Origin of the sequence: Pseudomonas hydrolytica (assembly GCF_021495345.1) — a bacterium.
Classification (GTDB): Bacteria; Pseudomonadota; Gammaproteobacteria; order Pseudomonadales; family Pseudomonadaceae; genus Aquipseudomonas; species Aquipseudomonas hydrolytica.
In genome coordinates this window covers 4,504,532-4,557,809 of sequence record NZ_CP099397.1, presented here as the reverse complement: position 1 = coordinate 4,557,809, position 53,278 = coordinate 4,504,532, and the positions used below count along the sequence as shown (strand labels likewise).

The window sequence follows — 53,278 nt, the reverse complement described above, 5'->3', positions numbered from 1 at the left end:
GTGGAGGGTTAATCATGCAACTGAACGATCTGCGTTCCGCGCCGGGTGCCCGTCGCGAGAAGCACCGTCCGGGCCGTGGCATCGGCAGCGGTCTGGGTAAGACCGGTGGCCGTGGCCACAAAGGTCAGACCTCCCGCTCCGGTGGTTCCATCGCTCCGGGCTTCGAGGGTGGTCAGCAGCCGCTGCACCGCCGTCTGCCGAAGTTCGGCTTCGTCTCCCTGAAGGCTATGGATCGCGCTGAAGTGCGTACCTCCGAGCTGAACAAGCTGGAAGGCGTTGTCACTCTGCAGGCTCTGAAGGATGCCAATCTGGTTGGCCAACACGTACAGCGCGTGAAAGTGATGCTGTCCGGTGAGGTTACCCGTGCGGTCACCCTGAAAGGCATCGCTGCCACCAAAGGTGCGCGTGCGGCTATCGAAGCAGCTGGCGGTAAGTTCGAGGACTAAATGGCTAAGCAAGGTGCTCTCTCAGCGCTGGCAGGTGGCGGGTTGTCCGAACTCTGGGCTCGTTTGCGCTTCCTGTTCATGGCGATCATCGTCTACCGGATAGGTGCGCACATCCCGGTTCCTGGCATCAACCCAGACCGACTGGCGGATCTGTTCCGGCAGAATGAGGGGACCATTCTTAGCTTGTTCAACATGTTTTCCGGCGGCGCGCTGGAGCGGATGAGCATCTTTGCACTGGGGATCATGCCGTACATCTCGGCATCGATCATCATGCAGCTGATGACCGCCGTCAGCCCGCAGCTGGAGCAGTTGAAGAAGGAAGGTGAAGCTGGCCGTCGCAAGATCAGCCAGTACACCCGCTACGGCACTCTCGTCCTGGCGTTCGTTCAGGCCATCGGTATGTCCGTTGGTCTGGCCAGTCAGGGCGTGGCGTTCTCGGTCGATTTCGGCTTCCATTTCGTGGCGATCACCACTTTCGTGGCGGGCGCGATGTTCATGATGTGGCTGGGCGAGCAGATCACCGAGCGCGGTGTCGGCAACGGTATCTCGATGCTGATCTTTGCAGGCATCGTGGCCGGTCTGCCGTCGGCGATCGGGCAGTCTTTCGAGTCTGCTCGTCAGGGCGATATCAACATCTTCGCTCTGATCGCCATCGGCCTGCTGGCAGTAGCGATCATCGGTTTCGTGGTGTTCATCGAGCGTGGTCAGCGTCGCATTGCGGTGCACTACGCCAAGCGTCAGCAGGGCCGCAAGGTCTTCGCTGCGCAGACCAGCCACCTGCCGTTGAAGGTGAACATGGCGGGCGTAATCCCGGCCATTTTCGCCAGCAGCCTTCTGCTGTTCCCGGCCTCGCTGGGTGCCTGGTTCGGTCAGTCCGAGGGTTTGGGCTGGCTGCAGGACATTTCGCAGGCTATCGCTCCTGGTCAGCCGTTGAACATTCTGCTGTTTAGTGCAGGGATCATTTTCTTCTGCTTCTTCTACACGGCACTGATGTTCAACCCGAAAGACGTGGCGGAAAACCTGAAGAAGTCCGGTGCCTTTATTCCGGGCATTCGTCCGGGCGAGCAGTCGGCGCGCTATATCGATGGCGTTCTGACCCGCTTGACCATGTTCGGTGCTCTGTACATGACGGCCGTGTGCCTGCTGCCCCAGTTCCTGGTGGTTGCGGCCAACGTTCCGTTCTACCTTGGCGGGACCTCGTTGCTGATCGTGGTTGTGGTTGTCATGGACTTCATGTCCCAAGTGCAATCGCACCTCGTGTCTCACCAGTACGATTCCCTGATGAAGAAAGCCAACCTGAAGGGCTATGGCAGCGGCATGCTCCGCTGATCCACCCGTAAGGTTCGAGGAGTTGGTAATGAAAGTTCGTGCATCGGTGAAAAAGCTGTGCCGTAACTGCAAAATTATCCGTCGCGAAGGTGTCGTGCGGGTGATCTGCAGCGCAGAGCCGCGTCACAAGCAGCGCCAAGGCTGAGTGTGAACCACGCGTGATAAGCCCGGCAGCTAGTGCGCTGCCGGGTTGATTATTTGTTTTTACAGCGTTAATATCTCGCGCCCTATTTCTTGGCTTCCGGGGCGTAGGTAGCTGTCAATTGGAGTTCCACTGAATGGCCCGTATTGCAGGCGTTAACATTCCGGATAACAAGCACACTGTTATCTCGCTGACCTACATCTATGGTGTTGGTCGCACCACTGCACAGAAAATCTGTGCCGCTACCGGCGTAAACCCGGCTGCGAAAATCAAGGATCTGACTGACGAGCAGATCGAACAGCTGCGTGGCGAAGTAGCCAAGGTGAATACCGAAGGCGACCTGCGTCGTGAAGTGAATATGAAGATCAAGCGCTTGATGGATCTGGGTTGCTACCGCGGCCTGCGTCATCGTAAAGGTCTGCCGGTTCGCGGTCAGCGTACCAAGACCAACGCTCGCACCCGCAAGGGCCCGCGTAAGCCGATCCGCAAGTAATCGCATTCGCGAATCGACAGGAATTTAGTCATGGCAAAACCTGCTGCTCGTACTCGTAAGAAAGTCAAAAAGACGGTGGTTGATGGCATCGCCCACATCCACGCGTCTTTCAACAACACCATCGTGACCATCACCGACCGTCAGGGCAACGCCCTGTCCTGGGCTACCTCGGGTGGTTCGGGTTTCCGCGGCTCGCGTAAGTCCACTCCGTTCGCTGCCCAGATCGCCGCCGAGCGCGCTGGTCAGGCCGCTCTGGAGTATGGCCTGAAGAACCTCGACGTGAACGTCAAGGGCCCGGGTCCAGGTCGCGAATCTGCCGTGCGTGCTCTGAACGCCTGCGGCTACAAAATCGCCAGCATCACCGACGTGACGCCGATCCCGCACAACGGGTGCCGTCCGCCGAAGAAGCGTCGCGTGTAAACAGGAGACAGTGAGAAATGGCTCGTTACATTGGTCCCAAGTGCAAACTGTCTCGCCGTGAAGGCACCGATCTCTTCCTGAAGAGCGGTGTTCGCGCGCTTGAATCTAAGTGCAACATCGAAGCAGCTCCCGGTATTCACGGTCAGCGTCGCGGTCGCCAGTCCGACTACGGCACCCAGCTGCGTGAGAAGCAGAAAGTGCGTCGTATCTACGGCGTTCTGGAGCGTCAGTTCAGCGGTTACTACAAGCAAGCTGCCAGCCAGAAGGGCGCCACCGGCGAAAACCTGCTGCAACTGCTGGAGTGCCGTCTGGATAACGTGGTTTACCGTATGGGCTTTGGTGCTACCCGTGCCGAATCCCGTCAGCTGGTTTCGCACAAAGCAATCAGCGTCAACGGTCAGACCGTAAACGTACCGTCCTACCAGGTTAAAGCTGGCGACGTCGTTGCTGTTCGCGAGAAATCGAAGAACCAGCTGCGCATCGCTCAGGCTCTTGAGCTCTGCGCCCAGCGCGGCCGCGTTGAGTGGGTAGAAGTAGACGCCGAGAAGAAGTCTGGTGTGTTCAAGAACGTACCGGCTCGTGGCGATCTGTCCGCTGACATCAACGAGAGCCTGATTGTCGAGCTCTACTCCAAGTAAGGGCTAGAAAATAGGTGCATCCATGCAGATTTCGGTAAATGAGTTCCTGACCCCCCGTCACATCGATGTGCAGGAGGTCAGTCCGACCCGCGCCAAGATCACCCTCGAGCCTCTCGAGCGTGGTTTCGGCCATACCCTGGGCAACGCGCTGCGTCGCATCCTGTTGTCCTCCATGCCTGGCTGTGCAGTAGTCGAGGCCGAGATCGACGGCGTACTCCACGAGTACTCCGCGATCGAAGGTGTGCAGGAAGATGTAATCGAGATCCTGCTCAACCTGAAAGGTCTGGCTATCAAGCTGCACGGCCGTGACGAAGTGACCCTGACTCTGGCTAAGAAGGGCCCGGGCGTAGTTACCGCTGCCGATATTCAGCTGGATCACGATGTCGAAATCGTCAATGGCGACCACGTCATCGCCAACCTGGCCGCCAATGGCTCGCTGAACATGAAGCTCACCGTAGCTCGTGGTCGCGGCTATGAGCCGGCTGACGCGCGTCAGAGCGACGAAGATGAAAGCCGCAGCATTGGTCGCTTGCAGCTGGATGCTTCGTTCAGCCCTGTGCGTCGGGTTGCTTACGTGGTGGAAAACGCCCGTGTCGAGCAGCGCACCAACCTGGACAAACTGGTTATCGACCTGGAAACCAACGGTACCCTGGATCCTGAAGAGGCCATCCGTCGTGCCGCGACCATCCTGCAGCAGCAGCTGGCCGCGTTCGTCGACCTCAAGGGCGACAGCGAGCCGGTAGTGGTCGAGCAGGAAGACGAGATCGATCCGATCCTGCTGCGTCCTGTCGATGACCTGGAACTGACCGTACGTTCGGCCAACTGCCTCAAGGCAGAGAACATCTACTACATCGGCGACCTGATTCAGCGCACCGAAGTAGAGCTGCTCAAAACCCCGAACCTGGGCAAGAAATCCCTGACCGAAATCAAGGATGTTCTGGCTTCTCGCGGTCTGTCCCTCGGTATGCGCCTCGATAACTGGCCGCCGGCAAGTCTGAAGAAAGACGATAAGGCCACTGCCTGATCGTCATCATCACCGAACGAACAAGTTTGGTAAGGAATTGAACCATGCGTCATCGTAAAAGTGGCCGTCACCTCAGCCGCACCAGCGCTCACCGCAAGGCCATGTTCCAGAACATGGCGGTCTCGCTGTTCGAGCACGAGCTGATCAAAACTACCCTGCCGAAAGCCAAGGAGCTGCGTCGCGTTGCCGAGCCGCTGATCACCCTGGCCAAGGAAGACAGCGTTGCCAACCGTCGTCTGGCCTTCGATCGTACCCGTTCGAAAGCCATCGTCGGCAAGCTGTTCAACGATCTGGGCAAGCGCTACGCCACCCGTAACGGCGGCTACCTGCGCATCCTCAAGTGCGGTTTCCGCGCTGGCGACAACGCTCCGATGGCTTACGTTGAACTGGTCGACCGTCCGGTCGGCGGTTCGGTAGAAGCTGCCGAGTAAGTTGCTGGTTGTACGAAGAACCGGGCCTCGTGCCCGGTTTTTTGTTGCCCGTGATTCGTCGAGTCGCAGACGGGCAGTCTTGGATGCGTGAATATTTTTCCGCACGTCGTGTTTGATATTGTGTACGTCCTGGGGCTCGGGTAAGGTGCGGCAGTCTCCGCTTCGCCGGTGTGCCGGCCCCAATAAGAACAATTGCTGATCATGTCCGAACCTACTGCTCTGAGTCTTATCCCGCCTGCCGTTGTCCTGACCCTCGCCATCTGGCTGCGTCGCCCCATCCTCGCCTTGCTGATCGGGGCCTGCAGCGGCCTGCTGCTGCTTTCGCCGCAGGATGCGCTGGGCAGCTTCGCGGAAATTTCCCTCAAGGTGATGCAGGACGAAACCATCGGCTGGCTGATCCTGGTGTGCGGCAGCTTCGGCGCACTCATCGCCCTGCTGGTGCGTACCGGTGGCGCGCTGGCCTTCGGCCGCAGCGCACTGAAGCTGGCCAAGGGGCGCCGCTCTTCGTTGCTGATGACCTTCGTGCTCGGCGTGGTGATCTTCGTCGACGACTACCTCAATGCCCTGACGGTGGGCGAGACCATGAAGCGCGTCACCGACCGCTTCAGAATCTCCCGCGAGAAGCTGGCCTACGTGGTCGACTCCACCGCCGCACCGATCTGCGTGCTGGTGCCGCTGTCCACCTGGGCGGTGTTCTTTGGCGGCCTGCTGGAGAACAACGGCATCGCCGAGACCGGTCAGGGCATCAACGTGTATATCCAGGCCATTCCCTACATGCTCTATGCCTGGGCTGCGGTGCTGCTGGTGGTGCTGGTGGCCGCTGGGCTATTCCCGGACATCGGGCCGATGCGCAAGGCCGAATTGCAGGCGCGCCACGGTTCCGCCGGTGCCATGCACGTTGGCGAGCTGAGCCCTGAGCACAACTACTCGATGAAGTCGCTGGAGGAGGAGTTCGAAGGCGCCGACAAGGAGAGCGGCAAGCTGCACAACTTCCTGGTGCCGCTGGCCATGCTGGTCGGCTTCACCGTGTATTTCGACATCGACGTGTGGATGGGCATGATCGCCACCATGCTGCTGACCCTGCCGTTCTATCTGGTGCAGCGCCTGATGCCGCTGTCGGAGATGCTCGATCAGATGGTCGACGGCTTCAAGACCATGTTGCCGGCCATCGGCATCTGCGTGGCGGCCTTCGTGTTCAAGGACGTCTGCGATCAGCTGATGCTGCCGCAGTACGTGGTCGAGACGCTCAAGCCCTACATGACGCCGCAGATGCTGCCGGCCATGGTGTTCCTGTGCATGGCGGTGCTGAGCTTCGCCACCGGCTCGTCCTGGGGCATCTTTGCCGTGACCATTCCCATCGTCATGCCTCTGGCCTATGCGCTGGGTGCGGACATTCCGCTGGTGATCGGCGCGCTGATGTCGGCCTCGGCCTTCGGCAGCCAGGCCTGCTTCTACAGCGACTCCACGGTGCTGGCGGCGCAGGGCTCGGGCTGCAATCTGATCAGCCACGCCATCACCCAGCTGCCCTACACCCTGGTGGCTGCCGCTCTGGCTTTCGTGGGATTCATCCTCGTCGCCTGAGCCTTGTTGCACGCAGTCGAAAACGGGCCCTGGTGGCCCGTTTTTTCATGTCGCTCTCGAAAGAAAATAACTATCGGGTCGTTACGCTTCATGAATTGGTTCGCCCAGCGAAGCGGGACTAGGCTTGTTGCATTGTCGGCCGCAGTCGAGGGGACCGACCCGATGAGGAGAAGGAGAGAACCATGTCCAACCAAGGTAAATGTCCGTTCAATCACGTCGCGGGGGGCGGCACGACCAACAAGGATTGGTGGCCGAACCAGCTGCGTGTGGACTTGCTGAACCAGCACTCCGACCGATCCAACCCGCTGGGCGAGAAGTTCAACTACGCCGAAGCATTCAAGAAGCTCGACTACAAGGCGCTGAAGGCCGATCTGGTCAAGCTGATGACCGATAGCCAGGATTGGTGGCCCGCCGACTTCGGCCATTACGGCCCGCAGTTCATTCGCATGGCCTGGCACTCCGCCGGCACCTATCGCACCACCGACGGCCGCGGCGGCGGTGGCCGTGGTCAGCAGCGTTTCGCCCCGCTGAACTCCTGGCCGGACAACGTCAACATCGACAAGTCGCGTCGCCTGCTGTGGCCGATCAAGCAGAAGTACGGCCAGTCCATTTCCTGGGCCGACCTGTACATCCTCGCCGGCAACGTCGCGCTGGAATCCATGGGGTTCCGCACCTTCGGCTTCGGTGCCGGTCGCGAGGACGTGTGGGAACCGGATCAGGACGTCAACTGGGGGGCCGAGATCGCCTGGCTGGGTGTCGATCCCAAGCGCGTCAACGATGAGCGTGAGCTGACCGCGCCGTTTGGCGCCACGCACATGGGCCTGATCTACGTGAACCCCGAGGGCCCCAACGCCAGCGGCGACTACCTGGCCGCGGCCAAGGATATTCGCGCCACCTTCTATCGCATGGCCATGGACGATGAAGAGATCGTCGCGCTGATCGCCGGCGGTCACACCTTCGGCAAGGCCCACGGCGCTGCGCCCGAGTCACACAAGGGCCCGGAGCCGGAAGGCGCGCCGATCGAAGCGCAGGGCCTGGGCTGGACCAGCAACTTCGGCAGCGGTTTCGGCAAGGACACCGTTTCCAGCGGTCTGGAGGTGACCTGGACGAAGACGCCGGCATTGTGGAGCAACAACTTCTTCGAGAACCTGTTCAAGTTCGAATGGGAGCTGACCAAGTCGCCTGCCGGGGCCAAGCAGTGGGTGGCCAAGGATGCGCCGGAGATCATCCCTGACGCGCATGTGCCGGGCAAATTCCACAAGCCGACCATGCTTACCACCGACCTCACCCTGCGTTTCGATCCCGAGTTCGGCAAGATTTCCAAGCGCTTCTACGAAGATCCGCAGGCCTTCGCCGATGCCTTCGCGCGCGCTTGGTACAAGCTGACGCACCGCGACATGGGACCGAAGGCCCGCTACCTCGGCCCGGAAGTGCCGAAAGAGGATCTGATCTGGCAAGACCCGCTGCCGGCTGCCATCCATAACCCGAGCGCTGCCGATATCGCCGATCTGAAAGCCAAGATCGCTGCATCCGGGCTGTCGGTCGGTGACCTGGTCTCCGTGGCCTGGGCTTCGGCCTCCACCTTCCGCGGTGGCGACAAGCGCGGCGGGGCCAACGGCGCGCGTCTGGCGCTGGCGCCGCAGAAGGACTGGGAAGCCAACCAGCGGGCGATCAAGGTGCTGCCGAAACTGGTGGAAATCCAGCAGGCTTCCGGCAAGGCGTCGCTGGCCGATGTGATCGTGCTGGCCGGTAACGTCGGTGTGGAGCAGGCGGCCAAGGCTGCCGGCGTGGCGGTGGACGTGCCCTTCGCTGCGGGCCGCGTCGATGCGCGCCAGGATCAGACCGACGTGGAGTCCTTCGATGTGCTGGAGTCGGCCGCCGATGGCTTCCGCAACTACAGCAAGGGCAACCTGGGTGTGCCTACCGAAACGATGCTGGTGGACAAGGCGCAGATGCTCACCCTGACCGCGCCGGAGCTGACCGCACTGGTCGGTGGCCTGCGGGTGCTGGGCGCCAACTACGATGGCAGCCAGCATGGCGTGTTCACCGACAAGGTGGGCGTGCTGTCGAACGACTTCTTCGTCAACCTGCTCGATATGAACACCGTCTGGAAAGCGGTGGATGACAGCAACGAAGTGTTCGAGGGCAGGGGGCGCAAGGATGGTCAGGTGAAGTACACCGCCACCCGTAACGACCTGGTGTTCGGCTCCAACTCCATCCTGCGGGCCTATGCCGAGGTGTACGCCAGCAGCGACGGCAAGGAGAAACTGGTCAAGGATTTCGTCGCCGCCTGGACCAAGGTGATGAACCTGGATCGCTTCGATCTGGCCTGACGCTGCGTCAATGAGGCGCAACGCCTCCCTCGTGGAGGCGTTGTGCTTTTGCTTGACCGAAAACCGCACCAGGTGGAGCATGGCCCCCTGCTTACGAATGCAACAAGGATTGCCGGCATGAAAGGCCATATCGAAGTCATCGACTACCTCAAGCAGCTGCTCAAGGGCGAGCTGGCGGCGCGCGACCAGTACTTCATCCATTCGCGGCTGTACGAGGACTGGGGCTTCAGCAAGCTCTACGAGCGCATCAACCACGAGATGGAAGAGGAAACCCAGCACGCCGATGCCCTGCTCAAGCGCATCATCTTCCTCGAGGGCGTGCCGGACATGGTGCCCAATGCCTTCACGTTCGGGCAGACCGTGCCCGAGGCGCTGAAGCTCGACCTGGCGCTGGAATACGAGGTGCGTGCGGCCCTGAGCAAGGGCATCGAACTGTGCGAGAAGCATCAGGATTATCAGACCCGCGACATCCTCCTGACCCAGCTCAAGGACACGGAGGAAGACCACGCCTACTGGCTGGAGATTCAGCTGCAGCTGATCGACAAGCTGGGGCTGGAGAAGTACCTGCAGAGTCAGATGTAAGCGCTGGTAGCGGCACTCGCCGTTTCCTCGATGAAAAAGCCGCGACGCCCTGAGGCGCGCGGCTTTTTTCTTGGCCAATCAGCCGTCCCGGTTGCGCTCCGGCGATCGGTGCGCGCGGCGCACCCTACGGGTTACGGGCCTTTCTGCGCCGCTATTCCTCGTGCGGATTGTCCAGCGGCTCGTCCACTTCCTGTCCGGGTGGCAGCAGACGATCCGTTTCGGCCGGGTCCTGTGTCAGCAGGCTGCCGTCTGCGGTGGCGACCAGGAGGGCTTCGAGCATCTCTCGGACATTGTTGCGCAACATGCCCTTGGACTTCTGGCCGCGGCTGTTCAGGCCCGTGATCTCCATCAGGATATTGCCGCCCAGAGGACCCTCGGCGCCGCTGGCCAGGCGTTCGCTCGCGAGCAGGGCGTAGGCGTTGCGCGCTATCCCCGGGTCACCACCGCCGCGGCGGATGCTGCCGTCCGGGCGTTCGTAGTAATAGTTGGTGATTTCCATATTGCCGAGCTGCATCGAGCGCTTCTTCATCACCAGGGCCATCTGCTTCGACAACGCCACCGCCGCGGGCGCGACGGCGGCATTGGTCGGCCAGACGATCGAGCCGGTGACCTGACGGCCCGGGCGATTGGCTTCGGGATCTGCTTCGTCGAGCACCACGGCCGGATTCTGATTGTGCACGTCGACCAGCCACATCGGCTGGTACTTGTCGTAGGCGTTGCGTACCGCCACGGCTTCGGGCACCGGATTGAGGCCCGGGTCGAAATGGCGCTGATCGGCCAGCCCGGGATTGCAGAGGATCTGGGGGCTCTGGCTCCAGTCCGGCCAGTGATAGCGATTGATGTCGTAGCTCCAGCGGCGTTCGCCATTCTCGGCGGTATAGGCCGTGACGTTGGCGCCGAGACCCTGGTCGAGCCGCTGCGGGTCGACGCTGCCGTCGTCGCGCAGGCAGGTGGCGCTGGTTTGGGGGGCGCTGAAATCCATGTTGCCGCGGCTGGCCCGGGCTGTGCCGTCGGGATTCACACGAGGGATGAAGATCACCTGCAGGTGGTCCAGCACCTGCCTGGAAAAGGCGCCGCCGGCTGCCAGCTTGCGCATCAGGTCCAGGGCGGCCTCGGTGCCGTGGGGCTCGTTGCCATGCTGCTGGGTGATGATCATCACCGCCGGATTACCCGTTTGCCCCAGGCGGGCCAGCCAGATGGGGCGACCCTCTCCGCTGCTGCCCGCTTGCTCCAGGGTGAGCGAACCACCGGAGCGGCGGGCCAGACCGGCGAGTTGATCGTAGAGTTGCGCATTGCTCATGAAGCCTTCGAGCGAGACCTGCTGCTGCTCGTTGATCCATGGGCCGTTCGGCTGGGCGGCTGTGGCGCCCAGGGGTAGCAGGCTCGCACCGAGTAGCAGGGAAGCGAAAGTCAGACGCATAGGGGGGACTCTCCTTGTGATAGGCGATTGTCCCGCCTGCACTGCCCGGGGGACCCCAGTTTGACCTGGCCCGGGCGTGGAGGTTGCGTCGAAGCTGCTTAGCTGGCGGTGCGCTCGCGCTCCAGCAACGGCTTGAGGAAGTGCCCGGTGTGCGACGCGGGATTGGCCGCGACCTCTTCCGGTGTGCCGGTGGCGATGATCATGCCGCCCTTGGAGCCGCCCTCGGGGCCGAGGTCGACGATCCAGTCGGCGGTCTTGATCACGTCCAGGTTGTGCTCGATCACCACCACGGTATTGCCGTGGTCGCGCAGGCGATGGAGTACGTCGAGCAGTTGCTGGATATCGGCGAAGTGCAGGCCGGTGGTGGGTTCGTCGAGGATGTACAGGGTCTTGCCGGTGTCGCGTTTGGACAGTTCGCGGCTCAGCTTGACCCGCTGCGCCTCGCCACCGGACAGGGTGGTCGCCGACTGCCCGAGCTTGATGTAGGACAGGCCCACGTCCATCAGCGTCTGCAGCTTGCGGGCGATGGCCGGCACGGCATCGAAGAAGGCGCGGGCGTCCTCGATGGTCATGTCCAGCACCTCGGTGATGCTCTTGCCCTTGTACTTCACCTCCAGGGTTTCGCGGTTGTAGCGCTTGCCCTTGCACACGTCGCACGGCACATAGATGTCCGGCAAGAAGTGCATTTCCACCTTGATCACGCCGTCGCCCTGGCAGGCCTCGCAGCGCCCGCCCTTGACGTTGAAGGAGAAGCGGCCCGGGCCATAACCGCGCGAACGCGACTCCGGCACGCCGGCGAACAGCTCGCGGATCGGCGTGAACAGGCCGGTGTAGGTGGCCGGGTTGGAGCGCGGCGTGCGGCCGATCGGGCTCTGGTCGATGTCCACTACCTTGTCCAGGTGCTGCAGGCCGTCGAACGCTTCGTAGGGCGCCGCTTCCAGGCTGGTGGCGCCGTTGAGCGCGGTGGCAGTGATGGGGAACAGGGTGTTGTTGATCAGCGTCGACTTGCCCGAACCGGACACGCCGGTGACGCAGGTGAGCAGGCCGACCGGGATCTCCAGATCGACCTTGCGCAGGTTGTTGCCGCGTGCGCCCTTGAGCTTCAGCGATTTTTTCTTGTCGCGCGGGGTGCGGGTGGCCGGGTAGCGGATCCTGGTGCGCCCGGACAGGTAGCTGCCGGTCAACGACTCGGGGTCGGCCATCACCTCGTCCGGCGTACCCTGGGAGACGATCTGCCCGCCATGCACGCCGGCGCCGGGGCCGATGTCCACCACGTAGTCGGCCAGGCGGATGGCGTCCTCGTCGTGCTCGACCACGATCACCGTGTTGCCCAGGTTGCGCAGGTGGGTGAGGGTGGCCAGCAGGCGCTCGTTGTCGCGCTGGTGCAGGCCGATGGAGGGCTCGTCGAGGATGTACATGACGCCCACCAGGCCGGCGCCGATCTGGCTGGCCAGGCGGATGCGCTGCGCCTCGCCACCGGACAGGGTGTCGGCGCTGCGATCAAGGGTCAAATAGTCGAGGCCGACGTTGACCAGGAACTGCAGGCGCTCGCGGATTTCCTTGAGGATCTTCTCGGCGATCTCGCCACGGCGGCCGGTCAGGTGCAGATCACCGAAGTAATCGCAGGCATCGCCCACCGGCAGGCCGGTCACCGCCGGCAGGGTCTTCTCGCCGACCCAGACGTGCCGCGCTTCGCGGCGCAGGCGCGTGCCGCGGCAGTCCGGGCAGGGCTGGGTGCTGAGGAACTTGGCCAGTTCCTCGCGCACGCTGGCCGATTCGGTCTCGCGATAGCGGCGCTCGAGGTTGGGGATGATGCCCTCGAAGGGGTGCGAGCGTTTGACGATGTCGCCGCGGTCGTTGAGGTACTTGAAGTCGACGCTCTGCGTACCGCTGCCGAACAGGATCACCTTCTGGTGCTCGGCGGCCAGCTCGTCGAACGGCTGCTCCAGGCTGAATCCATAGTGGTTGGATAGCGAGCCGAGCATCTGGAAGTAGTAGACGTTGCGCCGATCCCAGCCGCGGATGGCGCCTTCGGCCAGGGTCAGTTCGCCGTTGACCAGGCGCTTGGCGTCGAAGAACTGCTTCACGCCCAGGCCGTCGCAGGTCGGGCAGGCGCCGGCCGGGTTGTTGAAGGAGAACAGCTTGGGTTCCAGCTCGCTGATCGAATGGCCGCAGTGCGGACAGGCGAAGCGCGCGGAGAAGATGATCTCTTCGCCTTCTTCGTCGTCCATGGGCGCGATCAGGGCAATGCCGTCTGCCAGGCCGAGGGCGGTCTCGAAGGATTCGGCCAGGCGCTGCTGCAAGTCCTCGCGCACCTTGAAGCGGTCCACCACCACGTCGATGCTGTGCTTCTTCTGCTTGTCCAGCTTGGGCAGCTCGTCCAGCTCATGCAGCTTGCCGTTGACCCGGGCGCGGACGAAGCCCTGCGCGCGCAGTTCCTCGAACACCGACAGGTGCTCGCCCTTGCGCTCGCGCACGACAGGGGCGAGCAGCATCAGCTTGCGGCCTTCCGGCAGGGCCAGCACCTGATCGACCATCTGGCTGACGGTCTGCGCTTCCAGCGGCACGTCGTGGTCCGGGCAGCGCGGCGTACCGACGCGGGCATAGAGCAGGCGCAGGTAGTCGTAGATCTCGGTGATGGTGCCCACCGTCGAACGCGGGTTGTGCGAGGTGGACTTCTGCTCGATGGAGATGGCCGGGGAGAGGCCTTCGATGGTGTCGACGTCGGGTTTTTCCATCATCGACAGGAACTGCCGGGCGTAGGCCGACAGGGATTCGACGTAACGGCGCTGGCCCTCGGCGTACAGCGTGTCGAAGGCCAGGGAGGATTTGCCGGAGCCGGACAGGCCGGTGATCACGATCAGCTTGTCGCGCGGCAGGGTCAGGTCGATGTTCTTGAGGTTGTGGGTGCGGGCACCACGAATGAGGATCTTGTCCAATTACATCAGCCTCGCTTGGCGAGCGGAAAACGGTCGAGTATAGGGCTTGCTGTTGTCCTGCGGCAAAGTGCGCTCCTGTATCGGTACGGTGAGGACTGCTAGAATCGCCGGCTGATTTTCTCGGGACTTCTTTGATGCACGATCTGCACAGCGAGCGCATGAGCAGTGGCGAGACCCGCGCGGCCGGCGGCCTGGCGCTGGTGTTTGCATTTCGTATGCTGGGCATGTTCATGGTGCTGCCGGTACTGGCCACCTACGGCATGGACCTGGCCGGCAGCACGCCGGCACTGATCGGCCTGGCCATCGGTGCCTATGGTTTGACCCAGGCTGTGCTGCAAATTCCCTTCGGCATGCTCAGCGACCGCATCGGCCGACGTCCGGTGATCTATGTCGGCCTGCTGATCTTCGCTGCCGGCAGCGTGCTGGCGGCCAACGCCGACTCGATCTGGGGCGTGATCGCCGGGCGCGTGCTGCAGGGCGCCGGGGCGATCTCGGCGGCGGTGATGGCGCTGCTCTCGGACCTGACCCGCGAACAGCACCGCACCAAGGCCATGGCCATGATCGGCATGAGCATCGGCCTGTCGTTCGCCGTGGCCATGGTGGTCGGGCCGCTGCTGACGCGCGCCTTCGGTCTGGCCGGGCTGTTCTGGGCCACCGCGGCGATGGCGCTGCTGGGCATCCTGATCGTCGCCGGGGTCGTGCCGAAAGAGGCCGGGCCGCTGCAGCACCGCGAGTCCGGGGTAGCGGCGCAGGCCCTGTGGCCGACCCTCCGGCATGGCGACCTGCTGCGTCTGGACTTCGCCATTCTGGCCCTGCACGCGGTGCTCATGGCCAGCTTCGTCGCCTTGCCGCTGGCGCTGGTAGAGCAGGGCGGGCTGGTCAAGGAAGAGCACTGGTGGGTCTACCTCACCGCGCTGCTGATCGGCTTCTTCGGCATGGTGCCGTTCATCATCTACGGCGAGAAGAAGCGCCAGATGAAGCGCGTGCTGCTCGGCGCGGTAAGCGTATTGCTGCTCTGCGAGCTGTACTTCGCCCTGTTCGGCACCAGCCTGCGCGCACTGGTGCTGGGGATCGTGCTGTTCTTCACCGCCTTCAACCTGCTGGAGGCTTCGCTGCCGTCACTGGTCAGCAAGGTGGCGCCGGCCGGCGGCAAGGGCACGGCGATGGGCGTCTACTCCACTAGCCAGTTCCTCGGGGCGGCGCTGGGTGGCATTCTCGGCGGCTGGCTGTATCAGCAGGCGGGGCTCGTCGGTGTGTTCATCGGCTGCGCTGCGCTCTGTGCAATTTGGCTGGCCATTGCTGTTACTATGCGCGAACCGCCGTATGTGACCAGTTTGCGCCTGCCGCTCGACGCCGCGGCATTGGCCGATGTCGGACTGGTCGAGCGCCTCAAGGCGACGCCGGGAGTGGCGGATGCCGTGGTGGTGGTCGACGAAGCGGCCATCTATATCAAAGTGGATACCCAACAAGTGGATCGCACGTCTCTGCAGCGCCTGATCGCATCGGCGCCAGCGGCGAGCGGAGCCTAGGAGAACGTTATGGCCCGTGGGGTTAACAAAGTCATTCTGGTCGGCACCTGCGGCCAGGACCCTGAAACACGCTACCTGCCCAGCGGCAACGCGGTGACCAACCTGAGCCTGGCCACCAGCGAGCAGTGGACCGACAAGCAGACCGGGCAGAAGGTCGAGAAGACCGAGTGGCACCGTGTCGCCCTGTTCGGCAAGGTCGCCGAGATCGCCGGCGAGTACCTGCGCAAGGGTTCGCAGGTGTACATCGAAGGCAAGCTGCAGACCCGCGAGTGGGAAAAGGACGGCATCAAGCGCTATACCACCGAGATCATCGTCGACATGCAGGGCACCATGCAGCTGCTCGGCGGCCGTCCGAGCGGTGACGAAGGCGGCGCGCCGCGTCAGTCGCGTCCGGCTCCTCAGCGCGAGCAGCAGGCTCCTCGTCAGGAGCGCCCGGCTCCGCAGCAGGCCCAGCCCGCGCCGGACTACGACAGCTTCGACGACGACATCCCGTTCTAAGCGGGCGGGCTCTAGCCTATGCGAATGCGCCTGATGCTGCTGGGCGGCGGTAGTGCCCTGGGGCATGCGCTGATTCGGCTCGGCGCCGAGGAGGACATCGGCTTCCTGGCGCCCAGGCCGCCCGAGTCGGGCTGGGATGCCGCCAGCCTGACCGAGCTGCTCGATGAAACCCGCCCCGATGCCCTGGTCAACCTGGCCTATTACTTCGACTGGTTCCAGGCCGAATCGGTGGCCGAGTCGCGCCTGCAGACTCAGGAGCGTGCAGTGGAGCGCCTGGCCGAGCTGTGCCAGCACCACGGCATCGTTCTGCTGCAGCCTTCCAGCTATCGGGTCTTCGACGGCTCGCGTGCCACCGCCTACAGCGAGAAGGAAGAACCGGTGCCACTTGGCCTGCGTGGCCAGGCACTGTGGCGCCTGGAGCAGAGCGTGCGGGCGATCTGCCCGCGGCATGTGCTGCTGCGCTTCGGCTGGCTGCTCGACGACAGTCGCGAAGGCCTGCTCGGGCGCTTTCTGCAGCGCGCCGAGCGCGACGACGCGCTGTACCTGGCCGATGACCGGCGCGGCAATCCGACACCGGTGGATGACGCGGCGCGGGTGATTCTCGCGGTGCTCAAGCAGCTCGATTGCGAGTCTCCCCTGTGGGGCACCTACCACTACGGTGGTCACGAGGCGAGCACCTCGCTGAGTCTGGGCCAGGCGGTGCTGAGCGAGGCGCGTCACTACCGCAGTAATCTGGTCGAGGACATTGCGCCACAGGCGCACTCCGCGCGTCCGGACGCAGCCGATGAGCCGCAACACGCGGTGCTGGCCTGCAAGAAGATTCTTCACACCTTCGGCATCAAGCCGCGCGCCTGGCGTGCCGGTCTGCCGAGCCTGTTGGACCGTTATTACCGTCATGGCTGAAATTCTCGTAACCGGCGGCGCCGGCTTTATCGGCTCGCACCTGGTCGACGCCCTGTTGGCCGCCGGTCATGGCGTGTGCGTGCTGGACAATCTGTCCATGGGCAAGCGCAGCAACCTGCCGCTGGACAACCCCCGTCTGCGTTTCATCGAAGGGGATGTCGCCGATGCGGCACAGGTCGAGCAGGCCATGGCCGGCTGCGATGCCGTGGCGCATCTGGCAGCGGTGGCCTCGGTACAGGCGTCGGTGGACGACCCGGCGGCCACGCATCAGAGCAACTTCATCGGTACCCTCAACGTCTGCGAGGCCATGCGTCGGCACGGCGTGCGCCGCGTGCTGTACGCCTCCAGCGCGGCCATCTACGGCAACAATGGCGAAGGTCTGGCCATCGATGAAGACACCCCCAAGGCGCCGCTCACGCCCTATGCCGTGGACAAGCTGGCCAGCGAGCAGTATCTGGATTTCTACCGCCGTCAGCATGGGCTGGAGCCGGCGGTGTTTCGTTTCTTCAATATTTTCGGGCCGCGCCAGGATCCCTCTTCGCCCTATTCGGGGGTGATCAGCATCTTCACCCAGCGCGCCCAGCAGGGGCAGCCGATCAGCGTGTTCGGCGATGGCGAGCAGACCCGCGATTTCTTCTATGTCGGCGATCTGATCGAGTTGCTGTTGCAGGGCCTGTTCGGCGAGGTTGTCGAGCAACCGGTGAATGTCGGCTGGAACCAGGCGGTCAGCCTCAAGCAGCTGCTGGCGGAGATCGGTGCGCTCTGCGGCGGCCTGCCTCCGGTTACCCACCTGCCGGCGCGTGCCGGCGATATCCGCCACTCGCGTGCCGACAATGTGCGCCTGCGGGCGCATTACCGTCTGCCGCAGCAGACGCCGCTGCGTGAAGGCTTGCGCCAACTGCTCGGGCTGTAAGCCGCTTGGGACGCGGGACGCCTCGACCCTCATCGGTATCGCGAAGACCCTGTGGCTGAGCCGTTCCGCATGCGGTGTGTGCAGCGAAAGATACGCCCTCATCGGTGCGCGCGGCGCACCCTACGCGTAGTCGGGCTATCGGCGTGCTATCTGAGGCACGCACCGTAGGGTGCGCCGTGCGCACCAAAGCTTGCCCGGGCTGTACATCGGGTAAATGAAAAAGCCGGCATCTGCCGGCTTTTTCGTTTTCGCGCGGGCTGTCAGAACTTGTAGCCCAGGCCGACCATGTAGACGAAGGGATCGACATCCACATCGACCTTGACCTTGTCGCCGGCCAGGTAGGTGGTGCCGGTGGTGTCGATGTCGATGTAGCGCACCTGGGCATTGAGCATCAGCTTGTCGGTGAGCATGTAGTCCATGCCGACCTGGCCGGCCAGGCCCCAGGAGTCCTTCATGTCGAGGCCGCGGAAGCCCTTGCCTTCGGCTTCGCTGCTCAGCTCGGTGTCGAAGAACCAGGTGTAGTTGATGCCGATACCGACATAGGGCTGGAAGGCCGAGCTCTTGTCTAGCGGGTAGTAGACGGCGCTGAGGGTCGGCGGCAGGTGCTTGAGGCTGCCCAGCTTGCCGTTGAGGCCGGCGAAGGCGCCGGGCATGCCCTTGACGCCTACGTCATGGCTGAACGGGGTGGCTGCCAGCAGTTCGATGCCGAAATGGTCGGTGACCATGTAGGCGAAGTTCAGACCCAACTGGGTATCGCTGTCCAGGGTGGCACCACTGCCGGGGACCTTACCGAGCACGGCGTGGTCGATATTGCCGCTGTCTTCGCGCGGGTCGACGGTGATTGCACCGGCACGCAGGATGATGTCGCCGGCCTGGTGAGCCTGGGCGACAGGGGCGGCGATGGCGAGGGCCAGCAGGGAGGCAGTGAACAGCGATTTGTACATGGCGAGCTCCAGTTCGAGTCGGTTGTGTCTTTGGCTGGGTTCAATGCTAAGCCACGCAACAATTCGCTTTTTGACCTGGCTCAATAGATCGGCGGGCTCTGCCGAGCTGTTTTGTCCATTGATTCGAATGCGTACGTAGATGATAATGTTTCTCTTTTTGCAGCAAGCCCGTCTGTCGAGGACCCTCTCCGCATGAATCGCTTCCCCCTCCGCTCCCTGGCCGCCGCCCTGATGCTGGCCAGCGGTTCGCTGGCTGCCGCACCGCTCGATGCGGCGCTGGACGAAAGCCAGCGTCTGGCCGCCGAGGCCAAAGCCTCTCAGGGCCGTGTCGAGCAGCTGGACGACGCCAGCCGCGAGATGCTCAATGAGTACCGTAACGCCTTGCAGCAGGCCGAGGCTTTGAAAGGTTATAACAGTCAACTTCGTGACCTGGTCGAAGCCCAGCGTCAGGAGCTGGCCAGTTATCAGAAGCAGCTCGATGGCATCGAGCGTACCCAGGAAGCGGTGAGCCCGCAGATGGTCAAGATGGTCGAGGTGCTGGGTGAGTTCATCGCCGCCGACCTGCCGTTTCTGCCCGAAGAACGTGAAGACCGTCTGGCTCAACTGCAGGACCTGCTGCCGCGCGCTGACGTGAGTCTGGCCGACAAATACCGCCGTATCCTCGAGGCCTACCAGATCGAGAGCGATTATGGCCGCACGCTCGAAGCCTGGCGCGGCGAGCTGAATCAGGCAGACGGTGGTTCGCGCAGTGTCGAGTTCCTGCGCCTGGGCCGCAGCATGCTCTATTACCAGACCCTCGATGCGCACGAGAGCGGCTGGTGGAACCCACAGACCAAGGCATGGGAAGTGCTCGACGGCAGCGCACGTCGTCCGTTGACCCAGGCCATCGCCATCGCCCGTCAGCAGCAGGCGCCTGCCGTGCTGTCCCTGCCGATCAAGACCTTGGCCGAGGAGGCCGCACAATGAGTCGTCGTGTTGTAGCCGTACTGGCGCTCAGCCTGTTGCCGGCACTGGCCGCCGTGGCCGAAACCCTCAACCCTGACCAACTGCTTCAGCGCATCCGCAGCGAGCGCGCTGCCGAAGTCAGCGCCATGCAGGAACGCGAACAGGCGTTTCTCTCCAAGCGCAGCGAGCAGGCTCAGTTGCTGGCTGCCGCGCGCTCCGCACTGAATACCCAGAAGGCCGAAAGCGAGCGTCTGAAGGCCGAGTTCGACCGCCAGGAGGCCGAGCTGGCCGAGCAGGAGAAACTGCTGGCGCAGCGCGTCGGTCATCTTGGCGAGTTGTTTGGCGTGGTGCGCCAGAGCGCCGGCGATGTTGCCGGGCAATGGCAGGACAGCCTGCTCAACGCCCAGTACCCGGAGCGCCTCAAGCGCCTCAAGGCATTGGCTGAAAGCCGCTCGCTGCCGTCCGCCGAGGATCTCGACGGCTACTGGATGCTGCTGCTCGAAGACCTGGCCGCCAGCGGCCGTATCGAGCGCCTGCAACTGCCGGTGGTGAGTGCCGATGGTTCGCGCCAGGAGCAACAGGTGCTGCGTGTGGGGGGCTTCGCTGTGTATGGCGAGGATGCCTTCCTGCGCTACGACGCCGATGCCGGGCAGCTGGTGGCGCCGCCGCGTCAGCCGTCCGGCCTGGGCCAGGTCAGGGACTACCTGAGCAGCTCCGACACGCTCGCCACGCTGCCCATCGACCCGAGCCGTGGCAGCCTGCTGGCGCAGCTGCAGCAGCAGCCGACCCTGTGGGATCGTCTGCAACAGGGTGGTCTGGTCGGTTGGGTGATCGTCGTGCTGGGCGCTTTCGGCCTGCTTCTGGCTGTGTGGCGCATGGTCTATCTGGGCCGCGTCGGCGGCGGCGTCAAGGCGCAGATGCATGACCTCAGCGCGCCGCGCAATGACAACCCGCTGGGTCGGGTGATCGGTGTGCTGGGCGCCAAGCCGCAACTGGCTGACCTGGAGACCCTGGAGCTGAAGCTGGACGAGGCGATCCTGCAGGAGACCCCGCCGCTGGAAAAAGGCCAGGGCCTGCTCAAACTGCTCGCCGCCGTGGCGCCGCTGCTCGGTCTGCTGGGCACCGTGACCGGCATGATCGTCACCTTCCAGGCCATCACCCAGAGCGGTGGCGGCGACTCGCGTCTGATGGCCGACGGCATTTCCCAGGCCCTGGTGACCACCGTGCTGGGCCTGGTGGTGGCCATCCCGCTGCTGTTCCTGCATAGCCTGCTGGCCAGCCGCAGCAAGGGCCTGATCCAGATCCTGGAGCAGCAGAGCGCCGGTCTGATCGCCCTGCATCTGTCGGGAGCGCCGCGCCGTGACTGATCTGTTCGCCTTCTGGCTGCGCGTGGTCGACAGTGCCTATGCACTGCTCGATTTCATGAGCGCCGGCGGCGTGGTGATGTGGGCGCTGGCGCTGCTCTGCGTGGTGTTCTGGACCCTGGTGTTCGAGCGCTTCTGGTACATGCGGCGGATCTTCCCGCGCTGGGTGCAGGAACGCCGCGAGGCCTGGCAGCAGGTGCTGGCCGATGACAACGGCAACTGGCAGCGCGCCGTGCGCCTGGCCTGGCTGGCGCAGGCGCGTCAGCAACTGGCAGCGCCGCTGCGCCTGGGCAAGACCCTGGTGGCGCTGTATCCGCTGCTGGGGCTGCTCGGCACCGTGCTGGGCATGATCGCCGTGTTCGACGTGCTCGCCCTCAACGGCACCGGCAACCCACGCGGCATGGCCGCAGGCGTCTGGCAGGCGACCCTGCCGACCATGGCCGGCATGGTCCTGGCCATCCCCGGATTGTTCAGCCTGGCACGCCTCGAGCGCGAAGCCAGCCAGGCCATCGAGCGGCTGGCCGACCAGCTGCGTCACGACTGAGATCGCCCAACATGAGAATGCGTCGTCACCACCAGCAGGACGAAGACACCGGCATCGACCTCACGCCGATGCTCGACGTGGTCTTCATCATGCTGATCTTCTTCATCGTCACCAGCTCGTTCATTCGCGAGTCCGGGGTCGAAGTACAGCGCCCGCAGGCGGAAACCGCCAATCCGCAGGACAAGGGCAACATCCTCATCGCCGTCACCGCCGACGGGCAGATCTGGATGGACAAGCAGTCGGTGGACATCCGCAGCGTGCGCGCCCATGTCGAGCGCATGCGCGTCGATCAGCCGGAAGGTGCCGTAGTGGTGCAGGCCGACAAGGATGCGCGTACCGGCCTGGTCGTCCAGGTGATGGATCAGGCGCGTCTGGCCGGTGTGCAGGATGTCGCGCTGGCTGCCGGTAGCGGAGTCAACTGATGCGCCTGCCGCTGTCTTTTCTCGGCGCCTGCCTGATGGCCCTGGGGCTGTTCGCCCTGATGCTGTACATGGTCGCGCCGCCGAGCGCCAAGGTCAGCCAGGACCCGGTCAGCGTGGCCAACTTCGTGCGCATGGACGGCAACACCAGCGAGACCGCCAGCCGTACCCGTCAGCAGGCACCGCAGCCGCCGCAGCCGCAAACACCGCAGCCCCCTACGCCGCCGACGCCGCAAACGGCCACGCCGAATGCCAACCTGCCGGCGCTGGACATCCAGCTGCCCAGCCTGGCCAGCGGTATCGCCGTCAACAGCGCGCCGGCGCCGAGCCTGTCTGGTCTCGCCCCGGGCGCGCCAGCGCCGACGCCGCCGAGCGAGGCTGCCGAGTCCGGGCAGATGGGCGGCATGGAGAGCGAAGTCATGCCGCTCAACGACGTGCGCCCGGAATACCCGCGCTATGCGCTGCAACGAGGCATCGAAGGTTTCGTCAAACTGGCTTTCACCATCAACCGCTCCGGCAATGTGGAGAACATCCGCGTGCTGGAGGCCAATCCGCGCAATGTGTTCGAACGCGAAGCGCGCCGCGCCGCCGCCCGCTGGCGCTTCGCGCCGCGTACCGAGGGTGGCCTGGCAGTGGACCGCGAAGCGGTGAAAACCCTCTACTTCCGTCTGGAAAGGAGCTGACCATGTACCGTTGGTTGTTGCTCGTGATGCTCAGTGCTGGGGCCGTGCCTGGCATGGCCCAGCAGACCGTCGACCCGACCGTGTTCCGCGCGCTGAACGCGGCGCAGGCCGCGCAGCAGAAGGGTGACCACGCCGCCGCACGGCGCGCGCTGGAGGGCATCCAGGCCAAGAGTGGCAGTCTCGAAGAGGCGCTGATCTGGCGCAGCCAGGCCTATGTGGCCTGGTCGGCCGGCAACAACGGACAGGCCATCGAGTGGCTGGACAAGGCCGTGCGCAGCGGCAAGCTCGACGAACAGATGCTCGCCGGCGAACGCCTCAACCTGGCCAAGCTCAATCTCGGCGAGCGCCGTTTCGCCAGGGTCGTCGAGCTGCTGGGGCCCGAGCAGGGCACGGCCTCCGAAGAGGTGCTGCAGATGCTGGTGCAGGCCTACCAGGGCCTGAACCAGCCGGCCAAGGCATTGCCACTGGCCGAGCGCTACGTGCAGGCCAACCCCAAGGCCGCCGACATCTGGCTGCAGTTCCTGGTGGGCGCCAACGCCGACCTCAAGCGCTATGCCCAGGCCGAGCGCTGGCAGCGTCAGCTGCTGGCGCGTCAGCCGAACGATGCCAAGGGCTGGCGCCAACTGGCCGGTCTGCAGCAGATGGCCGGCAGCAACGACAAGGCGCTGGCGACCCTGCGTGCGGCGCACAGCAAGGGCCTGCGCTTCAGCGAGGCGGAGCTGGATAACCTGGTGCTGCTGGCCGGCGCCGCCGATCAGCCCTGGCAGGGCGCCAAGCTGCTGGCCGGCATGCTCGACAGCGGCCTGCTGGCCAACACCGCGGCTCGTCAGGAGCGTCTGGGCCTGTTCTGGTGGCAGGCGCGCGATCGCGCCGCGGCGGTGCGCGTGCTGCGCCCGCTGGCCGAGCGCAGCGGCAACGGCAAGCACTGGCTGTATGTCGCCCAGCTGGAGCTGGAACGGTCGCGCTGGCAGGCCGGGCTGGACGCGCTGGCGCGTGCCGAACGCGGTGGTGCCGAGCGCGCCAAGGTGCGTTCATGGCGGCAGTGGGCGGAAAGCGAGCTGCGTTTCGAGCAGGAAAATCGGGTCGCCAGTCGCAGTTGAGTCGTTCTCGGTGCGCGCAGCGCACCCTACCGTAGGGTGCGCCGCGCGCACCATCTTCGGTGAGGTGTTCAAAGAACGCTCCGCCGCCGCAGAGCGCAGCCGCCACACAAGAAAAAGCCAGGCCTTGGGCCTGGCTTTTTCGTTTTAAGCGTGGAGCGAGCGGGCTCAGCCCTCGGGCAGCTCGTAGGCGTAGATCTTGTTCGCTTCCATCTGATAGCCGACCTCGGCCAGCTCGCTGCTGACGTGCTCGACCTTCATCGGCCCTTCCACCCAGAACGGCTGGTACAGCGCATCGAGCAGCACGCCCAGTTCGCTGGTGACGTGCACGATCTGGTTCGAGGGTGGTGGCGGTACATGGATGCAGGCGCCGAAGTAGGGCACCAGCAGAAACTCCACCACGCGGCCTTCATCGGTCACGTCCAGCGGCACGATATAACCGGGCAGCTTGACGGTCTGGCCGTCCAGAGCCTTCACCACCGGAGCGGCCGGCGATTGCTGCATGGCGGCCGGGCCCGACTCGGCGAGCGCGTCGGCCAGCTGCGACAGATCGTGGATCGGTGTGGGATCGATCCGCTGGGGCGGCGCATCTGGCGGAATCAGCTCCGACCAGGTGATTTCGCGCACATCGGCGGCGGCCAGCGGCAGGGCCAGCGTCAGCAGCAGGCTGGCGAGCAGGGGGCGGGGCATGAGGAACCTCGTAGTAAGAGCGCCTGCGCAGTGTACGCCAGGCGCTCTCAACTTTCCCTCAGAGCCTGATCGACAGACCATCGGCCAGCGACTGCCGATAGGCGCGCCAGGCCGGCACGCTGCCCATCAGCAGGGCGGCGCCGAGAATCCCGGCCAGCAGGGTCCATTCGTAGCGGGTGGGGGCGCTCAATGCCAGGTACAGGCCGTAGTTGGCCTGTACGTAGCCCTGGCTGCCGGCGATGCCGAGATACAGCAGGGCCAGGCCGAGCGCCACGCCGGCCAGCGCCAGGGCAAAGGCCTCCAGCACCAGCAGGCTGGCGATATGCCAGGGACGTGCGCCCACCGAGCGCAGGATGGCCATTTCCCGGCGGCGTTCGTTGAGGCTGGTGAGGATTGCCGTCAGCATGCCGATCAGACCGGTGAGCACGACGAACAGCGAGACCACGAACAGCGCCTGTTCGGCGGTGCCCATCAGGCTCCACAGCTCCTGCAGGGCGACGCCGGGCAGGATCGCCAGCAGCGGCTCGCCGCGAAACTCGTTGATCTCGCGTTGCAGGCTGAACGTCGCGATCTTGCTGTTGAGGCCGAGCATGAACGCCGTGATCTGCTTCGGCTGGAGGTCCATGGTGCGTGCCTGCTCGGCGCTGATCTGCGCCGCACCGCGCGCCGGCATACCGTTCTGCCAGTCGATGTGCAGCGCTTCCATCCCGGCCAGGGAGATGTGCAGGGTACGGTCCACCGGCGTGCCGGTGCGCTCGAGAACGCCGACCACGGTGAACGGCTTGTCGTCGTGCTTGAGCAGGCTGATGGTGGCGACGCCATGGGCCAGGACGATCTCCTCGCCCAGGCCGTAGCCCAGCGCCTGGGCCACCTCGGCGCCGAGCACCACCTCGAAGGGATCGTCGGCGAAGGCGCGGCCCTGGGCCAGTTTCAGCGCCTGGCTGCGGGCGTAGCGATAGTGTTCGAAGTAGGCGGTGCTGGTGCCCATCACCCGGTAGCCGCGGTGCGAGTCGCCCAGCGAGATGGGAATGGCCCACTTCACCTGGCGGTGGTTGGCGAAGCGCTCGAAGCTGTCCCAGCGGATGTTGTTGGTGGCGTTGCCGATGCGAAACACCGAGTACAGCAGCAGGTTCACGCTGCCCGAGCGGGCACCGACGATCAGGTCGGTGCCGCTGATGGTGTTGGCGAAGCTGGCACGCGCTTCGGTGCGCACGCGTTCGACGGCCAGCAGCAGGCAGACCGACAGGGCAATGGCGAATACCGTGAGCAGGGCGGTGAAGCGGCGGTTGGCCAGGCTGGCCAGGGCGATGCGGATCAGATGCATCTCAGGCCTCCTGGGGGCGCGTGGCGCGGTTGAGTTCGGCCAGCGACAGGCTGCGGTCGAACAGTGCAGCCAGGCTCTGGTCGTGGCTGACGAACAGCAGGCTGGCGCCGGCCGCGCGGCATTCGGCGAAGAGCAGCTGGAGGAAGGCCTCGCGGGCGTCGAAGTCCAGCGCCGAGGTGGGTTCGTCGGCGATCACCAGTTCCGGCTGGCCGATCAATGCGCGCGCGGCAGCAACGCGCTGCTGCTGGCCGATGGACAACTCGTCGGCGCGGCGGCCGAGCAGGTCGGCGCGCAGCCCCAGATGGTCGAGCAGCGCGGCGGCTGCAGCATCGATGCTGCCATGGCGCTGGCGCGCGCGTTCTGCACGCGAGCGTGAGAAGCGGCAGGGCAGTTCGACGTTCTCGCGCACCGAGAGAAAGGGCAGCAGGTTGAACTGCTGGAAGATGTAGCCGGTGTGATCGACACGAAAGCGGTCGCGGGCGCCGGCCGAGAGCTGGCCGAGATCCTGGCCGAGCAGGCGGATGTGCCCGCGCTGGGCCTTTTGCACGCCGCCCAGCAGGCCGAGCAGGGTGGTCTTGCCGCTGCCGCTGGGGCCCTTGAGAAACAGGGTCTCGCCGCGTGCCAGGGTGAAGCTGGGGATGTCCAGCAATTGCGCCTGGCCGGGCCAGGCGAAGCCGAGGTCGGCCAGTTCGATCAGAGGTTCGGTCATGGTCCGGCTATCGATGAGACAAGAAACGATGCAGAAGCGAATCCAGTGGCGGTGCCAAGGAGGGCCAGATGCCCCTTTCGCTCCTGCAGGTCGTAGCGGTCAGAAGCTCAGGCGCGGCTGGGCGGCCGTCAGTTCGGCGCCCTGCTGGCCGTTCGGGCCGATCAGTTGTACCTGAATCTTCTCGGTGGCGGGGAAGCGTTTGAACAGTTCGGCCAGATCCAGTTGTTTCAATTCGTTGGCCTTGGCGCATTCGAAGCGGTAGTGCGCATGGATGTCGCTGTGTTCGCCTTCGTGCTTGTGGTCGTGATGGTCGTGCTTGTGGTCGTGCCCCTTGCCGGCGAACAGCGGGCTCTGCAGCTCGACCTCGGTGGCCTTGCAGTCGCCGCTGGACAGGGCGAACAGGCTGACGGGCTGTTCCAGTTCGCGCTTGGCGGCGGCGACCTTGGCCTTGTCGGCATCGCTCTTGGCGGCATGTTCGAAACCCACCAGGTTCATCGCCGGGCTGTCGAACTGCAGTTCCAGCAGGTTGCCGTCGAGCGCCACGTTGAGGCTGGCAACGCCGTGCTCGTGGGCACCGAGGCTGTCGTGGTGGTGATCATGGTCGTGCCCGTGTTCATGGGCCTGTGCGGCAGCCAGGGGCAGCAGGGCAAAGGGCAGAGCGAGAAGCAGATGGCGCATGGGGTGTCTCCGGCCGAGCGTGGATGAATCGTTACGTTATAACAACTTTTGTGCCGGGCTGGCCAGCGCGGGGGGGAGCATGGGAGCATGCGCGAACCTGACGGGAGGCTGAACATGATGCGTATACGTGGACGGATTGGCGATTGGCCGGTGGACCTGACGCTGGAGCTGGATGCAGACGATTGGGCGCAACTGGCAGAGCGCGTCGCCGTCACGCCGCCCCCGGCCGAGCCCGTTGCCACGCCTGCGAACAATGACCGCCTGTGGGAAACCGCGCTGCAGCTGGTGCGTGAGGCCGGGCAGGTCGAAGGGCCGCGACTGTTGGCGCAACTGGCGGCACTGGCCGCAGGCAAGCGCCTGCTGGTGCGTCTGCGCCACTGCGCGCAGATCCGCATGGAAACCGGCGCGGATGCGCCGATCTATCACTGGGTGGCGGAGTAAGGCATGCCGAATGGCGATCTGCCTGTAGGGTGCGCCGCGCGCACCGGGTAGCGTCTGCTCGATTTGGCTAGACCCCGGTGCGCCTGGCGCACTCTACGGCGAGTACGATGAACGCTGAGGTCAGTAAATCGCCTGGTACAGCTTGCGGCGGTAGCTGGTGACCAGCGGGTGGTCGCCGCCGAGCAGATCGAATACCTGCAGCAGCGTCTTGTGCGGCAGGCCGTCACCGTAGCTGCGGTTGCGCACGAACAATTTGAGCAGGCCATCCAGCGCGGCTTCGTACTGCTGACGCGCCAGTTGCTGCACGGCGAGCTGGTAGACCGCTTCGTCATCCTCGGCATTCTGTGCCAGGCGGCTTTTCAGCGTGGCCACTTCCGGCAGGTCGGCAGCCTGGCGCAGGAAGGTCAGCTGCGCCTTGGCGCCGGCCAGCGCCTGCTTGTGCTCGTCGCCCTTGACCGCATCGAGCACCACCTGGGCCTCGCCCAGCTCGCCGCGCTCGGCCAGGCAGCGGGCATAGAGAATCAATGCCGCGGCGTTCTCGTTGTTCTCGGTCAGCACCTGCTTGAGCAGGGCCTCGGTTTCGGCGAAACGGCCTTCGGCGAACAGCGCCTGGGCGATCTCCATCGGGTCGGCGGCAACCGGCGCCGGTTCGGCGACGTGCGGTTTGAGCATCTCGCGGATGGCCGCTTCCGGCTGGGCGCCGGCGAAGCCGTCCACCGGCTGACCATTCTTGAACAGCACCACGGTGGGCAGGCTGCGGATGCCGAAGCGCATGACGATGTCCTGCTCGATATCGCAGTTGACCTTGGCCAGCAGCAGCTCGCCGGCATAGTCCTCGGTGATCTTCGCCAGCATCGGCATCAGCGCCTTGCACGGCGCGCACCACTCGGCCCAGAAGTCCACCAGCACCGGCTTGTGAAAGGAGTTCTCGATCACCAGTTGCTCGAAGTTGGCGGCGCCGGAGATGTCGAAGATGTAAGGGGAGTCGCTCATGGTCGGTCTCGAAAAGCAGGGCAATGGGCTATTAATGCGGGCGTCGGGGCGTGGTTACAAGGGGCGCGTGGCGTGATACAGGCTGACCTCGCGAAATTCCGCCGGCTCGGCCAGATCCGGCCAGGTGCAGCCATCGAGCAGGGCCAGACGCTGGTACAGCGGATGGCGGAAGTCCTTGACCCGCGAGTCGGCCACCAGCGCCTGACGGCCACGGCTGAGGAAGTGGTCCAGCAGCGGCAGGTTGGCGCGGTCGTAAAGCACGTCGGCCACCAGGATCAGGTCGTAGCGGTCGGCCTCGGCGAAGAAGTCCGCCGAGTAGTTCAGCGTCACGCCATTGAGTTCGGCATTGGCGCGACTGGCGGCCAGCGCCAGTGGGTCGAGATCGCAGGCCACCACTTCGGCGGCGCCCGCCCTGGCCGCGGCGATGGCAGCCACGCCGGAGCCCGCGCCAAAATCCAGCACGCGCTTGCCGCGCACCCACTCGGGGCGTTCGGCCAGCCAGCGGGCCAGCACCAGGCCGCTGGCCCAGCAGAAGCACCAGTAGGGCGGCTCCTCGAGAATGCGCCGGGTTTCCTCGGCGTTGAACGCGCGATCCATGTTGCTGGCGTCGATCAGCCACAGGGCGATATCGGTGCCCGGCAGCGTTTCGGCCACCAGGCGGGCGTCGCCGAGCAGTTCGCTCAGCGCCTGCTGCAGGTGTTCGGGTGATCTCATGGTGCCGGCACCAGCTGCAGCGAGCCGAGGTCCTGGTCCTTGAGCTCGGCAATGGTGCGTGGCGGCAGGCGCTGCACCAGGCGACCGGAGAGGCTGACCCGGCCGCGCAGTTCGATGCGCTGGCCCTGAATCTGGTTGTTGGCGGCGAGCGGGAGGCGGAACGGCAAGGGCGCGCCATCGCCGCGCAACTGAACCTGGGCGAGCAGGGCGCTCGGGCGGCCGCGCAGGTCGATGGCCAGCAGCGCCAGGTCGACGTCGGCACCCTCGGCGACGCCGAGCAGCTCGCCGCGCAGGCTGGGGCCAGGCGCCACTTTGGCGGCGGGGACGGTGGGTGCGGACGCTGGCGCTGGCGCCGGTGCAGCTGCGGGGACAGTGGCGGTCGGTTCGCTGGCGCAGGCGCTGAGCAGGGCGGCGACGGCGAGAGGAAGCAGGGGCAGGTATCGGTTCATGGCAGGCTCTGCTGTTCTGGCGGGCGTCTATATAGCCTAACGGGCTGCGGCTTGTCTTGCCGCTTCGATGCGCTACCATGGCGCCTTTGCCGCCATCTGCCCGCGCCTGCCATGCATTGTCCCTTCTGCGCCGCCAACGACACCAAGGTCATCGATTCCCGTCTGGTTGCCGAGGGCGATCAGGTGCGCCGCCGCCGCGAGTGCGTGGCCTGCGGCGAACGGTTCACCACCTTCGAAACCGCCGAGCTGGTGATGCCGCGTCTGATCAAGCAGGACGGCAGCCGTCAGCCCTTCGACGAGGAGAAGCTGCGCGCCGGCATGCAGCGCGCGCTGGAGAAGCGCCCGGTGAGCGTCGAACGTCTGGAAGAGGCCATCGCCCGCATCAAGCAGCAACTGCGCGCCACCGGTGAGCGCGAGGTGAAATCGCTGGTGCTCGGTGAGCTGGTGATGACCGAGCTGAGCAAGCTCGACGAGGTGGCCTACATCCGTTTCGCCTCGGTGTACCGACGCTTCCAGGACCTCAACGAGTTCCGCGAAGAGATCGAGCGCCTGGCCCGCGAGCCGTCGAAAAGCCGATGAGCGAGCGCGACCATTTGTTCATGGCGCGCGCCCTGCGGCTGGCGCGCAAAGGCCTTTACTCAACCCACCCGAATCCGCGTGTCGGCTGCGTCATCGTGCGTGACGGCGAGATCGTCGGCGAGGGCTGGCATGCCCGGGCCGGCGAGCCGCATGCCGAGGTGCACGCCCTGCGTCAGGCCGGCGAGCGCGCGCGTGGTGCCACCGCCTACGTCACCCTGGAACCCTGCAGCCATCACGGGCGTACGCCGCCCTGCGCCGATGCGCTGGTCGCCGCCGGGCTCGGCCGGGTGGTCGCAGCGATGCAGGACCCCAACCCGCAGGTGGCCGGTCGCGGCCTGCTGCGCCTGGCCAATGCCGGTATCGACGTGTTGTCCGGCGTGCTGGAAGGTGAGGCGCGCGCGCTCAATGCCGGTTTCATCAAGCGCATGGAGAGCGGGTTGCCGTTCGTGCGGGTCAAGTCGGCGATGAGTCTGGATGGCCGCACAGCCATGGCCAGCGGCGAGAGCCAGTGGATCACCGGGCCGGCGGCGCGTGCCGAGGTGCAGCGGTTGCGCGCCCAGTCCAGCGTGGTGCTCAGCGGCGCCGACACCGTGCTGGCCGACGACGCCCGGTTGACCGTGCGCCCCGACGAGTTGGGGCTGGGCGCAGAAGCGACGTTCATGGCCGCCTCGCGGCCGCCGCTGCGTGTGCTGATCGATGGTCGGTTGCGGGTACCGCTGAGCAAGGCGTTCTTCCAAGTCGGCCCGGCGCTGGTGGCCTCCTGTGCGGCTGCAGCTGCGCGCGACCGCTACCTGGCCGACGGACACGAACTGCTCGCCGTGCCGGGTAGCAATGGTCATGTCGACCTGCGCAAGCTGCTGCAGGAGCTGGCCGGGCGTGGCGTCAACGAGGTGCTGGTGGAGGCCGGGCCGCGTCTGGCCGGCGCCTTCGCCCGCGCCGGGCTGGTGGACGAGTACCGCATCTTCGTTGCGCCCAAACTGCTGGGTTCCAGTGCTCGGCCGTTGTTCGAGCTGCCGCTCAACCGCATGGCCGAGGCGCCGGAGTTGCAGATTGTCGATATCCGCGCCGTCGGCGCCGACTGGCAGATCACCGCGGTGCCCAAGACCAGATAGGGTGCGCCGTGCGCACCGCGGCCGTCGCGGTTCTCTCCACGTCCCCCTTGCCTGGTGTCAACGACTCGCGCGGGCCTGACAGGTCGGCGGTTGACCCTGGTGCGCGCAGCGCACCCTACGACCCATGCGCCGCGGTGAGAAATATGGTAAAACGCCACGCGGCCATTCATATGGCCGCAACGTTCTCAGGGCGGGGTGAGATTCCCCACCGGCGGTAATGGTTCGCAGAACCTAGCCCGCGAGCGCTCGCCATGGCTTCTGCCAGGCGAGGTCCAGCAGACCCGGTGCGATTCCGGGGCCGACGGTATAGTCCGGATAAAGAGAGAGCGGGATTCCCTCCTCGGGCGCTTTTTGCGCGTCCGCGAAATCCCTATCGATCGGCATTGCCCTGTTTTTGACCAAAACAGGAGTTCGTCCATGCTGTTCAGCACCATCTTCTACGTGAAACCGGAGGGCGTATGTTCACCGGCATAATCGAAGCCATCGGCAGCATCCGCGCCATGACGCCCAAGGGCGGCGACGTGCGCGTCTACGTGGCCACCGGCAAACTCGATCTGGGTGACGTCAAGCTCGGCGACAGCATCGCCGTCAACGGCGTGTGCCTGACCGCGGTGGAACTGCCTGGCGACGGCTTCTGGGCCGACGTCAGCCGCGAGACGCTGGCGCGCACCGCCTTCGTCGACCTCAAACCCGGCAGCGCGGTGAACCTGGAAAAGGCCCTGACGCCCACCAGCCGCCTCGGCGGGCACCTGGTCAGCGGTCACGTCGATGGCGTCGGCGAGATCGTCTCGCGCGCCGATAACGCCCGCGCCGTGCAGTTCAGGGTGCGCGCCCCGCGTGAGCTGGCCAAGTACATCGCGCACAAGGGCTCGATCACCGTCGACGGCACCAGCCTGACCGTCAATGCGGTCGATGGCGCCGAGTTCGAACTGACCATCGTGCCGCACACCCTGGCCGAGACCATCATGGTCGACTACCAGGCCGGGCGTAAGGTCAACCTCGAAGTCGACCTGCTGGCGCGTTACCTGGAGCGCCTGCTGCTCGGCGACAAGGCCGCCGAGCCCAAGGCCTCGGGCCTGACCGAAAGCTTTCTCGCCGAACACGGCTACCTGAAGAATTGAGGAGACGCCCCGATGGCGCTCAACACCGCTGAAGAACTGATCGAAGACATCCGCGCCGGCAAGATGGTCATCCTCATGGATGACGAGGACCGCGAGAACGAAGGCGACATCATCATCGCCTCCGAATGCGTCACCGCCGAGCACATCAACTTCATGGCCCGCTTCGCCCGTGGCCTGATCTGCATGCCGATGACCCGCGAACGCTGCGAGCTGCTTAAGCTGCCGCTGATGGCGCCGCGCAACGGCTCCGGTTTCGGCACCAAGTTCACCGTCTCCATCGAGGCCGCCGAGGGCGTGACCACCGGCATCTCCGCCGCCGACCGTGCCCGTACCGTGCAGGCCGCGGTGGCGCGTAATGCGGTGGCCGACGACATCGTCAGCCCCGGCCACATCTTTCCGCTGATGGCCCAACCCGGCGGCGTGCTGGCGCGTGCCGGCCATACCGAAGCGGCCTGCGACCTGGCGCGCATGGCCGGTTTCGAGCCGAGCGGGGTGATCTGCGAGATCATGAACGACGACGGCACCATGGCCCGTCGCCCGGAGCTGGAGGCCTTCGCCGAGCAGCACGGTCTGAAGATCGGCACCATCGCCGACCTGATCCACTACCGCCTGATCCACGAGCGCACCGTCGAGCGCATCAGCGAGCAGCCGCTGGATACCGAGCTGGGCCAGTTCAATCTGGTGACTTACCGCGACGCGGTGGAAGACACCGCACACATGGCGCTGACCCTGGGCACCATCTGCGCCGAGGAACCGACCCTGGTGCGCGTGCACAACATGGACCCGCTGCGCGACCTGTTCCTGGTCAACCAGCCGGGCCGCTGGAGCATGCGTGCGGCGATGGCGGAAGTGGCCAAGGCCGGTAGCGGCGTGGTGCTGCTGCTCGGCAACCCGCTGACCGGGCCGGAGTTGCTGGCGCTGATCAGCCGTCAGCAGCCGGCCAACCCTGCGACCTACAGCACCGTGGGCGCCGGCTCGCAGATTCTGCGCGATCTCGGCGTGCGCAAGATGCGCCTGATGAGCTCGCCGATGAAGTTCAACGCGATATCCGGCTTCGACCTCGAGGTTGTAGAATACCTGCCGGCTGACTAAAAGCGGCCCGAAGGGCCAAAGCTGATGACCCTCTCCCTCTGGGAGAGGGTGCCCGCAGGGCGGGAGAGGGTGTTGTGGCCAACGCCTAACCCTCTCCCCCGGCCCCCTCTCCCACAAGTGGGCGAGGGGGGCAAAATCCCGCTCCCCAGGGAGCACGAATTTTATTTTCGGAGCGCAAGGCGCTTCGGCTCTTTAACCCATGTGAGACCCGTCATGACCCTGAAGACCATCGAAGGTACCTTCATCGCCCCGAAGGGCAAATACGCCCTGGTGGTGGGCCGTTTCAACAGCTTCGTCGTCGAGAGCCTGGTCAGCGGCGCCATTGACGCCCTGGTTCGCCACGGTGTGAGCGAGAGCGACATCACTATCATCCGCGCACCGGGCGCCTTCGAGATTCCGCTGGTGACCCAGAAGGTCGCTCAGCGTGGCGAGTACGCGGCGATCATCGCCCTGGGCGCGGTGATCCGTGGCGGCACCCCGCACTTCGAATACGTGGCGGGCGAGTGCACCAAGGGCCTGGCCCAGGTGTCCATGGAGTACGGCGTGCCGGTCGCCTTCGGCGTGCTGACCGTCGACTCCATCGAACAAGCCATCGAACGTTCCGGCACCAAGGCGGGTAACAAGGGTGCCGAAGCTGCGCTGTCTGCCCTGGAAATGGTCAGCCTGCTGGCGCAGTTGGAGGCCAAGTGAGCAACTCCGGTAACGGCCAGCCGGCCAAGAAGGGCCCCAGCGGCAAGATCCTTGCGCGCCGCGAAGCCCGTACCCTGGCCATGCAGGCCCTGTACTCCTGGCATATCGCCGGCCAGCCGCTGAACGAGATCGAAGCGCAGTTTCGCGTCGACAACGATTTCAGCAAGGTCGATGGTGCCTACTTCCACGAGATCCTGCACGGCGTGCCGCGGCAGAAGACCGAGCTGGACGAGACCTTCACGCCCCTGCTCGATCGCCCGCTGGAAGAGATCGACCCGGTCGAGCTGGCCATCCTGCGTCTTTCCACCTACGAGCTGAAGAACCGCGTCGACGTCCCCTACAAGGTGGTGATCAACGAAGGTATCGAGCTGGCCAAGGTGTTCGGTGCCACCGACGGGCACAAGTTCGTCAACGGCATCCTCGACAAGCTTGCGCCCAAGCTGCGTGCCGCCGAAGTCAACGCCAACAAACGTTGAGGCCTATGGGGATGCTCGATTCACGATCTCGCGAGCTAGAGCCATGCAAGGCAAAAGCAGGCGAGGAAGCGCAGTGTGCTGTAGCACATGAGCATTCCGAGTCTGCTTTTAACGCAGCAGGGCCGACGCGCAGCAGATCGTTGCTTGCCCGTGAATGAGTTCGAGCTGATCCGCCGCTATTTCGCCGCCGCCCCCTGTGCGCAGGGCGGCGACGGCGTGGTTCGCGGCATCGGTGATGACTGCGCGCTGCTTGCATTGCCCGCCGGTGAACAGCTGGCGGTTTCCACCGACACGCTGGTTGCCGGGGTGCACTTTCCCGAAGCCTGCGATGCCTTTCTTCTCGGTCAGCGCGCGCTGGCCGTTTCCGCCAGTGATCTGGCTGCCATGGGCGCGTCGCCCTTGGCCTTTACCCTCGCCCTGACCCTGCCGAGCGCCAATGAAACCTGGCTGGCCGAGTTCGCTCGTGGCCTGCAGACGATGGCGCAGAGCTGTTCGCTGGCGCTGGTCGGTGGCGACACCACGCGCGGTCCGCTGAGCCTGACGCTGACCGTGTTCGGCCGGGTGCCGAATGGGCAGGCGCTGCTGCGCAGTGGCGCCCAGGTGGGCGATCTGCTCTGCGTCGGCGGCGAACTGGGCGATGCCGCGGGCGCGCTGCCGCTGGTGCTGGGGCAGCGCGAAGCGGCGGCGGACATCAGCGAAGCATTGCTGGCGCGTTACTGGGCGCCGCAGCCGCAGCTGGCTCTGGGCCAGGCCTTGCGCGGGCGGGCCACGGCCGCGCTGGATATTTCCGACGGGCTGCTGGCCGACTGCGGGCATATCGCCAAGGCTTCACAGGTGGCCCTTAAGATCGAGCTGGAGCAAGTGCCGCTGTCTGCAGCGCTGCGCGCCTTCGCCGGCGAGGAGCAGGCGCGGACCTGCGCGCTGGGCGGTGGCGACGACTACCGACTTGCCTTTACCCTACCGCCAGCCCAGCTCGCCGATCTGCAGGCCGATTGGCCCGAAATACGGGTGATCGGCCGTGTGCAGGCCGGTACTGGGGTAGAGTTGCTGGACGCCGCCGGCCAGCCCATCGAGCCGCCGCGTGGCGGCTACCAACATTTCTGACAGGACGGAGTGCGCGTGACCGATCACCCCAACCAGGTTCCCGCCGAATACGTACCGCCGTCGGTATGGCGCAATCCCTGGCACTTCATCGCCTTCGGCTTCGGCTCCGGCACCCTGCCCAAGGCGCCCGGCACCTGGGGCTCGCTGGTGGCACTGCCGTTCGTGCCGCTGTGGCAGATGCTGCCCGACTGGGGTTACTGGCTCATGCTCGGAGTGACCATGCTGTTCGGCTTCTGGCTGTGCGGCAAGGTGGCCGACGACCTGCGCGTGCACGATCACGAAGGCATCGTCTGGGACGAGATGGTCGGCATGTGGATCACCCTGTGGCTGGTACCCGAGGGCTGGGTCTGGTTGCTGCTAGGCTTTCTTATGTTTCGTCTGTTCGACATCGTCAAACCCTGGCCGATTCGCTGGATCGATCGGCACGTGCATGGCGGTGTCGGCATCATGCTCGACGATGTAATCGCTGGCGTGTTCGCCTGGTTGGCCATGCAGGGGCTGGTCTGGGGGTGGGACCGTTATGCGGCGGTGTTGGGCTTCTAGAGAGGCAATGGCGATGGCAGCTAGGCGGCTGACGCTGCTGCTGGGTATGGTCGTGATGCTGACGGTGCATGCCGAGCTGCAGCTACCGAGCGAGATCCATGTGGCCAGCGAGGTCTGGGAGGGCCACACCAATGCCGACGGTACCGGCATGGGCTGGGATATCCTGCGCGAGGTGTTCGAGCCGGCCGGGGTCGCCTTGCGCACGCAGAGCGTTCCCTACACGCGTGCGGTCGGTCTGGTGCAGCGTGGCGGCGTCGACGCCTGGGTCGGCTCCTATCGCAATGAGGTCGACGAAGGCGTGCACTACCCGCGCTGGCATTACGATAGCGAGCAGATCAGCGCTCTGGGGCTCAAGTCCAGGCCTGCGCCGACGCTGGAGCGGCTCGGCGAGCTGCGCCTGATATGGATGCGTGGCTACGAATACCAGCGCTACCTGCCGAATGTGCGGCATTACCGGGAAGTTCGCCGCCACAGCGGTATTCTGGGCATGCTCGACCACGGCCATGCCGATTTCTACATTGACGCCCGCGTCGAGATCGAAGTGGTACTGGCGGAGGCCGCGCAGGAGATTCGCGATCGCTATCAGGTGGCCGATCTCAAGTGGCTGCCGCTGTACCTCGGTTTCGCCGACAACTCCAGAGGGCGTGCGCTGGCCGACCTCTTCGATCAGCGCATGGAGCAGCTGGTCGAGGCCGGCACGCTGAAGCCGATCTTCGAGCGCTGGCAGCAGCCCTATCCCTTCGACTGAGCCGGGAGGCCATCCTTCATGCTGTTTCGTTACTGTCTCGCCGGTTTCGCCCTGCTGTGCGCAGGCCTGGCCTGGGCTGCCAGCCAGGTGCAGGTGGTCGGCCTGTTTCCCGGTGCGGCGGTGCTCAATGTCGACGGCCAGCGCAAGCTGGTGCGGGTCGGCCAGACCGGGCCGGGCGGGGTGCAGGTGGTCAGCGTCGACAAGCAGGGTGCGGTGTTGCGCGTCGAAGGTGTCGAGCGCGTCTATCCGCTGAGCCGGGAATACAGCGCCGGTTTCGCCGAACCGGTCAGAAAGCGCCTGAGCATCGCCAAGGGCATCGGCGGCCATTACTGGGTGGCCGGTTCGGTCAACGGTCATACGGTGCAGTTTCTGGTGGACACCGGCGCCACCTCGGTGGCGCTCAACGATGCGCATGCCCGGCGCCTGGGCATCGATTACCGGGTCAGTGGCCGGCCCCTGCAGGTCAATACCGCCAGTGGCGTCGCGCGTGGCTGGCGGGTCGTGCTCGATCGGGTCAAGGTCGGCGACCTGGAGGTGCTCGGCGTCGAGGCCGTGGTGCTGGAAGGCAACGCGCCGCACGAGGCGCTGCTGGGCATGAGCTTCCTGGGACGGGTCGGCTGGCGCGAGGAACAGGGGATGCTGGTGCTCGAGTCCAAACTCTAGCGCCGGCATTGACCGTTTCGATACTGATGATCGGCAATTCTGACTGACCCGGCGGCTGGGCCTGCTGATACAATGCCGCCCCTGTTTCGTACTCATTGCCAGGAGCATCCGGTGTCCGTCGTGTTCGTCGCCGCCTCCCAACTGCCTACGCCCTTCGGCGTGTTCACCATGCACGGTTTCCTCGACGAGGCCACCGGCAAGGAACACGTTGCCCTGACCTTCGGCGATGTGGCCGACGGCGCGCCCGTGCTGGGCCGTCTGCACTCCGAATGCCTGACCGGCGACGCCCTGTTCAGCCTGCGTTGCGACTGTGGTGCCCAGCTGCAGGCGGCATTGCAGGCCATCGCCAGCGAAGGCCGCGGCGTGCTGCTCTACCTGCGCCAGGAAGGCCGCGGCATCGGTCTGCTGAACAAGATCCGCGCCTACGAGCTGCAGGACGGCGGCGCCGATACCGTGGAGGCCAACGAGCGCCTGGGCTTCGGCGCCGACCAGCGCGACTACGCCATCTGCCTGCCGATGCTCGAGCACCTGGGCATCAAGAGCCTCAAGCTGATGACCAACAACCCGCGCAAGGTCAGGGCGCTGGGCGAAATGGGCATCGCCGTGGACCATCGCGTGCCGCTGCAGATCGCGCACAATCCCTACAACAAGCGCTACCTCGCCACCAAGGCCGGCAAGCTCGGCCATATGCTGGGCAACCAGCATCAGGGCGAGACCGAGGAAAGCCTGTGACCCGAGGCCAGGTGAAGCGGCGCCTGGCGCTGGCCTGGTGGCGCCAGCTGGGCGTGGCCCTGGCCCCTGTGTTCGTCTTCAACCTGCTGTTCGGCGGCGGTGGCACCACGGTGCTGACCATGCCGCTGTTCATCGCCGGCCTGGCTTCGATGTTCGTCAGCCTGCCGCTGTTTTCTGCCTACAAGCGCGCCCTGATCGCCACCGAGAAGGCCCTCGACAGCGACGCAGAGCCGGCCGCCTGGCTGGAACTGGATCGCGTGCGCCTGCGTGCCCTGCTCGGCGCGGCGCTGCCGGCCTGGATCGCCGCCCTGGCGGTGCTGGCCGGGCTCGAGGCGGTACCGCTGGTGCTGCTGGCGTTGTCGTCCATCGTGCTGCACAGCCTCTACCGCATTCCCCGCCAACTCGGCTGACATGCGTGCACTGCTGCTGGCCCTGTGTCTGCTGGCGCTGCCCCTGGCGGCCGCACCACGGGTGGTCAGCCTGGCGCCCTCGCTCAGCGAAATCATGCTCGATCTGGATGCCGCCGACCTGCTGGTCGGTGTGCTCGAAGGCGACGAGCGCCCCGCCGCCCTGGCCCATCTGCCCACCGTCGGCCGCTACGGCCAGCTGGAGTTCGAGCGCCTGCTGCAGCTGGCGCCCGATCTGATCCTGATCGCCCCGGGCAGCGTGCCGCCGGCGCAGCGGGCGCAACTGCAGCGTCTGGGCATCCCCTTGCTGGTGGTCGAGCCACAGCGGCTCGACCAGTTGGGCGATGCCTTCGTCAGCATCGCCCGGCGAATCGGCCGCAGCGAGCAGGGCGAGCGGCTGGCGGCGGAATTCCGCGCCGAACTGGACGCGCTGCGCCAGCGCTACCGGCGCGATCAGCCCCTGAGCGTTTTCTATCAGATCTGGCACCAGCCGCTGTACACCATCGGCGGCGCACAGCTGATCGGCGATGCGTTGGCCGTATGCGGCGGGCGTAATCTGTTTGCCGATCTGCCGCAACCGGCACCGCAGGTCAGCGTGGAGGCGGTGCTGGCGCGCAATCCGGACGTGATTCTCGGTGGCAGCCATGCCGAGCTGAGCGCCTGGCAGGCCTGGCCGCAGCTGCATGCGGTGCGCCAGGGCCAGGTCTGGGCCGTGCCGGACAAGGGCCTTGAGCGGCCCAGCCGGCAGATGCTGGGGGCCATCGAACAGCTATGCGAGCTGATGGCGGCGGCGCGTTAGCCGCAGTTTGCTTGGTGCGCACGGCGCACCCTACGAGCGCCGTAGGGTGCGCCGTGCGCACCGAGGTCAAAGTTGCGGTGTCCAGCTCAGAGAGAGCAGGGCGCTGCGGCCTTCTTCGCGATAGCCGTAATAGTTCACGCTGCTGAAGAACGGATCGTTCGGTCGGCTATACAGAGCTTGGGAATAGTCCTTGTCCAAGATGTTGTCGACCTTGATTTGCCACAGCAGCTCATCGCTCATCCGCCAGCTCGCACGCGCACCGAGCAAACCGTAGCCGGCGATCTCTCGAGTGTTGGCGGCGTCGTCATAGCGACCGGAGAAGGCCTGCCAGGTGATGCCAGCGGCGAAGGCGCCGAACTGGCGATCCAGGTCCAGGCTCAGGCTGCGTTTGGCGCGGCGCGGCAGGGTATGGCCGCTGTCGCGATCGCGTGGGTCGAGCAGACTGGCGCCGAGTACGGCCTGCCAGCCCAGCACCTCGCGTTCCAGGCTCAGTTCCAAGCCTTGCAGGCGCGCCTGGTTGACGTTCATCGGCGTGCTGAAGAAGGTTACCGGGTCGCTGACCACGGTGATCAGGTCTTCGACCTCGGTGCGGTAGGCCGACACGCTCCAGCGGGTACTCAGGTGATCGCCGCGCAATTGCGCCTCGTAGGTTTTCGAGCGCTCGGGCGCGAGGTTCGGATTGCCGCCATAGAAGGCGCTGGTGGGGTAGTACAGATCGTTGAAGGTGGGGGCGTGAAAACCCTCGCCATAGCTCAGCAGTAGTTCCAGTCGTTCGGCCAAGTCCAGGCTCAGTGCCGCGTTCCAGGTGTTCTCGCTGCCGAATTGCTCGTTCTTGTCGTGGCGTAGGCCCAGCTCGGTAGCGAAACCGTCGCCGCGATGGCGGTGCTGGACGAAGGCGGCTTGATTCCAGCGCTCGCTCTGGCTGAAGTCGCTGTCCGTGCTCAAACGGTCCTCGAACCAGTCGAGGCCCAGCAGCAGCTGGTTGGCCTCGTCCAGACGCAAGGTATTGAGCCAGGCGGCGCTGTCGCGGTAGGTGTTGAAGCTGTAGTTATTGTCGGCGTTCAGCGGGTCGCGGTTGTCGCTCTTGTCCTCGCTATGGCCGAGTTCCAGGCGGCTGCTCCAGCGCTCGGCGAGCTGCGCTTCGAGATGCGCAGCAGCAGTGGAAACGCTGAAGCGCTCGCTGGGGTTGCCCGGCGCGAAGCTGAACAGATCGTCGTATTCGCTCTCGCCGCGCTGGTCTACCAGGCTTAGGCCGCCCTTGAGGCGCTCGCTGAAGCGATGTTCCAGGCTCAGATTGAATGACTTGCGGCGCAGACCGTCGTGGTCGCCGTCGTTGCCACGGGCATCCTGCGAGCGGTCGAAGCCGGCACGTTCGGCCAGACTGGCGCCGAGATCGAAGCGGGTGTGCTGATCGCCGCCGGACAGACCCAGGCTGCGTTCGAAACTCTGCTGACTGCCGGCGGCCAGGCGCAGCCGCGGCTGCAGACCGGCTTCGCCCTGGCGGGTGAAAATCTGGATAACCCCGCCGATGGCGTCGGCGCCGTATAACGCCGAACGTGGGCCGCGTACCACCTCGATGCGCTCGATCTGCTCGGGGCTGAGGAATTCCAGGCGGGCCAGACCGCTTGCGGCGGCGTTCAGGCGCACGCCGTCGATCAGTACCAGGGTCTGGTTGGCGTTGGCACCACGCAGAAACAGGCTGGTCAGGCTGCCACGGCCGCCATTCTGCACGATGGATACGCCGGGTACGCGGCTGAGCAGATCGGGCACGCTGCTGGCCTGCAAACGCTCGATATCCGTCCGCTCGAACACTGTAGTGGCAGCAGTGGCCTGGCGCAGCGGCTCGGCCTGGCGGCCGGAGGTGATCACCAGCGGCTCGGCGGTATAGGGTTCGGCAGCCAGGGCGAAGCCGGGCAGAACGGCAATGGCCAGAGCCAGACGGGACAGTTTCATTCTTGTGATTCCTCAAAGGTCGGCAGACATTCGAGGAGGGCAGGGGGCAAGCGCGCAGGGCGGCGCTTGACGGTGCGGCCCTCCGCAACACCAGTCGCACCGCCGGGGCCGGTCTCCGGGCTCACGACCCCGGTCCGCCTTCCCGGGAATACCCAGTGGCCGTGGACAAGGTGCAGGCTGTGGCCTGCCGTCGATTACCGTTGCGGGGGCAGCGTCGGGATTGCCTGGATGGGCGCACCGACTTCCCGTTTCACGCCGCGTCAGCAGCGCACCCTGGCGGAACATGAATGGCGCGCACCTTAGTGCGCGCGAGTATGAATGACAAGCAAGGCCCGCTCATTCGGCGATGAGCGGAGCTCATGCTCAGGCCCGCAGCTGGTCGAGGCGTTCGCGCACCGCGCGTTCGATGCCGGCCTGATCAAGGCCGCATTCTGCGAGCATCTGCGCCGGCTTGGCGTGCTCGACGTAGTAATCGGGCAGGCCCAGATGCAGCAGCGGCTTGATGATGTTCTGCGCGGCGAGGAACTCGCTGACCGCGCTGCCGGCCCCGCCCATGACGGCGTTCTCTTCGATGGTCACCAGCAGCTCGTGGCTGCCGGCCAGCTCGCGCAGCAGGGCCTCGTCCAATGGTTTGACGAAGCGCATGTCGACCACGGTGGCGTTCAGCGCTTCGCCGACCTGCAGCGCTTCGGCCAGTTGCACGCCGAATACCAGCAGGGCTGCGCCCTTGCCCTGGCGTCGCACTATGGCCTTGCCGATCTCTAGCGGCTCCAGCCCGGCGTCGAGCGGCGCATTGGGGCCGCTGCCGCGCGGGTAGCGCACCGCGGCCGGGCCATCGAACAGGTAGCCGGTGGTGAGCATGCGGCGCAGTTCGTTCTCGTCGCTGGGGGTCATCACCAGCATGCCGGGGATGCAGCGCAGGTAGGAGATATCGAAGCTGCCGGCATGGGTCGGGCCGTCTTCGCCGACCAGACCGGCGCGGTCGATGGCGAACAGCACATCGAGATTCTGCACCGCGACGTCGTGGATCAGCTGGTCATAGGCGCGCTGGAGGAAGGTGGAATAGATCGCCACCACCGGCTTGACGCCGTCGCAGGCCATGCCGGCGGCCAGGGTCACGGCGTGCTGCTCGGCGATGGCGACGTCGAAGTAGCGCTCGGGGAAGCGCTCGGCGAAGGCCACCAGATCCGAGCCTTCCTTCATCGCCGGGGTGATGCCGACCAGGCGCTGATCTGCCGCGGCCATGTCGCACAGCCACTGACCGAACACGTTGGAGTATTTCGGGCCGCTCGGTTTCCTGGGCACCGCGCTGGGGGTGACTGGCTCGAGCTTGGTGATGGCGTGATAGCCGATGGGGTCGGCTTCGGCCGGGGCGAAGCCCTTGCCCTTCTTGGTCACCACATGGAGGAACTGCGGGCCGTCCAGGTCGCGCATATTGCGTAATGTCGCAAGCAGGGTGGGCAGGTCGTGGCCGTCGATGGGGCCGACGTAGTTCCAGCCCAGTTCCTCGAACAGGGTGCCGGGTACCAGCATGCCCTTGGCGTGTTCCTCGACCTTGCGTGCGATTTCCCAGGCGCCGGGCAGGCGCGAGAGGATCTTCTTGCTGCCCTCGCGCATGCTGGCGTAGGTGCGGCTGGAGATGATCTTGGCCAGGTAGTTGGACAGGCCGCCGACGTTCTTGGAGATCGACATGTCGTTGTCGTTGAGGATCACCAGCATGTTGGCGCCGACGTCGGTGGCGTGGTTGAGCGCCTCGAAGGCCATGCCGGCGGTCAGCGCGCCGTCACCGATCACCGCCACGCTCTTGCGCTTCTCGCCCTTCAGGCGAGCGGCGATGGCCATGCCCAGGGCGGCGCTGATGCTGGTGCTGGAGTGACCGACGCCGAAGGTGTCGTACTCGCTCTCGCTACGGCGCGGGAAGGCGGCCAGGCCGTCCTTCTGGCGCAGGCTGCCCATGCGCTCGCGACGGCCGGTGAGGATCTTGTGCGGGTAGGCCTGATGGCCGACGTCCCACACCAGGCGGTCATCGGGGGTGTCGAAGACGTAGTGCAGGGCGATGGTCAGCTCGATGACGCCGAGGCCGGCACCGAAGTGCCCGCCGCTCTGGCCGACGCTGTAGAGCAGGTACTGGCGCAGTTCATCGGCGAGGGTTTCCAGGTCCGCTTCGGCCAGGCGGCGCAGTTCGTCGGGCGTGTTGGCGCTGTCGAGCAGCGGCGTCAACGGGCGCTCGCGGGGGATCTCGTGGAAAGTGGTCGGCATCAGGCGAATCGTTATAGGCGTAAAAGATGCGGCAGTTTACCTGATGCCAGGAAAACAGCCCAATCCGGTGTCCACGACGCCGTTACCGGTAGTTTCGTGCGAGAAACTCCAGCAGCAGGGCATTGACCCGTTCGGCGCATTCGCCCTGCAGCCAGTGGCCGGCGCCAGGCAGGTCTTGGCGTTCCAGACGCGGCACCTTGTCGGCCATGCGCTTGAGCGTCGGCGCCTCGAAACGACCGATCGGGTCGTTTTCCCCGAGCAGGAACAGCGTCGGCTGCGTTACCTGCAGTTCGGCCAGGTGCTCGGTACGCTGCCAGTTGTGCTCGAAATTTCGGTACCAGTTCAGCGCGCCGCGAAAGCCGTGGCGCTCGAAGGTGCGCCGGTAGTGGGCGAACGTCGCGTCGTTGCACCAGGGCGGCAGTGGCAGATCCTCCGGCATGCCGTCGAACAGCCGCGCGTCGGCCGGCTTGTCTGTCGCCAGCAGGGCATCGCCCAGGCCGCCGAGCAGCAGGCGCAGGCTGCGGGCGATGTCTTCGTCCAGCTCGGCCTCGGCCAGCCCCGGTTCCTGGAAATACAGGATGTAATGGAAGCGCCCGGCATACGCCTCGCGCATCAGCTCGATGGCCGGGCGTTTCGGCCGCCCGCCGAAGGGCACCGACAGCGCGCCGAGCGCCTTGACCCGCTCGGGCTCCAGCAGCGCCAAATGCCAGGCCACCGGCGCGCCCCAGTCGTGGCCGACCACCGCCACCTCGTGCTGGCCGAGCAGGTCCATCGCCGCCTGGATATCGCCGCACAGGGTGAGCAGCTCATAGGCCGCCGGATCGGCCGGCGCGCTGCTGGCGCCGTAGCCGCGCATCTCCGGGGCGAACACGCGGTAGCCGGTGGCGGCCAGCGCCTCGATCTGCGGATGCCAGGCGTACCAGCATTCGGGAAAGCCATGCAGCAGCCACACCGGCTTGCCGTGCTCGGGGCCGGTGCTGTACAGGCTGAGTTCGATGCCATTGACGGCGAGCAGGCGGTGATCGATATGCATGGAGATGTCCTTACCAGGTGTCGATAAAGGGCCGTTTCTTGCCATCACGCCGCGGCGGGCGCGGCGCCGCATTGAGACCGCGCAGCAGCCAGGCGCGGCTGTCGGCCGGGTCGATCACGGCGTCGATCTCCAGATAGCTGGCCATGTTCAGCGCCTTGCCGTTGTCATAGGCCTTGGCCACCAGCTTGTCGAACAGCGCCTGGCGCGCGGCCTCGTCCGGCTGGGCCGCCAGCTCCTTGGCGAAGCCCAGGCGCACCGCGCCTTCCAGGCCCATGGCGCCGAATTCGCCACTGGGCCAGGCGGCGGTGAACAGCGGCGAGTGGAAGCTGCCGGCGGCCATGGCCTGGGCGCCGAGGCCGTAGCCCTTGCGCAGCACCAGGGTGAAGAAGGGCACCGTGAGGCTGGCGGCGGTGACGAACAGGCGCGAGACGTGGCGCACCGTGGCCTGTTTCTCCGCCTCCGGCCCGACCATGAAGCCGGGGGTGTCGCATAGCGATACGATGGGCAGATCATGGGCCTCGCACAGTTGTAGAAAGCGCGCGGCCTTGTCGCCGGCCACGGCATCGATGGCGCCACCCAGGTGCGCGGGGTTGTTGGCGATCAGGCCGAAGGGCTTGCCCTCGATGCGGATCAGCGCGGTGATCAGGCCGGGGGCGAACTGGCGGCGCAGCTCCAGCACGCTGCCCTCGTCGGCCAGCAGCTCGATCACCTGGCGGATGTCGTACACGCGCAGGCGGTTTTCCGGGATCACCTGGCGCAGCTCGCGAGGATCGCTGCACTGCCAGTCGCTTACCGGGCCCTGGAAATAGCTCAGGTACTGCTTGGCCACGGCGACCGCTGCGGCCTCGTCTTCGACCAGCACGTCGATCACCCCGTTGGGGCCCTGCACGCTGGTCGGGCCAACCTGCTCGGGGGTGAAACTGCCCAGGCCGCCGCCTTCGATCATCGCCGGGCCGGCCATACCGATGCTGGCATTGCGGGTGGCGATGATCACGTCGCAGCAGCCGAGCAGCGCCGCGTTGCCGGCGAAGCAGCGGCCGGAGACCACGCCCACCGTCGGTACCAGGGCGGAGAGCTTGGCCATGGCGACGAAGGTGTGGCAGTCCAGCCCGGCCACGCCAACGAAGTCGGTATCCCCCGGCCGGCCGCCACCGCCTTCGGCGAACAGCACCACCGGCAGGCGCCACTGCTCGGCCAGGGCCAGCATGCGGTCGGTCTTCTTGTGGTTCATCACCCCCTGGGTGCCGGCGAATACCGTGTAGTCGTAGGCGACGGCCATGCAGCGCGCGGCCTCGCTGCCGAAGCGCGCGGCGTTGATCGTGCCGATACCGGCGACCAGGCCGTCGGCCGGGCTCAGCTCCAGCAGCTCCTCGGGCGAACGGCGACGGCGCTGGGCGGCCAGGGCCATGGCGCCGTATTCGATAAAGCTGCCGTCATCGAGCAAGTCGGCGAGGTTTTCCCTTACGGTGCGCTGGCCGGTCTTGCGCCTTTTCGCCACGGCTTCGGGGCGGCGAGCATCGGTCAGCCGAGCATGGCGCTCCAGCACTTCGGCCAGATCGGCGCGGATATGCGCCAGGTCGATTGCCTGCTCGCCATGGCTGTCCAGACCATCCACCTCGGCCGGCTCCAGGAAAGCCAGCGCCTGGCCCTCGCCGACGGCTTCACCGGGTGCCACGGCCAGTGCACGGACGATGCCGCTGTGCTCGGCCTTGACCTCGAATTCCATCTTCATCGCCTCCAGCACGGCGATGCGCTGACCGGCGGCCACGGCGTCGCCTTCGGCCAGCGCCAGGCTGACCAGCACGCCAGCGCTGGGCGCATTCAACGCCAGGGTGCCGGGCGGGGCGTCGAGGCTGGCTCTGGCGCTTTGCGCAGAGGTGTCGCCGGCAAAGTAACGGTGCGGGTGGGCCTGCTCGCGAGGGGCCAGCAGCTCGCCCAGGTGACGCTCGACATAGGTGGTGTCGACCTGATTGGCGATCACCTCGTCGCGCTGCAGCAGGTTCTGCAGCAGGTGCAGGTTGCTCGCCACGCCGTCGAGGCGGAACTCGCACAGTGCCCGGTAGGCGCGGCGCAGGGCGCCGGGGTAGTCGCTGGCGCTGGCGATCAGCTTGGCGATCAGCGAATCGTAGGCCGGGCTCACGGCATAACCGGCATAGCCGCAGCCATCCACACGCAGGCCTGGGCCGCTGGGCGGCTGGTAGGCGGCGAGCACGCCGGCGGCCGGGCGCGCCGTGCCATCGGCGAGCAGGGTTTCCAGATTCAGACGTACCTGCACGGCGTAGCCCTTTGGCACGGGCGGGTTGAGCAGACTCAGCTCGGCCAGGCTGCTGCCGGCGGCCAGGTGCAGTTGCGTGTGCAGCAGGTCGACGCCGGTGACCTGCTCGGTGACGGTGTGCTCCACCTGTACACGCGGGTTAGCCTCCATGAAGTAGAAGCGCCCGGGCTGGTCGAGGTCGAGGAGGAATTCGAAGGTGCCGATGCCGCGATACTGCACCTCGGCGGCCAGGCGCAGCGCGCTAGCGATGATCGCGTCACGGGTGGCCACATCCAGATCTGGGCTGGGCGCGATCTCCACCAGCTTCTGATGGCGGCGCTGCAGGCTGCAGTCGCGTTCCCACAGGTGGCTGACCGCGCCACTGCCGTCGCCGAGCACCTGCACTTCGATATGCCGGGCGCGGCGCACGCGCTTCTCCACATACAGCGCGCCACTGCCGAAGGCGCCCTGGGCCTCCGAGACGCAGCGGGCGAAGGCCTCGGCCAGTTGCGCCGGATCGTCCACTGCACGCATGCCGCGCCCGCCACCGCCGGCCAGGGCCTTGAGCATCACGCTGCCATGCTCGGCAAGAAAGTCCGCGGCCTGCTCCAGCGTCACCGCCTGGTTGATCCCCGGTACCAGCGGCACTGCGCAGCGTTCGGCCAGGTCACGGGCGGCGGCCTTGTCGCCGAACAACTGCAGGGTTTCCGGCGTCGGGCCGACGAAGGTCAGCCCGGCGGCCTGGCAGCGGCGGGCGAACTCGGCGTTCTCGGCGAGAAAACCGTAGCCGGGATGGATGGCCGCACACCCCTGCTCGTGGGCGATGGCAATGAGCTGATCCATATCCAGATAGGCCGCCGGGCCGCGTCCAGCCAGCGCGACGGCCTGGTCGGCCTTGCGCGTGTGCAGGCAGGCGCTGTCGTCCTCGGCGTACACCGCCACGCTGCGGATACCGAGGTCGGCGCAGGCCTGGGCGATGCGGATGGCGATCTCGCCGCGGTTGGCGATCAGCAGGGCGGAAAAGGGCATGGCGGCTCCGGACGTCTTGTCGTTATGGAGCCATCTTAGGAGGCTGGTCGCGGGGGTAAAGCAAGCCTTATGCGGCGATCATGCTGGTATAGATGGTGATGATGACGTTGGCGGTAGCGCGCGACAGCCTATCGGCTAGCTGCGCCGCTCGACGATGTAACGCGCCAGCTCGCGTAGCGGCTCGGCCTGGCTGCCGAAGGGGCGCAGCACGTGCAGGGCCTGGTCGCGCAGTTCCAGGGCATAGTCCTTGGCTGCGTCGAGGCCGAGCAGGGCGGGGTAGGTGGGCTTGTCGTTGGCCTCGTCCTTGCCCTGGGTCTTGCCCAGGGTGGCGGTGTCGCTCTCCACGTCGAGAATGTCGTCCTGCACCTGGAAGGCCAGACCGACGGCGCGGGCGTACTGCAGAAGGGCCTTGAGGCTGAGTTCGTCGGCGTTGCCGCTGGCCAGGGCGCCGAGCAGTACGCTGGCTTCGATCAGCGCGCCGGTCTTGTGCCGGTGCATGGTTTCCAGCGCCGCCTGGTCGAGCTGCTGCCCCACCGAGCCGAGGTCGATGGCCTGGCCGCCGACCATCCCGGCCGGACCGGCTGCGCTGCTCAGGGCATCGATCATCTGCAGACGCACTTCGGCGTCCTGCGGGTTGCGCCGGCGGTCGGCGAGCACCTCGAAGGCCAGGCTCTGCAGGCCGTCACCGGCGAGGATGGCACTGGCCTCGTCGAAGGCCTTGTGCGTGGTGGGTTGGCCGCGGCGCAGGTCGTCGTCGTCCATCGCCGGCAGGTCGTCGTGCACCAGGGAGTAGGCGTGAATCAGCTCCACCGCGCAGGCGGCGCCATCGGCGCGATCGAGATTGCCATCCAGCGCTTCGCAGGCGGCATACACCAGCAGCGGGCGCACGCGCTTGCCGCCGTTCATCACGCTGTAGCGCATCGCCTCGTACAGGCGCTGCAGCTCGGCACGGGGAGGCTGGAACAGCGGCTCGAGGGCGGCGTCGACCCGTGCCTGGCAGCTCGCCTGGTAGGCCTTGATCATGCGGTCGGGTCCGCGTCGAAGGGCGCCGGCTCCAGCTCGCCATCGCGCTCCAGAAGGATCTGCACCTTCTGCTCGGCCTGAGCCAGGGCAGCCTGGCACTCGCGTGTCAGGCCGATGCCCTGCTCGAAGGCGGTCAGCGAGTCTTCCAGCGACAGCTCGCCGCTCTCCAGGCGCTCGACCAGCGTCTGCAGTTCGGCGAGGGAGTGTTCGAAGTCGGGGGCGGCTTTCTTGCGGGCCATGGCGGCGGGTCTCGGGCAGCGTAGAAACGGTCGCGACACTAGCAGAGCCGCGCTTCTCGGGCAAATCAGCGGGCCCGCGGATGTTGTCCGGTACTGGACTCGGCGTAGGGTGCGCCGTGCGCACCGGGCTCGGCGATAGAAAACGATGGTGCGCATTGCACACCCTACGGCCTATGCAGAGAAGTAGGTGCTCCAGAAGTAGTACAGCGTCATCCCGCTGCCCACCAGGATGACGAAGCTGCGTAGCAGTGCCGGAGGAAGTTTTTCGCCCAGTGCGCCGCCAGCGTAGCCGCCAAGGGTGGCGCCGGTGAGCAGGATGGCCAGCTCGTACCAGCTGACCCGCCCGGCGATGACGAAGGTCAGGGTGGCGATGCTGTAGATCACCGCCGAGATCAGGTTCTTCAACGCGTTGGCGCGGGCCAGGGCGTGGCCCTCGATGGAGAAGGCGGCCAACTGCAGGATGCCCATGCCGGCGCCGAAGTAACCGCCGTAGATCGACACGCCGATATGCGCGCCCAGCGACAGCGGCGTGTGCGGCGGATGCTCGGCAGCCTTGCGCCGCTCGGCCAGCCAGCGTCCCAGCCAGGGGCTGGCGGCGAACAGCGCGGTGGCGGCCAGCAGCAGCCAGGGGATCAGCACGCGGAATACGTCGTCGCCGCCGGCCAGCAGCAACAGGCCGCCGAGCAGACCACCGGCCAGGCCGGCCAGCAGCAGCGGGATCAGGTAGCGCCCCAGCGGCCGCAACGAGGCGCGCGCGGCCCAGGCGCCGGCCAGGCTGGCCGGCCACAGGGCCACGGCGTTGGTGGCATTGGCCGTCACCGGCGGCAGACCGGCGGCGAGCAACGCCGGGAAGGAGAAGAAGGTGCCGCCGCCGGCCAGGGCATTCATGCCGCCAGCGGCGAAACCGGCGAGGACCAACAACAGTAGATCGGGCAGGGACATGGCGCAGGCTCGCACAAAAAGAGTGCAGCATAGGGCTGACCATTCGGTCAGCCAAGTGCGACCAAAGTGCGGTGGCCGGGCTGAGGCAGCGCTTGCGGCAGGATCGGATCATTCCAGTTCAATAGCCGCGATCCGTCACTCGCTGTGCTTTGTCGAGATCGCCCGCCAGCGCCGTTTCGCCAAGGCCGCCGATGCCCTGGCGGTGAGCCAGCCGGCGATTGCCAGGGCGCTGCGACGCTGAACAGCGGCCTGCGTGGCGGCGAAGAGGCAGGGCGCGCCCCGTCAGCGACCGACCCGTGGTCGCCACAGGCGCAGATAGGCTTCCTCGTGGCTGGTGTCGAGTTCGATGCTGATGTTCTCGCTCTCGCGCAACACTTGCGCGGTGATCAGCAGGGGTTGGCCGACGAAGCCGCTGGGCGGTTGGCCGGCGAAGGCGCGGTTGAGTTCGTCCACCAGTTGCCAGCCATGGGCACCGAGGGGTTCGGCAACCGTGGCGATCTGCTGCGACAGCCCCGAATGGATGCGCCCCAGGGCCTTGGAGGAACCGTCGCCGGCCGAGACCAGGAGGATGTCCTTGCGCCCGAGGCGCGCCAGCGGCAGGTGCATATGGTCGAAGTACACATCGTTGATCGCCAGCGTGTGGGTCCAGGCGGCGCCAAAGCGCCGCTGCAGCTGCTCGACGCGCGCGTCCAACTCTGCCGATGCGCGGGAAATGGCCAGATCCTCGATGCTCAGCACCTTACAGTGCGGGCAGGCATCCACGCGCTCGGCCATGCGCATGGCCTTGGTGGTGGCGATGGCGAACTGGCTGTCGTTGAAGATCACCACGCCGATCGGTTCGTCGCCGATCACCATATCGGCCGCCATGTCCGCGACCACCAATGGATCGGTAGTGACATTGCTGAACAGCCACTCGGTCGGGCCGGGCTGGCCGCCGGCGTGCCATCCGACCACGGGGATATCGCGTTGCTGCAACAACGCCGGTGGCGTGCCCAGCGCCGCCAATCCGAAACCGCCCAGTACCACGCCGTCTGGCGCGGCCTCCAGGGCCAGATCGGTAATGCGCCGCAATTCGTCGGCATCACCCCGGCCGTCCAGCGCTCTGACCTGCCAGCCGAGCAGCTTGGCGGCGCGCTCGAAGCTGCGGTAAACCCCCACCACGCCGCCATTGCGGAAGTCGGAGGCGAGGAAGATCACGCGTTTGTCGGACTGGGCGGGCGGGCCATCCGGCGGACCGACCCATTGCGAGTGGGCGACGGTGACCAGAAGACCGACCAGTACGGCCATCGTCAAAAGACGCAATTTGCCTGTTTTCATATGGCCCGCCTTGCCGACTCGGCGCAGTGCTGGCGTTGTGCTGTTAAGCATAGTGACAAAGGCCAGATGGCGTGCGGGCGACGCCAGGCCGGCCGTCTGCTCCGTTATGCTTGCGCGCTGTCGTTCCCCGTTCGGAGCGTAGCGGCGCCGACGCAGTAGACCGGCTCGGTTTCCTGCATGTACCTGTCGCAGGTTCCCGGTACCACTGCCGCCCGGGCAGTTCCGTCCATGTCGTTGAGGCGAATTGCAGGCATAAAAAAGCCGGCTTGTGGCCGGCTTTCGGAGGTGGTCAGGGCTTATTTTTGGTAAGCCGCGACTGCCTTGTGGATCAGGCCGCGGGCTTCTTCAGCGCCGCCCCAGCCTTCTACCTTGACCCACTTGCCCTTCTCCAGATCCTTGTAGTTCTCGAAGAAGTGCTTGATCTGCTCGATCAGCAGCGGGGGCAGGTCGGTGTATTCCTGAACGTCCTTGTACAGAACGGTCAGTTTGTCGTGCGGAACGGCAACCAGCTTGGCGTCGCCGCCGGCTTCGTCGCTCATGTGCAGTACGCCGACCGGACGAGCGCGGATCACCGAACCCGGAGCGACCGGGTAGGGGGTCACGACCAGCACGTCGAGGGGGTCGCCGTCGTCAGCCAGGGTGTGCGGGATGAAACCGTAGTTGGCCGGATAGAACATCGGGGTGGCCATGAAGCGATCGACCATCAGGCAATCGCTGTCGTGGTCGATTTCGTATTTGATCGGCGCGTGATTGGCCGGGATCTCGATGGCAACGTAGATGTCGTTCGGCAGGTCTTTGCCAGCCGGGATCTTGCTGTAGCTCATGGGGGAACTCCCAGGGAGGGCCAAAAAAGTGGGGCGGATTATAGGCACATTCGCGCGGGGTGACTACGCCGGCTTACTCAGCCATTGGTCGCGTTTTCGACCATCCGGTAGTCCTGGTGTTCAGCTTGCAGGCGTTGCAGCCGAGCCAGCGGGTCCTGGCGATAGAACAAGGTCAGTTGCCGGTAGACCTCGGGGAAGGCCTCGGCCAGCAGATCCGGGGCGCTGAAGAAGTATTCGCTGGTCACGGCGAAGAACTCGGCCGGGTCTTCGGCGGCGTAGGGGTCGATGGCCGTTTCGGCATCGGGGTCGGCGTCCAGTTGCGCATTCAGCGCGTCATAGGCGCTCTGCATGGCATTGGCCCAGTCCTGCACGCGCATGTCGCGGTGCAGCGGCGGCAGGCCGTTGGCACCACCTTCGAGCATGTCCAGCTTGTGCGCTAGCTCATGGATCACCAGGTTGTAGCCCTCCCAGCTGCCACTGGCTTCCACGCCGGGCCAGGCCAGGATCACCGGGCCCTGGTGCCAGGCCTCGCCGCTGCGTGGGTCGTCCCATTCATGTTCGACCCCGGCAGCGTCGCGGTGGCGCTGCGGGCTGACGAAGTCATCCGGGTAGAGCACGATTTCGTGAAAGCCCCGGTACCAGTCCAGCTCGCCCAGGTGCAGCAGCGGCAGCTGCGCCTGCGCCGCCAGCAGCAGGTGCTCGACGGGGCCGATTTCGACGCCGG

Annotated in this window: 56 protein-coding genes, 1 pseudogene and 2 riboswitches (2 of these 59 cut by a window edge); of the genes and pseudogenes, 37 read left to right on the top strand and 20 right to left on the bottom strand. The window is 65.8% G+C overall.

What is annotated here, in order from left to right; all coding sequences use genetic code 11:
- The 12 genes from rpmD to bfr all read left to right on the top strand — a co-directional run.
- Nucleotides 1-12, top strand: partial view of a 50S ribosomal protein L30 gene (gene rpmD, locus L1F06_RS21445; protein ID WP_003243922.1) — the end only. The gene continues 168 nt to the left of window position 1, outside the view; only the last 12 of its 180 coding nucleotides appear in the window; the start codon falls outside the window, past its left edge; its stop codon occupies nt 10-12.
- A 2-nt stretch (nt 13-14) separates the two neighbouring features.
- Complete coding sequence (gene rplO / locus L1F06_RS21440; protein WP_003243924.1) at nt 15-446, top strand: 50S ribosomal protein L15; 432 nt, start codon at nt 15-17, stop codon at nt 444-446.
- Nucleotides 447-1,775 carry a preprotein translocase subunit SecY gene (gene secY, locus L1F06_RS21435; RefSeq protein WP_003243925.1) on the top strand — a complete coding sequence of 443 codons (1,329 nt, stop codon included), beginning with the start codon at nt 447-449 and terminating at the stop codon, nt 1,773-1,775. It begins immediately after the preceding gene.
- Between the two features lie 28 nt (nt 1,776-1,803).
- Entirely contained in the window at nt 1,804-1,920 is a 117-nt protein-coding gene (gene rpmJ / locus L1F06_RS21430; RefSeq protein WP_002555468.1) for a 50S ribosomal protein L36, read from the top strand.
- Between the two features lie 133 nt (nt 1,921-2,053).
- Nucleotides 2,054-2,410 carry a 30S ribosomal protein S13 gene (gene rpsM, locus L1F06_RS21425; protein WP_012019780.1) on the top strand — a complete coding sequence of 119 codons (357 nt, stop codon included), beginning with the start codon at nt 2,054-2,056 and terminating at the stop codon, nt 2,408-2,410.
- A 30-nt stretch (nt 2,411-2,440) separates the two neighbouring features.
- The gene (rpsK, locus tag L1F06_RS21420) at nt 2,441-2,830 is read left to right on the top strand and encodes a 30S ribosomal protein S11 (protein ID WP_003243933.1); all 390 of its coding nucleotides are present in this window, start codon (nt 2,441-2,443) and stop codon (nt 2,828-2,830) included.
- A 17-nt stretch (nt 2,831-2,847) separates the two neighbouring features.
- Complete coding sequence (rpsD, locus tag L1F06_RS21415; RefSeq protein WP_003243935.1) at nt 2,848-3,468, top strand: 30S ribosomal protein S4; 621 nt, start codon at nt 2,848-2,850, stop codon at nt 3,466-3,468.
- A gap of 22 nt (nt 3,469-3,490) precedes the next feature.
- Nucleotides 3,491-4,492 (top strand): DNA-directed RNA polymerase subunit alpha, encoded by a 1,002-nt coding sequence (locus L1F06_RS21410; RefSeq protein ID WP_003243938.1) that lies wholly within the window; start codon nt 3,491-3,493, stop codon nt 4,490-4,492.
- A gap of 44 nt (nt 4,493-4,536) precedes the next feature.
- A complete protein-coding gene (gene rplQ, locus L1F06_RS21405) occupies nt 4,537-4,923 on the top strand; it encodes a 50S ribosomal protein L17 (protein WP_003243945.1) in 387 nt (128 codons plus the stop codon).
- 201 nt (nt 4,924-5,124) lie between these two features.
- Nucleotides 5,125-6,504, top strand: coding sequence for a Na+/H+ antiporter NhaC family protein (locus tag L1F06_RS21400; protein WP_129483037.1), 1,380 nt, complete (start codon nt 5,125-5,127; stop codon nt 6,502-6,504).
- Between the two features lie 182 nt (nt 6,505-6,686).
- Nucleotides 6,687-8,837 carry a catalase/peroxidase HPI gene (gene katG, locus L1F06_RS21395; protein WP_129483036.1) on the top strand — a complete coding sequence of 717 codons (2,151 nt, stop codon included), beginning with the start codon at nt 6,687-6,689 and terminating at the stop codon, nt 8,835-8,837.
- Nucleotides 8,838-8,954: 117 nt separating this feature from the next.
- Entirely contained in the window at nt 8,955-9,419 is a 465-nt protein-coding gene (bfr, locus tag L1F06_RS21390; protein ID WP_003243949.1) for a bacterioferritin, read from the top strand.
- A gap of 151 nt (nt 9,420-9,570) precedes the next feature.
- Here the strand turns inward: bfr and L1F06_RS21385 are convergent, their stop codons facing one another.
- The gene (locus tag L1F06_RS21385) at nt 9,571-10,839 is read right to left on the bottom strand and encodes a M14 family zinc carboxypeptidase (RefSeq protein ID WP_012019777.1); all 1,269 of its coding nucleotides are present in this window, start codon (nt 10,837-10,839) and stop codon (nt 9,571-9,573) included.
- Between the two features lie 98 nt (nt 10,840-10,937).
- Nucleotides 10,938-13,778, bottom strand: coding sequence for an excinuclease ABC subunit UvrA (uvrA, locus tag L1F06_RS21380; protein ID WP_129483035.1), 2,841 nt, complete (start codon nt 13,776-13,778; stop codon nt 10,938-10,940).
- Nucleotides 13,779-13,912: 134 nt separating this feature from the next.
- Between uvrA and L1F06_RS21375 the strand changes: the two genes are divergently transcribed.
- From L1F06_RS21375 to L1F06_RS21360, 4 genes are read left to right on the top strand one after another with little or no spacing between them, the layout of a single operon-like run.
- A complete protein-coding gene (locus L1F06_RS21375; RefSeq protein ID WP_129483034.1) occupies nt 13,913-15,307 on the top strand; it encodes an MFS transporter in 1,395 nt (464 codons plus the stop codon).
- Nucleotides 15,308-15,316: 9 nt separating this feature from the next.
- A complete protein-coding gene (locus L1F06_RS21370) occupies nt 15,317-15,805 on the top strand; it encodes a single-stranded DNA-binding protein (protein WP_003243957.1) in 489 nt (162 codons plus the stop codon).
- 18 nt (nt 15,806-15,823) lie between these two features.
- Nucleotides 15,824-16,708: a sugar nucleotide-binding protein gene (locus L1F06_RS21365; protein ID WP_129483033.1), complete on the top strand. Its 885-nt coding sequence runs from the start codon at nt 15,824-15,826 to the stop codon at nt 16,706-16,708.
- Nucleotides 16,701-17,621: an NAD-dependent epimerase/dehydratase family protein gene (locus L1F06_RS21360; protein WP_129483032.1), complete on the top strand. Its 921-nt coding sequence runs from the start codon at nt 16,701-16,703 to the stop codon at nt 17,619-17,621. Before L1F06_RS21365 ends, L1F06_RS21360 begins: the two co-directional genes overlap by 8 nt.
- A gap of 260 nt (nt 17,622-17,881) precedes the next feature.
- On the opposite strand, the gene L1F06_RS21355 is transcribed toward L1F06_RS21360, so the two are convergent.
- Nucleotides 17,882-18,565, bottom strand: a complete 684-nt coding sequence (locus L1F06_RS21355) for an OmpW/AlkL family protein (protein WP_003243965.1) — start codon at nt 18,563-18,565, stop codon at nt 17,882-17,884.
- A 192-nt stretch (nt 18,566-18,757) separates the two neighbouring features.
- Here L1F06_RS21355 and L1F06_RS21350 point away from each other — a divergent pair, with 192 nt between their 5' ends.
- From L1F06_RS21350 to L1F06_RS21325, 6 genes are read left to right on the top strand one after another with little or no spacing between them, the layout of a single operon-like run.
- Nucleotides 18,758-19,531: a DUF3450 domain-containing protein gene (locus L1F06_RS21350; protein ID WP_129483031.1), complete on the top strand. Its 774-nt coding sequence runs from the start codon at nt 18,758-18,760 to the stop codon at nt 19,529-19,531.
- Entirely contained in the window at nt 19,528-20,877 is a 1,350-nt protein-coding gene (locus tag L1F06_RS21345; protein WP_129483030.1) for a MotA/TolQ/ExbB proton channel family protein, read from the top strand. The genes L1F06_RS21350 and L1F06_RS21345 overlap by 4 nt, the downstream gene beginning before the upstream one ends.
- Nucleotides 20,870-21,418, top strand: coding sequence for a MotA/TolQ/ExbB proton channel family protein (locus tag L1F06_RS21340; RefSeq protein ID WP_003243970.1), 549 nt, complete (start codon nt 20,870-20,872; stop codon nt 21,416-21,418). The genes L1F06_RS21345 and L1F06_RS21340 overlap by 8 nt, the downstream gene beginning before the upstream one ends.
- 11 nt (nt 21,419-21,429) lie before the next feature.
- Complete coding sequence (locus L1F06_RS21335) at nt 21,430-21,840, top strand: ExbD/TolR family protein (RefSeq protein WP_012019771.1); 411 nt, start codon at nt 21,430-21,432, stop codon at nt 21,838-21,840.
- Complete coding sequence (locus L1F06_RS21330; RefSeq protein ID WP_129483029.1) at nt 21,840-22,520, top strand: TonB family protein; 681 nt, start codon at nt 21,840-21,842, stop codon at nt 22,518-22,520. The genes L1F06_RS21335 and L1F06_RS21330 overlap by 1 nt, the downstream gene beginning before the upstream one ends.
- A 2-nt stretch (nt 22,521-22,522) precedes the next feature.
- Nucleotides 22,523-23,620: a tetratricopeptide repeat protein gene (locus L1F06_RS21325; protein ID WP_129483028.1), complete on the top strand. Its 1,098-nt coding sequence runs from the start codon at nt 22,523-22,525 to the stop codon at nt 23,618-23,620.
- 165 nt (nt 23,621-23,785) lie between these two features.
- Here L1F06_RS21325 and L1F06_RS21320 read toward each other — a convergent pair whose 3' ends face one another.
- The 4 genes from L1F06_RS21320 to L1F06_RS21305 all read right to left on the bottom strand — a co-directional run bounded on the left by L1F06_RS21320 (nt 23,786) and on the right by L1F06_RS21305 (nt 27,018).
- The gene (locus L1F06_RS21320) at nt 23,786-24,307 is read right to left on the bottom strand and encodes a DUF3299 domain-containing protein (RefSeq protein ID WP_129483027.1); all 522 of its coding nucleotides are present in this window, start codon (nt 24,305-24,307) and stop codon (nt 23,786-23,788) included.
- Nucleotides 24,308-24,365: 58 nt separating this feature from the next.
- Nucleotides 24,366-25,631: an ABC transporter permease gene (locus L1F06_RS21315; RefSeq protein ID WP_012019767.1), complete on the bottom strand. Its 1,266-nt coding sequence runs from the start codon at nt 25,629-25,631 to the stop codon at nt 24,366-24,368.
- Nucleotide 25,632: 1 nt separating this feature from the next.
- The gene (locus L1F06_RS21310; RefSeq protein ID WP_003243979.1) at nt 25,633-26,340 is read right to left on the bottom strand and encodes an ABC transporter ATP-binding protein; all 708 of its coding nucleotides are present in this window, start codon (nt 26,338-26,340) and stop codon (nt 25,633-25,635) included.
- Nucleotides 26,341-26,439: 99 nt separating this feature from the next.
- Entirely contained in the window at nt 26,440-27,018 is a 579-nt protein-coding gene (locus tag L1F06_RS21305) for a DUF2796 domain-containing protein (protein ID WP_129483026.1), read from the bottom strand.
- Between the two features lie 114 nt (nt 27,019-27,132).
- Between L1F06_RS21305 and L1F06_RS21300 the strand changes: the two genes are divergently transcribed.
- Nucleotides 27,133-27,459: a hypothetical protein gene (locus L1F06_RS21300; protein WP_129483025.1), complete on the top strand. Its 327-nt coding sequence runs from the start codon at nt 27,133-27,135 to the stop codon at nt 27,457-27,459.
- A gap of 120 nt (nt 27,460-27,579) precedes the next feature.
- On the opposite strand, the gene trxA is transcribed toward L1F06_RS21300, so the two are convergent.
- Genes trxA through L1F06_RS21285 form a run of 3 tightly spaced genes read right to left on the bottom strand, consistent with a single transcriptional unit; the run spans nt 27,580 to nt 29,615 of the window.
- Nucleotides 27,580-28,452 carry a thioredoxin gene (gene trxA / locus L1F06_RS21295; RefSeq protein WP_129483024.1) on the bottom strand — a complete coding sequence of 291 codons (873 nt, stop codon included), beginning with the start codon at nt 28,450-28,452 and terminating at the stop codon, nt 27,580-27,582.
- Between the two features lie 54 nt (nt 28,453-28,506).
- On the bottom strand, nt 28,507-29,166 hold the full coding sequence (locus L1F06_RS21290; RefSeq protein ID WP_129483023.1) for a class I SAM-dependent methyltransferase: 660 nt from the start codon (nt 29,164-29,166) through the stop codon (nt 28,507-28,509).
- Nucleotides 29,163-29,615, bottom strand: coding sequence for a YbaY family lipoprotein (locus tag L1F06_RS21285; RefSeq protein WP_129483022.1), 453 nt, complete (start codon nt 29,613-29,615; stop codon nt 29,163-29,165). Before L1F06_RS21285 ends, L1F06_RS21290 begins: the two co-directional genes overlap by 4 nt.
- Before the next feature lie 111 nt (nt 29,616-29,726).
- Between L1F06_RS21285 and nrdR the strand changes: the two genes are divergently transcribed.
- The 13 genes from nrdR to L1F06_RS21220 all read left to right on the top strand — a co-directional run bounded on the left by nrdR (nt 29,727) and on the right by L1F06_RS21220 (nt 39,681).
- On the top strand, nt 29,727-30,194 hold the full coding sequence (nrdR, locus tag L1F06_RS21280) for a transcriptional regulator NrdR (RefSeq protein ID WP_003243991.1): 468 nt from the start codon (nt 29,727-29,729) through the stop codon (nt 30,192-30,194).
- Nucleotides 30,191-31,306 carry a bifunctional diaminohydroxyphosphoribosylaminopyrimidine deaminase/5-amino-6-(5-phosphoribosylamino)uracil reductase RibD gene (ribD, locus tag L1F06_RS21275; RefSeq protein ID WP_129483021.1) on the top strand — a complete coding sequence of 372 codons (1,116 nt, stop codon included), beginning with the start codon at nt 30,191-30,193 and terminating at the stop codon, nt 31,304-31,306. The genes nrdR and ribD overlap by 4 nt, the downstream gene beginning before the upstream one ends.
- A 177-nt stretch (nt 31,307-31,483) precedes the next feature.
- Nucleotides 31,484-31,638: riboswitch (FMN riboswitch) on the top strand.
- A gap of 126 nt (nt 31,639-31,764) precedes the next feature.
- A complete protein-coding gene (locus L1F06_RS21270; protein WP_003243995.1) occupies nt 31,765-32,427 on the top strand; it encodes a riboflavin synthase in 663 nt (220 codons plus the stop codon).
- 12 nt (nt 32,428-32,439) lie between these two features.
- Complete coding sequence (gene ribBA, locus L1F06_RS21265; RefSeq protein WP_003243997.1) at nt 32,440-33,519, top strand: bifunctional 3,4-dihydroxy-2-butanone-4-phosphate synthase/GTP cyclohydrolase II; 1,080 nt, start codon at nt 32,440-32,442, stop codon at nt 33,517-33,519.
- Between the two features lie 213 nt (nt 33,520-33,732).
- Complete coding sequence (gene ribH, locus L1F06_RS21260; RefSeq protein ID WP_012019761.1) at nt 33,733-34,209, top strand: 6,7-dimethyl-8-ribityllumazine synthase; 477 nt, start codon at nt 33,733-33,735, stop codon at nt 34,207-34,209.
- On the top strand, nt 34,206-34,685 hold the full coding sequence (gene nusB / locus L1F06_RS21255; RefSeq protein WP_017675580.1) for a transcription antitermination factor NusB: 480 nt from the start codon (nt 34,206-34,208) through the stop codon (nt 34,683-34,685). Before ribH ends, nusB begins: the two co-directional genes overlap by 4 nt.
- A gap of 150 nt (nt 34,686-34,835) precedes the next feature.
- A complete protein-coding gene (thiL, locus tag L1F06_RS21250) occupies nt 34,836-35,789 on the top strand; it encodes a thiamine-phosphate kinase (RefSeq protein WP_129483042.1) in 954 nt (317 codons plus the stop codon).
- A 15-nt stretch (nt 35,790-35,804) separates the two neighbouring features.
- Entirely contained in the window at nt 35,805-36,332 is a 528-nt protein-coding gene (locus tag L1F06_RS21245; RefSeq protein ID WP_003244004.1) for a phosphatidylglycerophosphatase A family protein, read from the top strand.
- A gap of 13 nt (nt 36,333-36,345) precedes the next feature.
- Entirely contained in the window at nt 36,346-37,080 is a 735-nt protein-coding gene (locus L1F06_RS21240; protein ID WP_049767438.1) for a substrate-binding periplasmic protein, read from the top strand.
- An 18-nt stretch (nt 37,081-37,098) separates the two neighbouring features.
- A complete protein-coding gene (locus L1F06_RS21235; RefSeq protein WP_129483020.1) occupies nt 37,099-37,743 on the top strand; it encodes a retropepsin-like aspartic protease family protein in 645 nt (214 codons plus the stop codon).
- Between the two features lie 111 nt (nt 37,744-37,854).
- Nucleotides 37,855-38,475, top strand: a complete 621-nt coding sequence (ribA, locus tag L1F06_RS21230) for a GTP cyclohydrolase II (RefSeq protein ID WP_041772971.1) — start codon at nt 37,855-37,857, stop codon at nt 38,473-38,475.
- Nucleotides 38,472-38,885 (top strand): hypothetical protein, encoded by a 414-nt coding sequence (locus tag L1F06_RS21225; RefSeq protein WP_012019756.1) that lies wholly within the window; start codon nt 38,472-38,474, stop codon nt 38,883-38,885. The genes ribA and L1F06_RS21225 overlap by 4 nt, the downstream gene beginning before the upstream one ends.
- A gap of 1 nt (nt 38,886) precedes the next feature.
- The gene (locus tag L1F06_RS21220; RefSeq protein WP_129483019.1) at nt 38,887-39,681 is read left to right on the top strand and encodes a cobalamin-binding protein; all 795 of its coding nucleotides are present in this window, start codon (nt 38,887-38,889) and stop codon (nt 39,679-39,681) included.
- Between the two features lie 66 nt (nt 39,682-39,747).
- Here the strand turns inward: L1F06_RS21220 and L1F06_RS21215 are convergent, their stop codons facing one another.
- The 7 genes from L1F06_RS21215 to L1F06_RS21185 all read right to left on the bottom strand — a co-directional run bounded on the left by L1F06_RS21215 (nt 39,748) and on the right by L1F06_RS21185 (nt 50,413).
- Nucleotides 39,748-41,634 carry a TonB-dependent receptor domain-containing protein gene (locus tag L1F06_RS21215; protein ID WP_129483018.1) on the bottom strand — a complete coding sequence of 629 codons (1,887 nt, stop codon included), beginning with the start codon at nt 41,632-41,634 and terminating at the stop codon, nt 39,748-39,750.
- An 89-nt stretch (nt 41,635-41,723) separates the two neighbouring features.
- A riboswitch (cobalamin riboswitch) is annotated at nt 41,724-41,925 on the bottom strand.
- A 72-nt stretch (nt 41,926-41,997) separates the two neighbouring features.
- On the bottom strand, nt 41,998-43,893 hold the full coding sequence (gene dxs, locus L1F06_RS21210) for a 1-deoxy-D-xylulose-5-phosphate synthase (RefSeq protein WP_096825521.1): 1,896 nt from the start codon (nt 43,891-43,893) through the stop codon (nt 41,998-42,000).
- 82 nt (nt 43,894-43,975) lie between these two features.
- Nucleotides 43,976-44,926 (bottom strand): alpha/beta fold hydrolase, encoded by a 951-nt coding sequence (locus L1F06_RS21205; protein ID WP_129483017.1) that lies wholly within the window; start codon nt 44,924-44,926, stop codon nt 43,976-43,978.
- A gap of 10 nt (nt 44,927-44,936) precedes the next feature.
- Entirely contained in the window at nt 44,937-48,209 is a 3,273-nt protein-coding gene (locus L1F06_RS21200; RefSeq protein ID WP_129483016.1) for a carboxyl transferase domain-containing protein, read from the bottom strand.
- Between the two features lie 135 nt (nt 48,210-48,344).
- The gene (locus L1F06_RS21195) at nt 48,345-49,232 is read right to left on the bottom strand and encodes a polyprenyl synthetase family protein (RefSeq protein WP_003244023.1); all 888 of its coding nucleotides are present in this window, start codon (nt 49,230-49,232) and stop codon (nt 48,345-48,347) included.
- Nucleotides 49,229-49,471: an exodeoxyribonuclease VII small subunit gene (locus L1F06_RS21190; protein ID WP_003244024.1), complete on the bottom strand. Its 243-nt coding sequence runs from the start codon at nt 49,469-49,471 to the stop codon at nt 49,229-49,231. The genes L1F06_RS21195 and L1F06_RS21190 overlap by 4 nt, the downstream gene beginning before the upstream one ends.
- Nucleotides 49,472-49,642: 171 nt before the next feature.
- Nucleotides 49,643-50,413, bottom strand: coding sequence for a sulfite exporter TauE/SafE family protein (locus L1F06_RS21185; protein ID WP_003244026.1), 771 nt, complete (start codon nt 50,411-50,413; stop codon nt 49,643-49,645).
- Between the two features lie 121 nt (nt 50,414-50,534).
- Here L1F06_RS21185 and L1F06_RS21180 point away from each other — a divergent pair.
- Nucleotides 50,535-50,648 (top strand): annotated as a pseudogene (locus tag L1F06_RS21180) (LysR family transcriptional regulator); the annotation flags it as partial.
- 47 nt (nt 50,649-50,695) lie between these two features.
- On the opposite strand, the gene L1F06_RS21175 reads toward L1F06_RS21180, so the two are convergent.
- From L1F06_RS21175 to L1F06_RS21165, 3 genes are all read right to left on the bottom strand, one after another.
- Nucleotides 50,696-51,730, bottom strand: a complete 1,035-nt coding sequence (locus tag L1F06_RS21175) for a type 1 periplasmic-binding domain-containing protein (protein ID WP_129483014.1) — start codon at nt 51,728-51,730, stop codon at nt 50,696-50,698.
- 296 nt (nt 51,731-52,026) lie between these two features.
- Complete coding sequence (gene ppa, locus L1F06_RS21170) at nt 52,027-52,554, bottom strand: inorganic diphosphatase (protein ID WP_129483013.1); 528 nt, start codon at nt 52,552-52,554, stop codon at nt 52,027-52,029.
- Between the two features lie 77 nt (nt 52,555-52,631).
- Nucleotides 52,632-53,278, bottom strand: partial view of a M90 family metallopeptidase gene (locus L1F06_RS21165; protein ID WP_129483012.1) — the 3' portion only. Its footprint extends 181 nt past the window's final position; only the last 647 of its 828 coding nucleotides appear in the window; its start codon lies beyond the right edge, outside the window — the gene reads right to left on this strand; the stop codon is at nt 52,632-52,634.

Excerpts from the sequence above, each read along its gene's own strand:
- rplO (WP_003243924.1), top strand. The coding sequence starts at position 15 with ATGCAACTGAACGATCTGCGTTCCGCGCCGGGTGCCCGTCGCGAGAAG.
- secY (WP_003243925.1), top strand. The coding sequence starts at position 447 with ATGGCTAAGCAAGGTGCTCTCTCAGCGCTGGCAGGTGGCGGGTTGTCC.
- rpmJ (WP_002555468.1), top strand. The coding sequence starts at position 1,804 with ATGAAAGTTCGTGCATCGGTGAAAAAGCTGTGCCGTAACTGCAAAATT.
- rpsM (WP_012019780.1), top strand. The coding sequence starts at position 2,054 with ATGGCCCGTATTGCAGGCGTTAACATTCCGGATAACAAGCACACTGTT.
- rpsK (WP_003243933.1), top strand. The coding sequence starts at position 2,441 with ATGGCAAAACCTGCTGCTCGTACTCGTAAGAAAGTCAAAAAGACGGTG.
- rpsD (WP_003243935.1), top strand. The coding sequence starts at position 2,848 with ATGGCTCGTTACATTGGTCCCAAGTGCAAACTGTCTCGCCGTGAAGGC.
- L1F06_RS21410 (WP_003243938.1), top strand. The coding sequence starts at position 3,491 with ATGCAGATTTCGGTAAATGAGTTCCTGACCCCCCGTCACATCGATGTG.
- rplQ (WP_003243945.1), top strand. The coding sequence starts at position 4,537 with ATGCGTCATCGTAAAAGTGGCCGTCACCTCAGCCGCACCAGCGCTCAC.
- L1F06_RS21400 (WP_129483037.1), top strand. The coding sequence starts at position 5,125 with ATGTCCGAACCTACTGCTCTGAGTCTTATCCCGCCTGCCGTTGTCCTG.
- katG (WP_129483036.1), top strand. The coding sequence starts at position 6,687 with ATGTCCAACCAAGGTAAATGTCCGTTCAATCACGTCGCGGGGGGCGGC.
- bfr (WP_003243949.1), top strand. The coding sequence starts at position 8,955 with ATGAAAGGCCATATCGAAGTCATCGACTACCTCAAGCAGCTGCTCAAG.
- L1F06_RS21385 (WP_012019777.1), bottom strand. The coding sequence starts at position 10,839 with ATGCGTCTGACTTTCGCTTCCCTGCTACTCGGTGCGAGCCTGCTACCC.
- L1F06_RS21375 (WP_129483034.1), top strand. The coding sequence starts at position 13,913 with ATGCACGATCTGCACAGCGAGCGCATGAGCAGTGGCGAGACCCGCGCG.
- L1F06_RS21370 (WP_003243957.1), top strand. The coding sequence starts at position 15,317 with ATGGCCCGTGGGGTTAACAAAGTCATTCTGGTCGGCACCTGCGGCCAG.
- L1F06_RS21365 (WP_129483033.1), top strand. The coding sequence starts at position 15,824 with ATGCGAATGCGCCTGATGCTGCTGGGCGGCGGTAGTGCCCTGGGGCAT.
- L1F06_RS21360 (WP_129483032.1), top strand. The coding sequence starts at position 16,701 with ATGGCTGAAATTCTCGTAACCGGCGGCGCCGGCTTTATCGGCTCGCAC.
- L1F06_RS21355 (WP_003243965.1), bottom strand. The coding sequence starts at position 18,565 with ATGTACAAATCGCTGTTCACTGCCTCCCTGCTGGCCCTCGCCATCGCC.
- L1F06_RS21350 (WP_129483031.1), top strand. The coding sequence starts at position 18,758 with ATGAATCGCTTCCCCCTCCGCTCCCTGGCCGCCGCCCTGATGCTGGCC.
- L1F06_RS21345 (WP_129483030.1), top strand. The coding sequence starts at position 19,528 with ATGAGTCGTCGTGTTGTAGCCGTACTGGCGCTCAGCCTGTTGCCGGCA.
- L1F06_RS21335 (WP_012019771.1), top strand. The coding sequence starts at position 21,430 with ATGAGAATGCGTCGTCACCACCAGCAGGACGAAGACACCGGCATCGAC.
- L1F06_RS21330 (WP_129483029.1), top strand. The coding sequence starts at position 21,840 with ATGCGCCTGCCGCTGTCTTTTCTCGGCGCCTGCCTGATGGCCCTGGGG.
- L1F06_RS21325 (WP_129483028.1), top strand. The coding sequence starts at position 22,523 with ATGTACCGTTGGTTGTTGCTCGTGATGCTCAGTGCTGGGGCCGTGCCT.
- L1F06_RS21320 (WP_129483027.1), bottom strand. The coding sequence starts at position 24,307 with ATGCCCCGCCCCCTGCTCGCCAGCCTGCTGCTGACGCTGGCCCTGCCG.
- L1F06_RS21315 (WP_012019767.1), bottom strand. The coding sequence starts at position 25,631 with ATGCATCTGATCCGCATCGCCCTGGCCAGCCTGGCCAACCGCCGCTTC.
- L1F06_RS21310 (WP_003243979.1), bottom strand. The coding sequence starts at position 26,340 with ATGACCGAACCTCTGATCGAACTGGCCGACCTCGGCTTCGCCTGGCCC.
- L1F06_RS21305 (WP_129483026.1), bottom strand. The coding sequence starts at position 27,018 with ATGCGCCATCTGCTTCTCGCTCTGCCCTTTGCCCTGCTGCCCCTGGCT.
- L1F06_RS21300 (WP_129483025.1), top strand. The coding sequence starts at position 27,133 with ATGATGCGTATACGTGGACGGATTGGCGATTGGCCGGTGGACCTGACG.
- trxA (WP_129483024.1), bottom strand. The coding sequence starts at position 28,452 with ATGAGCGACTCCCCTTACATCTTCGACATCTCCGGCGCCGCCAACTTC.
- L1F06_RS21290 (WP_129483023.1), bottom strand. The coding sequence starts at position 29,166 with ATGAGATCACCCGAACACCTGCAGCAGGCGCTGAGCGAACTGCTCGGC.
- L1F06_RS21285 (WP_129483022.1), bottom strand. The coding sequence starts at position 29,615 with ATGAACCGATACCTGCCCCTGCTTCCTCTCGCCGTCGCCGCCCTGCTC.
- nrdR (WP_003243991.1), top strand. The coding sequence starts at position 29,727 with ATGCATTGTCCCTTCTGCGCCGCCAACGACACCAAGGTCATCGATTCC.
- ribD (WP_129483021.1), top strand. The coding sequence starts at position 30,191 with ATGAGCGAGCGCGACCATTTGTTCATGGCGCGCGCCCTGCGGCTGGCG.
- L1F06_RS21270 (WP_003243995.1), top strand. The coding sequence starts at position 31,765 with ATGTTCACCGGCATAATCGAAGCCATCGGCAGCATCCGCGCCATGACG.
- ribBA (WP_003243997.1), top strand. The coding sequence starts at position 32,440 with ATGGCGCTCAACACCGCTGAAGAACTGATCGAAGACATCCGCGCCGGC.
- ribH (WP_012019761.1), top strand. The coding sequence starts at position 33,733 with ATGACCCTGAAGACCATCGAAGGTACCTTCATCGCCCCGAAGGGCAAA.
- L1F06_RS21240 (WP_049767438.1), top strand. The coding sequence starts at position 36,346 with ATGGCAGCTAGGCGGCTGACGCTGCTGCTGGGTATGGTCGTGATGCTG.
- L1F06_RS21235 (WP_129483020.1), top strand. The coding sequence starts at position 37,099 with ATGCTGTTTCGTTACTGTCTCGCCGGTTTCGCCCTGCTGTGCGCAGGC.
- L1F06_RS21220 (WP_129483019.1), top strand. The coding sequence starts at position 38,887 with ATGCGTGCACTGCTGCTGGCCCTGTGTCTGCTGGCGCTGCCCCTGGCG.
- L1F06_RS21215 (WP_129483018.1), bottom strand. The coding sequence starts at position 41,634 with ATGAAACTGTCCCGTCTGGCTCTGGCCATTGCCGTTCTGCCCGGCTTC.
- dxs (WP_096825521.1), bottom strand. The coding sequence starts at position 43,893 with ATGCCGACCACTTTCCACGAGATCCCCCGCGAGCGCCCGTTGACGCCG.
- L1F06_RS21205 (WP_129483017.1), bottom strand. The coding sequence starts at position 44,926 with ATGCATATCGATCACCGCCTGCTCGCCGTCAATGGCATCGAACTCAGC.
- L1F06_RS21200 (WP_129483016.1), bottom strand. The coding sequence starts at position 48,209 with ATGCCCTTTTCCGCCCTGCTGATCGCCAACCGCGGCGAGATCGCCATC.
- L1F06_RS21195 (WP_003244023.1), bottom strand. The coding sequence starts at position 49,232 with ATGATCAAGGCCTACCAGGCGAGCTGCCAGGCACGGGTCGACGCCGCC.
- L1F06_RS21190 (WP_003244024.1), bottom strand. The coding sequence starts at position 49,471 with ATGGCCCGCAAGAAAGCCGCCCCCGACTTCGAACACTCCCTCGCCGAA.
- L1F06_RS21185 (WP_003244026.1), bottom strand. The coding sequence starts at position 50,413 with ATGTCCCTGCCCGATCTACTGTTGTTGGTCCTCGCCGGTTTCGCCGCT.
- L1F06_RS21175 (WP_129483014.1), bottom strand. The coding sequence starts at position 51,730 with ATGAAAACAGGCAAATTGCGTCTTTTGACGATGGCCGTACTGGTCGGT.
- ppa (WP_129483013.1), bottom strand. The coding sequence starts at position 52,554 with ATGAGCTACAGCAAGATCCCGGCTGGCAAAGACCTGCCGAACGACATC.